The organism is Kitasatospora sp. NPDC017646 (genome assembly GCF_044329365.1).
Classification (GTDB): domain Bacteria; phylum Actinomycetota; class Actinomycetes; order Streptomycetales; family Streptomycetaceae; genus Kitasatospora.
Genome location: NZ_JBIRJC010000036.1, coordinates 7,874 through 63,311, shown reverse-complemented (window position 1 = coordinate 63,311; position 55,438 = coordinate 7,874). Strand labels below are relative to the sequence as shown.

Here is a 55,438-nt window from a genome sequence, read left to right as displayed (position 1 = left end):
TCGCCCGCCAGGGCGCGATCAGCGGCGCGAAGCTGACCGACGACGTCGGCGACGTCCGCCCGGACCGCGCGGTGCTGGCCACCCGCTCGTACGTCTCGTCGTTCTTCGACCGCTGGCTGCGCGGCCACGACGACCATCTCCTGGACGGCCCGTCGCCGAGCTTCCCCGAGGTGGTCTACGAGCACTGATGCGCAGCCGAGGCCGCGTGTGACACGCGTGAGCGGGCGCGGGCCAGGCAGACGAGCGGCCCACAACTCAGCGCTCCGGGGGAGGTGGTGGACTGCCCGACCGGGGGGTTCCGGCCTCAGGGCAGTTTCGCCCCGGGGGGGCGAAGGCCGGCAGCTTCTCGAGACTGCTGCGCACGGCCTCGGCGCCGTACTCGAACATCTGCCGCTCGTAGTTGTCGACCGCACTCCCTCGTCCAGCAGCGGCGCCGGCGCCAGGATCAGGAATGGGTGCTCAGTCACGAGGAGCTGTTGGAGCGCTTCACCGCCCTGCCTGCCGAGAAGTTCCCGCAGACCCGGCGCCATGCCGCCGAAGTGATCTCCGGCACCGGGCACGAGCGCTTCGAGTTCGCCCTGGGCCTCCTCATGAACAATCTCCGACCCGCATCCGGTTGACCTGGCGTGCGGTGACCGCCCAGCGCGAGGACGACCAGCTGAGACGGTCACAGGTCGCATCATCCAGGCGCGCGCCGGTCGTCGGTGGAACGTCTTGGCGCTGCCGCCACCGCGCGGCGCTTGGCCGGGCCCTCCCTGGCCAAGCGCCCCACCTCCAACGACCGACCGCCCGCCGGTGGCGCCGGGTGCCGACGTCCTCAGAACGCCGGCCGGCCGCACCGTCCGCCCACCCGCCGATCGGCGGTTCCACTGCGGGCGTGGGCGGGGCCGGGCGCCGCAGCGGCGAGGGCGCGGGGTTCAACGTGCGTGCAGAACGGCGGGGACAGGCCCCGACGGTCGGGTGACAGTGAGCGTCTCGGTCCTCCGCCGGGTCTGCGTGAGATCCGCTGAGCCGTGACCGCCGCACACGGACCGGATCTGCTGGCGTCTGCAGCTCGACCCGGTCCCGCATCGCATCACGGTCTCCGGTCGGACAGATGCGTCCGACCAGAGATCACTTTTCCTTCCTGCTCGCCCTGGCCGGGGCGTTCACGCCGTCCCTGAGATTCTTGCCGGCCTTGAACGCAACCGTATTGCTGGCAGCGATGGCGACGGACTCCCCGGTCTGCGGGTTCTTTCCCATCCGTGCCGCGCGGTGGCGGACCTCGAAGGTGCCGAAGCCGACCAGTGTCACCTCCTCGGTCTTCAGCGTGGCTGCGATCGAGTCCGTGATGGCGTCGTGCACCTGCTGAGCCTTTTCCTTGGTGAGGCCGGTGCGCTCGGCGATCACGGCGATCAGATCAGATTTCCTCATATTCTCTGCCTTTCCGCTCGGGGTAGTGGGGCTGGGCGCTCGTCAGTTCACTGCGTCCTTGAGTGCCTTGCCAGCCTTGAATCCGGGGACCTTGGCTGCGGCAATCTTGATGGCTTCGCCGGTCTGGGGGTTCCTGCCCGTCCGCTCCGCGCGCTCCTTGACGCTGAACGTGCCGAAGCCGACCAGGACCACGTCGTCGCCCTGCTTCAAGGCGCCGGTGATCGACTCGACCCACGAGTCCAGTGCTGTGCCGGCCACTTCCTTCGAGACATCGGCCCGCGCGGACACCGCATCGATCAGATCGCTCTTGTTCATTTCCTCTTACCTGCTCAGTGGGCGGATCGGTGAATTTCGTTCGCTGTACCATCCTCGCGGTTTCAGGCCCGATCGCGGCGCATTTCATCCGCGACGCGAGCCGCATCAAAGGGGGGCACGGATCCGCGAGGGCCGTGTTCGGCGGGGGCATGAACTCGTACTCGAACTTGTCATCGTCGTAGGACATCCCGGCACTGACTGGAGTTCCGTGAAGGGGAGGGCCGTGTGGCGTCGTCGTCGCGGGTCGCCGCCCCCCCACGGGAGGCCGGCGGCGACCAGCGGCGGCACCCCTGAGGCGGGTGACGGTTCCGACGCTGGTGCTGGACTGCGCCGAGGACGTGATCGCGCCCCGCGGGGTCGGCGCCCACGTGCACGCCTCGATCCCCTCCTTCCGCCTGGTCACCCTCGACACCACCGGACACTGCCCCCAGCTGAGCGCCCCCGAGGCCACCGCAGGAGCCGTCCTCGCGTTCCTCGAGAACCTGCGGTGATGGCCCGGACCGGCCCCACCCGGGAGAGCCTCTTCGGTGACGACGCGCTTCTCGCCTTCGCCGCCGACCACGCGCCCGCCACGGCCCGCGAGGTGATCGACGCCCTGACCGTCCTGCTGAAAGGCTTCGGTGACGGCCTGGACGACGACACCGCCATCCTGGCACTCGGCGTCCCGGCCGCCCGACCGACCACCGACCCGTCGACGAACACACCACGATGAGCCTGACCATCAGCCAGCGCGACACCACCACCGGCCCGGTCCTGCACGTGGCCGGCGACCTCGACTTCGAGCACGCGCCAGACCTGCGGCGCCACCTGGACCGACTCAGCCTGCGCGAGCACCAGTGCCTCGTCATCGACCTGTCCGACCTGCGGTTCTGCGACTCCAGTGGCATCACGGCCCTGCTCGCGGCCCGGCGGCACGCCCAGGCCGCGGGCGCGGACATCGTGCTGGCCGCCGTCCCGGCCAACACCTTGCGCGTGCTCGCCGTCGTCGGCCTCGACCAGGTCTTCACCATCCGCTCCGGCAGCGCCGGCGCCGGACGGCCCGCGGGGGAACCGCCCGGCGACGGGTGACACTGCCCGGCGCGTGCCGTCGATCCGTGCGGTCCGCGCACGGCCCACGGGCGGGCAGGTCAGAGGAAGGGACCGACGTAGAAGGGACCGTAGTAGGCGTTGTAGCCCGCCTGGTAGTCGGTGGCGGCGGCGGTGCCGTGGGTGGGGTCGAACGCGGGGCCGTTCTTGATCTCGTCCTTCGTGCGGTCGACGTACACCTTCCTCTCGTGCTGGTCGACCCTGGCGACGGTGCCCGCCGGCAGCAGGACCCGGGTGCCGAAGATCCACGGGCCGGTGTCGACCACGAGGTGGGAGGCACCGACCTCCTCGGAGTGCTTGTCGACCTTGCCGATGGGGCCGTCGGTGGCTTCGACGTGGAAGCCGACCAGGTCGGTGCCCGAGACGTGGCCGGATTCGGAACGGAACTCCCAGATCCCGCTGGCGCTCATGTCTCTCCTCGCGTCACGGCGCCGCCCGTGCGGCGCTCCGTGGCGACCGCCTTCCCGCACTCTCCGGTTCCATGCCGGTGGCAGCCGGCGGCCCGGCGGCGGCCCGAGGGCGGCCGGAACGAACGCGCGGTCAGGCCGGCCGAGTCGGCGAGCGGACGCGACGGCGGTCCTGAGCGGACGGCAGGGGGCGGGGGCGGAAGGTCGTGGCCGGTGGTCGCATGGGGTCGCCGGATCCGGGCACACGAAGGTTGCACTCCCCCTGAAAGGAGGCCCTCATGTCCAGGATCGGCGGAGTGGGGTGGGCCCGAAGGCTTCCGCTCGGCGCCGGAGTACGGGCCGGCCGGGCGTGGGCGCGGAGGCACCTGGAGACCCTCGGCTGGAACCAGGACGCGCCGGCCGTCGCGGACGCGGTCGTGCTGGCCGTGTCCGAACTGACCACCAACGCCCACGTCCACGCCGGCAGTGACGCGGAGCTGGTGCTGACCTGGGACGGACGCTGCCTGCACCTGAGCGTCCACGACCACAGCAGCCGGCTCCCCCGCCCCCGGGCAGCGACGCCGGAAGCCACCGGAGGGCGCGGCCTGGCGCTGGTCGACGCGCTCGCCGACCACTGGCACACGCGTCTGCAGAAGGACGGCAAGACCGTCACCGCGCACTTCCATCCGCCGGGCGCGAAGCCCTGCCCGCCGCCGCAGTGAGTGCGGGGCAGGGCGGCGCCGACCGCGAGGAGCATCTGCCTCCTGGACGTCGGGGCGGGCACCGGCGGCTCCGCACCGAGGTGAGGACCAGGACCGCGAACGACACCACGTCCTGACGCCGGCCACGCCTGCCGGCCGCGGTGCACCGGGCCTCGGCGGCAGTCGGGCCGGGGCCCATGACGGGCTGTCGGCTCCGTTCCGGGAATCCGGGGAACAACCGGTGGACGGGCGTCGTCGCGTCCTGCCGGGCCCGCCCGGAGGCGACGGCGCCCAGCGGGTGTCCGGGGCCGAGCGCCTGCGGGCGTGCCGAACCGCGGCTTCGCCCGGCGGAGCCCCGCCACGCGACCAGCAGCACCCTGTGGCCCGGGGTGCGTGATCGCACGGGAGTGGGAGGGGGCTGGGCGGGTAGCAGTCGGATCCCCGTCGACCCCGTGCTGCGGCCGGTGCGGAAGGTCCGGCCGGAGCGGGCGGTGCGGGAGGCGGCGGAACGGAGAGGGGGGCGACATGCTGGGTCAGTCCCATGCGATCGGCGGGGCACTGCTCTACGCGGCGACCGCGCCGTTCCTGCCGGAGGCGCTGTTCGGCACGCAGCCGCGGCCGAGCGAGGTTCTGGTCGGCACGCTGCTCTGCGCCGGGGCCGCACTGCTGCCGGACCTCGACCACCACGACGCGACGCCCGCCCACCTGCTGGGCCCGCTGTCGAGGGGGTTGTGCCGTCTGGTGGGTCGGCTGTGCGGGGGCCACCGGCACGCGACGCACTCGCTGCTGTTCGTGGCGCTCACCGGCTGGGGCACCTGGTTGGGCGTCACCCGCCTCGGCGCCGGCTTCACCCTCGGTCTCGCCTTCGTCCTCTTCGCCCTCGCGGCGCGGGCCCTGCACCTGCACCCGCCGGGACACGGGCTGACGGCCTGGGTGACTGCCGTCGGTCTGGCCGGCGTCGGGACGGCGACCGTGGCCGCCTGGTTCACCGGCATCGCCTACTGGCTGCCCTACACCGTCTGCCTGGGGACGCTGAGCCATCTGCTCGGCGACTGCCTGACCCGCCGGGGCGCGCCCCTGCTCTGGCCCTACCGCAGGCGCTTCGAACTCGTGCTCATCCGGCGGACCGGAGGGAAGCTGGAGACCCGGTTCCTCGTGCCCGTGATGACCGTCGCCACGTTCGCGGCGCTGTGGTTTTCGGCCTTCGCCCCGCGTCTGGCCGCGGGTTGAGCACCGGCGCCCGGCCTCCGGACCCACCGCGGGGCCAACGCCCGTGGCCTGGGTGGGCGTTCGCCGCCGCGGACCTCTTCGGCATTTGAGGGCCGGTCAGGTCGGTGGCTCAGGACCGGAACGCCGGAGGCAGTCGCGTCCGGGGAATGTGACCGGTCTGACAGACATGTCGCGGCACGGACGGGTTACCGGCTGGGGGTGGAGATTGCTGGCGTGGACGTGGTCGCGCGCGGAGCGAGTGTGCGCGGGCCCCGGGGAGCGGTGTTCGAGAACCTTGACCTGCGCGTGGGTCCTGGCGGACTGCTGGTGGTCCACGGGCCGGGCGGCTCGGGCCGGACGACGGTGCTGCTCGCGCTCGCGGGGCGGATGCGGCTGGACGGCGGAGCGGTTCAGGTGGGCGGTGACGCCCTGCCCCGCAACGGCCGTCGCGTGAGAGAGCAGGTGGCCGTGGCTCGTGCGGAGCCCGCCCTCGGGCTGGACCCGGACCTGCGGGTGCGAGAGCTGGTGGCCGAGCGCCGCTGGTTGAGCCGCCGGCTGAGCACGGCGCAGGTCGCCGAGGCGTTCTCGGTCCTGGCCATCGACGTGGACCACCGGACGCTGGTGCGCGACCTGCCCCCGGTGGAGGCGTTGGGCGTGGCCGTCGCGCTCGCCCTGGCCACGCGTCCCGCCGTGATCGTCGCGGACGACGTGGACCGCGGGTGCCCGGCGGAGGACCGCACGCGGGTCTGGCAGCTCCTGGGCCGGGCTTGCCGGGTGGGCTGCACCGTCCTGGCGGGCGCCCTCGACCCTCCCACAGGTGCAGGCCTCGACCCGGCGCCCGTGCTGGTGGCCCTGCCCCGACGGAGCAGCCTGCCCGAGGGACGGGTCCCGGAGGAGCAGGACGCCTCGACGGAACGCGCGCGACAGGTGCGCGAACGGCCGGGACCGGGCGACGGGCCGGACGGCACGTCCCACGGGAAGGAGGGGCGCGCATGACTGCGATCAGGCTCGCGGTGTTGGAGCTGTGCAGCTTCCGGGGCCCGCTGAGGCGGTTCGTCCCCCTCGTGCTGTGTCTGGTTCCCCTGCTGTACGGCGCCATGTACCTGTGGGCGAACTGGGATCCCTACGGGAAGACGGGGCACGTCCCCGTGGCGGTGGTCAACGAGGACCAGCCGGCCGAGACCCGGCAGGGGCAGCGGGTGGACGCGGGCGCCCAGGTCGTGACGGAGCTCAAGGCCTCACGGGAGTTCGACTGGGCGTTCGTCGACGAGGCCGCGGCCCGCACCGGCCTGGAGCACGGGCGCTACTCGTTCACGATCCGGATCCCCTCCGATTTCAGCGCCCTCCTCGCCACCGGCCCCGACACCCAACCGGAACAGGCCCGGATCCACATCCAGCTCAACGACGCGAACAACTACATCGCGGGCGTCATGACCGAGGTCGTCCAGGCGAAGCTGCAGGAACAGGTCAATTCCGCCGCGCACGAGGCCTATGTCCGCGGCGTCTACGGGCGGCTCGCGGACATCGGCGGAAAGCTGAACACGGCGGCGCAGGCGGCGCAGGGACTCGTGAACGCCACCACCGTCGCCCAACAGGGGAGTTCCGCCGCCGCGGGCGCGAGCGCCACGCTGCAGGCCGGGTCCGCCCAGCTCGCCGACGGCGCCCAGAAGCTCAGCCAGGCCACGACCCAGGTGCACGCGGCGACCGCCGCCCTCACTGAGGCCGCGCCGCAGCTGAGCACGGCCACCGGCGCCGTGGTCAACGCGGCCACCCTCGTCTCCCAGGGCGTGGACGCCGTCCACACCGCGACGTCGACGGTGAAGCAGGGAACGGCCAAGGCGGTGGCCGATCTTGACCACCTGTCCGAGGCACACCCGGGACTGGGCGATGACCCCTTGTTCCAGCGCGTCAAGCAGGACATGACGGCAGCAGACAGCGCCGCCGGCCAGATCGACGGCCACGCCGCGACCGCCAGCGGCAACGCCCACACCGCGCTCCAGCAGGCCGTCAACCTCCAGAAGGCAGCCGCAGCCGTTCAGCAGTCAGCCCAGAACGCGCAGACCCCCCTCGCCCTGGTCGACTCCGGCGCCCAGAGCGTTGCCGCCGGAACCGCCACCGTGTCCACGGGCCTGTCCGCGCTCCAGCAGGGATCCGGAGCGCTGAAGACCGCCGCCGATCAAGCCCACACCGGTGCCACGACGCTGGCGACCCTGATCGACGACGGCAGGAAGCAGGTCCCCGTCCTGGACGCCGACCAGCTGGATCACGCCTCACAGGTGTTGGGGACACCCGTCGACATCGACCGGTCGAACCTTCATCCCGCCGGCGTCTACGGTCGCGGGCTGGCCCCGTTCTTCTTCGGCATCGCCCTGTGGGTGTTCGGCCTCTTCGCCTACCTCTTCCTGCGACCGGTCAACACCAGGGCGCTGGCCGCCCGCACCCGCGCCTCCACCCTTGCCGTGGCGGGCTGGCTGCCGGCCGCGGCCCTGGGCGTACTCGGGGCCCTGATCCTCTACTGCGTGGTCAGCACGGGTCTCGGACTGCACGCAGCGGCCCCTTGGAAGACCGTCCTGCTCCTCGCGGTCGGCGCCGCCGCCTTCGTCGCCATCGACCACTGCCTGCGCACCACGTTCGGCACGGTGGGCGACGTCCTGTCCCTGATCCTGCTCATCCTGCAACTCACCGCCTCCGGCGGCCTGTACCCGATGCAGACCACCCCGGCGCCGTTCCAGGCGGTCCACCCCTTGCTGCCGATGACCTACCTGGTCGACGGGCTCCGCGTGACGATCAGCGGTGGCTCCGCCTCCCACCTCACCCGGGACGTCGCCGTCCTCGCGGGCTTCGGTGTCCTGTTCCTGGCCCTCACCTCACTGGCCCTGCGCCGTCGGCGCGTGTGGACGGTCGCCCGCCTCCACCCCGACCTGAACCTGTGACGAACGGGCACGGCCGCCGGACCCGGCCAAGGGCCGTACGGCCCGAGCACGTCCGCATCAGCTCCAACTCGGCTTTCCCGCCGAGGAGTTGTGGCGCCGGCCCCGCCGGCCCGGAACCGCGTCCGCCGCCCCTGCGAGGATCCGAACGGGAGGCTGCTCCGGGCGGTGCCACCGGAGAGGGGTACTCAGGGGATGGCGGGGCGTTCGGGCCGGTAGACGGTCAGAGCGGCGGTGACCTTGGACAGGCGCAGCCGGTCGGGGGCGGGGAAGGCCTCGCCGTCGACGGCGAGATTCCGGACCTCGTGGAGATCGGTGAGGTCGAGGGCGGCCAGGCGTGCCTCGCGGTAGACGCGAGAGCTGCCGAGGGTGCCGGTGAGGAAGGCGAGCAGGAGGCGGGTGCGGGCGAAGGGGTGGCTGCCGTCGACGGCGCGGATGTCGAGCCGGCCGCCGTCCAGTGAGGTGCGGTGGGTGGGGGCGAAGCCGGGTGGGTCGTACGTGCCGTTGCCGGCGAAGAGCATCCAGAGCGTCCGGGGGACGCCGGAGACGGTCAGTCGTACGGGTTCGGCGCCGGACAGGACGCGGACGAGGGCGACGGCGAGGGCGGGCCACTTGCCCAGGCGCTTCTCCAGCTGTTCGCGGGCCCGGACGAGTTCGGGGTAGATCCCGATGCTGAAGGTGTTGAGGAACAGCTGCCGGTCGCCGTGGTCGCCGGTGGCCAGAGCGACGTCGACGGCGCAGGCGCTGCCGGCCCTGACGGCGTCGGCGGTGGTGCGCAGGCTGTGAGTTCCCAGGTCGACGGCGAAGTGGTTCAGTGTGCCGCCCGGGAACACCGCCAGCGGCAGGCCTTCCCGGGCGGCGACGGCCGCGGCCAGGTTGACGCTGCCGTCGCCGCCGCAGATGCCCAGCGCCCCGTCCGCCTTGACGGCGAGTGCCGCCGCCTGGTCCAGCAGCGCGGCCAGGTCGTCACTGTCCACGCACAACCGGATGTGGGCGTCGGGGAGTTCCCGGCGCAGTTCCTCGACGGACCGCTCGGGGCTGTCGGCCCCCATGAGGGCTCCGGAGCCCGAAGCGCCGTTGACGACGAGGTACAGGCCCGCGCCGGTGGGCAGGGCGGGCGCCTCGACCACGGGGGCGGCTGTGCTGGCCGGGTGGTCGCTGCGACGGGGCCACCAGCGCAGGGTGAGCGCGGCCGTCGCCGCTCCCAGAGCGGCCCCGGCCAGGACGTCGCCGGGGTAGTGGACACCGACGTAGACGCGCGAGGCCATCACCGCGGCGGCCACGGGAGCGGCGATGGCGCCCAGCAGCGGCGATTCGATGGCGAGGGCGGTGGCGAAGGCCGCGGCCGAGGCGGAGTGCCCGGAGGGGAAGGAACTGGTGACGGGGTGCTTGAGCAGCCGCCGTACGACGGGCACGGGGTCGAGGGCGGGGCGGGGCCGACGGGTGAGACCCTTGGCGGCGACGTTGGCGAGAGCGGAGGCGAGCAGGAGGGACCCGGCTCCGCGCAGGGCGGCCCGCCGGGCGGTCCGGTTGCCGGTGGCGCCCAGCAGCGCCGCGCCGGTCATCCACAGCTTGCCGTGGTCGGCGGCGCGGGTCAGGCGGGAAAGCCACGGGTCGGCGCCGCGCAAGCGGCGGGAGGCCACCCTGACGAACAGCCGGGCGTCGAGATCGTTCAGGGCTTTCCTCATGCGAAGCGGTCCTTCTGGTCGTGCGGGTGGCGGGTGGGGATCGCTGGGCTTGCCCGGCGGCACGTCGGGAACGGGCGTCGGCGGCGGGGCCCCTCGCGTCATGAGGGGCGACACGGTGGCTCAGCTGTCCGCCGGCGACGGGGAAGGGCCGCCGTCGCCTCGCCGCGCTCCGGGCGGGGGGAAGTCCACGCGGATCTCCTCGTCGGGCTTGTAGGCGGCGGCGGTGGCGTAGGAGGTGTAGGCCCGCCGGTCCGCGCGGGTCAGCGGGGCGTGGTCGGCGAAGGGCGCCGCGATGCCGCGGGGCCACAGCCGACGGGTTCGCACCGCCGCGCTCTCCGCGCAGACGACGAGGGTGAGCGCGCCGAGGTAGATCCAGGCCATCAGGCCGAGAACCATGCCGAACAGCCCGTACGTGGCCGTCGCCCCGCGCAGTTCGTGCCCCACGTAGTAGGTACCGACCAGCAGCAGCGCCTGCCAGGTCAGCGAAGCCGCCAGCGCTTCGGGCCACAGCAGGCGCGCCCGGAGCCGACTGTTGGTCAGGAGCTTGAAACCGGCCAGCAGCAGGGCGGTGCCGATCGCGACCGACAGCGGGACGGCGGCGATCCGTACGCACCGGTCGATCCAGGCGGGCCAGCCGTGTGCGGTGGCGGTGAGGGCGGCCAGGCCCGTGGAAGCCATGACCGCCGCGGCGAGGACGCCCAGCAGGGCGAGTCCGCGCAGGCGGGCGGTCAGCGCGTTCGGGCGGCTGTGCTGAGGAACGGCCCACACCGTGTTGAAGGCGTTCTGGAGCGCCTGCGCCACTCCCAGCGCGCCGTAGAGGCTGCCGGCGATGCCGACGGCGAGCGCGAAGCCGCTGCCCTGGAACGAACGGATGTTGTGCTCGATCTGGTCGCCGATCACCGGGAACTGGCTGAGGGCGGAATGCAGCACCTGCTGCTGCAACTGGGCATCGCCGTGCAGCGCGAATCCCAGCACGGCGACGAGGAGCAGCAGCATGGGGAACAGGGACAGGAAACCGTAGTAGGTGATCAGGGCGGCCATGTAGGTGCCCTGATCGTCGATGAACTTGTACACCACCGCGATCGTGAGACCCGCCCAGCGGTGCCGCCGCTGGTAGTCGTCGAGTCCGTCGAGCACGCTCATGGACCACCTGTTTCGGACGGAGTGCGGCTGCACGGGAACGTGTGCCCGGGCGAACGCGTCGGGCCGCGGGCCCCGGGTGTCGCCGCACCCGGGGCCGGGGACCGGGAGTTCAGCTGCGGCGCCGACGGGCCAGGAACGCCCCGAGGACGCAGGCCGCCGCTGCCGCCGCCGCGATGCGGGTGAGCGTCCGGGGGCCTGACGCCGGGTGCGCGCTTCCGTTCCCGGTCCCGCCCCGGCTCGCTCCCGCCAGGCGCCGTGCTCGGCTCAGAACCGGATCGGTGCTGCCCACCGCTTCCGCCGGCACTGTCCGGGCGACGCTCACCGTCCGTGCGGCCGCCCGCCGGGAACGGTCCGCGGCTGTCCTCGCCCAGCCGCGCGCCCGCTCCACCGCATCGCTCTCATGGACCCGGCCCAGTCGTGCCGCGATGGTCCGTGCGGTCCGGTGCAGTCCGGCCGTGGTGGCGAGGGCGGGAATTCCCACTGCCTCGTGGGCATCGGCGCGAGCGGATCCGTCCACTGCGCCGACTCCGGTGGTTGCTCCCCCGTGAGGGTTCATGGCGACCATCCTCCTGTTCTTCGACGGGTACTCCTGGCACGGCGTCTTCTCGGTGGCGACGGCGTTGCGCCGACGGGCGGGGGCGTCGGCGATCGCAGGAGGCTTCGCGGAGCACGCACTTCCGGCCGGTCGGCCGGCACGGCACCGGGAGTGCCTCCTGGAGGCGGTGTCGACGTCACCACCGGTACCAGCGGCGTCGGCCGCCGGCGTCGTCAACGGTGCGGACCACGAAGCCCAGCAGCCACACCGCCAGGACGAACAGCGCCACCCACCACAGCACCTTCACCGCGAATCCGAGACCGAAGAGCACGACGGCGAGCAGCAGTACGAGCAGAAGGGCACCCATGGGTCTGACATCTCCTTCGTCTGTCTACTGGGGACGTTCATGCTGGTGACCCGATCGGCGGGAAACATGCCTGCGAATCGGCCCGTGGATGCGGACAACTGCCGGCAGACCCGGCGCTTCCCCGCCGCCCCCGTCCGCGCGCGTCAGCAGCGGGCCCGGGCGTGGCGCGGTCGCTGACCGGCCTTCCCGGTCCCTCGCATGACGCTCCGTCGGGGTCTGCCGCGGTGGACGGACGAGGGAGCGGTCGCCGCCAGGACCATCGCCAGGGCGAGGGGAACCAGCATCAGCATCATGGACACGACCATCACGCCTCCCAGGGATCGTCGGGCACGCTCCGTTCTTCCCCCCGTCCTGCCCCGCATCGCGGTCGCCATGTCAGCCGCGCCCCTTCGCGCCCCCCGGCGGCGCGGCTCACGGCCCCGGGGCGCGGGAACGCGTGGTCCAGGCCGTACTCGATCCGGTCGAGCGCGCGACCGGGAGGCCGGCTGCGTTCATCCTTTCGGGAGAAGGGCACGATGGGGGCCCGTCGGGCCACGCCCGGACCCGATACTGCGAGCATGCCAACGTTCCACGCCAGTCATGTCACCTCGTCGCCGAAGAAGCCACGCGTCATCAGGCGTGCCGCGGCCGTCGCGTCCGCCCTGCTGCTCGGTGCCGGGCCTGCCCCGGCCGCCTCCGCCGCAACGCCCGGTCCGGGCACCCCGTACGCGGAGCAGCTCAGCGGGTACTGGACCGCGGCCCCGATGGCGGCCGCGCTGCCCGGCGACACCGGATCCCCCGCGTCGGCCGCGGCGGACGGGCCGCGGCCCGGTGAGTTCGTCCCTGCGAGCAGGAGCTTCGACGGCATGCCGCAGGCCGGCACGTTCTTCTGGACGGACGCCGACGGGGCGGGCCGCACCTGCAGCGGATCCGTGGTGCGCAGCCGCGGCCACGACCTGGTGCTGAGTGCGGGGCACTGCCTGGCGGGATCCGCCGGGGCCTCCGTCCGGCGACACCTGGGGTTCGTCCCGCAGTACCACGACGGGCTCACGCCGTTCGGCATCTTCCCGGTCAAGGACGACGGCGTCTACGTCTCGCAGGAGTACTACGACCGGGGTGAACACGCGGGGGCCGCGTACGATTTCGGGTTCGCGGTGACCGAGCCCAACCGGCACGGACAGCGGCTCCAGGACGCGGTCGGCGCCGTCGAGTTGCTCACCGGCTCCGGCTACGCCCACGCTCCGGTGCGGATGATCGGGTACCCGGCCGGCGCGCAGAAGCCACTGGAGTGCCTGAGCTGGACCACCCGGTGGGCCAGCGACGACCCCGCGGATCCGGGCACCTTCGAACGCATCGCGTGCGACGCCTTCGTGGGCGGGACGTCGGGCGGGCCCATGCTGGTGCCGTTTCCGGGCGGCTGGGCGGTGATCGGGGTCATCGGCGGCTACCACACCGGCGGCAACACCCCCCAGGTCTCCTACAGCGCCTACTTCGGCTCCGCCACCCGGGCCCTGTACGAAGCCGCGACCACCGGCGCACCCCCGCCGGGGCCGACCTCCTGAGACCCCGGTCCGGGACCTCGCGGGGCCAGCCGCCGACGGTCGTCGACGGCCGCCGGATCCGGTGGTCACCGCCGTGAGGACGACGACCGCGCCGCCGGGCGTGCTCCCCGACTCCGTCGCCCTGACCGGTGACCCGGGCCAGGTCGTCCCCATCGCCGACTTGTCCGCCCAGCAGAACGGCGTGCGCTTCGGCGCCGGCAGCGCCCAACGGGGCACGCCGGCCCACCCGCGCGGCGAACGCCCCCGGCCGTGCCGGTCCACCGCCGGACGGCGCGGGCCCCGTAGGGTCCTCTCCCAGGACACGCGGCCCGGCCGGTGCGCCCGGAGCGGGGCGCCGGAGGAGCGTCGGGCCGCGGGAAGCACGAACGGGAAGGGCTGGCACGTCACATGCAACAGCGCAGTCTGCGGGACCTCCAGGTGTCGGCCATCGGCCTCGGCTGCATGGGGATGTCCGCCTTCTACGGCACGGCCGACCAGGACGAGGGCGTCGCGACCATCCGACGCGCCCTGGAGCTGGGCATCACCTTCCTCGACACGGCGCAGGTCTACGGACCGCTCACCAACGAGTCCCTGGTCGGCGAGGCCGTCCGGGGACACCGTGACGAGTACGTGATCGCCACGAAGTTCAACTACCGGATGGACGGCGCGGTGCCGGGTGACATGTCGACGGTGGGCCGCCAGGACGGTTCCGCCGAGCACGTCCGCAGTTCCGTCCACGGTTCGCTCGCCCGGCTCGGCACCGACCGCATCGACCTGTACTACCAGCACCGGGTCGACCCGACCGTGCCCATCGAGGAGACCGTCGGCGCGCTCGGCGAACTGGTCGCCGAGGGCAAGGTGCGCTGTATCGGGCTGAGCGAGGCGAGCGCGGAGACCATCCGCCGCGCCCACGCCGTCCACCCGCTCACCGCCGTCCAGAGCGAGTACTCGCTCTGGACACGGGACGTGGAGGCCGAGGTGCTCCCCACCTGCCGGGAGCTCGGAATCGGCTTCGTGCCGTACTCCCCCCTCGGCCGCGGCTTCCTCGCGGGCCGCTTCAGCTCCCCGGACGAGCTCGACCAGGACGACTTCCGCCGCGGCAACCCGCGCTTCACCGAGGCCAACCTGGCCGCCAACCTCCGGCTCGCGGACAAGGTGAAGGAGATCGCCGCGGAGAAGGACGTCACCCCGGCCCAGCTGGCGATCGCCTGGGTCCTGGCCCGCGGCGAGGACCTCGTGCCGATCCCGGGCACCAAGCGCCGCACCTACCTGGAGCAGAACGCGGGCGCGGTCGACGTCGAGCTGACCGACCAGGACCTGGCGCGCATCGAGGCCGAGTTGCCCGAGGCGGCGGGCGAGCGCTACGACGAGGACGGGATGCGGGCGGTGAACCGCTAGCGGCCACCGGTGCTCGGAGCGGCGCCCTGACCGGGGCGCACCGCCACCGGCGGGCTCCGCGCACCATGGGTCAGACGGTCGCGGTGGTCGGGGCGTACGGGCACACCGGGCGGTTCGTGGTGGCGCAGCTGCGGGAGCGGGGCTTCCGCCCGGTGCTGGTCGGCCGGGACGCCGACAAGCGGGCGGCACTGGCGGCCGAGCACCACGGGAGCGAGGCGCGGCCGGCCTCGGTCGAGGACGCGGACTCGCTGGACCGCGCGCTGGCCGGCACCGACGCGGTGATCAACTGCGCGGGGCCGTTCGCCGGTACCGTCGCCCCGGTGATCGAGGCGGCGCTGCGCGCCGGGATCGGGCCGTTCCGATCAGACCTTCCTGGGTCGACGTGGTGGTGCGCTCCGGCGGCGAGCAGCGCCGGGCGGTGGCCGGGCGCCGGGACATCTACGCCGTCTCGGCGCCCCTGGCGGTGGAGGCGGTGCGCCGCGTCCTCGCCGGGCAGAGCCGGGCGGTCGGGGTCGTCGCCGCGGGCGAGGCATTCGACGCGATCGACTTCCTGCGGGCGCTCTCCGGCCACCTGGCCGTGGACCTGACCGTCTGAGGACGTGACCGACCGGGCCGGGGCGTGGCCGGGGGCGGTGGCCGCGGCGACCCGTTCGAGCTCACCGGCCACCGGTCCGGCCAGGGCCCGGCCCGCGGACGATCAGCCGACGTCGATGCCGGTCACCGCCGGAGTGCCGATGCTCACCGCCCCCTCCTCGTATCCGGCGGCGGCGAAAGCCCGCCGGGCCAGGACCAGCGCCGCCTCACCGGCAGCGGAGTGGTCGGGGGCGTCGACCTCCAGACGCAGCACGAAAGTCCCTTCCGGCTCGTCCAGGGTCAGGACGTCGAGATCGGGTACCTGTGCGCCGGCCTCCTCCGGATCCGCACCGTGCACGACGGCCAGCAGGGTGCGGCGCGCCGCCTCCTCCACCGGTCGCTGGACTGTCCCTGGAACCGTGATCACGTAGCTGCCCATGCCCTACGTGTCACCGGCGCGCGGCGTCGGAAACCTCCGTGACGACGACCGGACCGCCGCCGTCGAACCACCGCAACCGTCCCCGCCGGGACGGACCGCGTACCGGCGCGGCACCGCCGGTCCCCCGGGCAGGTCGACACCGTGACCGACTGGGCGACCGAGGTGCCCGGAGCGACGGAGCATGACCCTCTGTGGCTGGGCAGACCGCGGGAGACTTCCCGCGAGACATGCCCTCAGGGAATTCGACGGCGGATCCTCGGAGTGGGCTGAAACCTATGACGCCCCGTTGTTTACCGGACGGGCGCAGGGGTAGGCAGCCGGGCCGAGGAGCGGCTCTCCTACTGGAGAGGGCCGGGGCCGTTCAGGGACTCTTCCAGGGATATCGACCATGAACAACGCCAAGCTTGCCGCCGCTGTGGGCGCGGGCTACCTCCTCGGGCGCATGCACAAGGCCCGGTGGGCGCTGGCTCTCGCGGGCATGGCGGCGGGCAAACGTCTGAGTGCCAATCCCGGGGTTCTCCTCGGTGAGGTGCTGGAGTCGTCGCCGCAGCTTCGCCAGCTGGCCGGCGACGTGCGCGGGGAACTGACCAAGGCCGGGAAGAAGGCGGCCATCGCGGCAGCGAGCAGTCGGGTCAGCGCGCTGACCGACCAGTTGCAGCGGAGGACCGAGGACCTGCGGGCGGGAGCTGCTCGCGGCGACGAAACGGAGGAAGCGGAGGAACCGGAGTCTTCGGATGAGGAGCCGCTCGACGAAGAGCCCGAAGACGAGCAGGAGCAGGAACCGGAGCAGGAACCGGAGCAGGAGCAGGAGGACGACGGCGAGGAGAAACGGCGCCCGGCACGCTCCCGGCCCAGCGCGTCCCGTTCGACGGCATCACCGTCCACGCGCCGCTCGGGCGGGGAAGCAGCCTCCAGGGCAGCCCCCAAGCAGCGAGCGTCCGCCTCGTCGACGAAGGAAGCCGCCCCCTCACGCTCCCGTACGGTCGGCAGCGGCACGACGCGCAAGAGCGCCGCGTCCTCGGGACGGCCGGCGGGCAAGTCCGCTGCGCAGAAGGCCCCGGCGAAGAAGGCCGCCCCCGCGCGCAAGACGACGGCTGCGAAGAAGACGGCTTCTGCCACACCCCGTAAGGCCGCGGCCTCCTCGACCTCCGCTCGCAAGGGCACGGCGGCGTCGGCGGCCAAGAAGACCTCCGCGGCGCGCAAGACCACGAGCACGCGTGCCTCGTCGGCGCGGAAGCGGGGGTGAAGACGATGGCCGAGCAGACCAAGAACCAGGGCTCGCTGGGGCTGGGCGAACTCCTTGAGGCCCTACCCACCGACCGGTTGATGCAGCAGGCGCGTGACTTGATGACCGCTGCGGGGGAACGGGCAGTGTCGGCGGCGAGTGACAAGGTCGCCGAGACCACCGATCGGCTCATCGACTATGCCGAGAACGGCGCCGGCTCGTCGGGAGGCAGCAGTGACGGCGGGGGCGGGGGCGGCGGGAAGTCTCCGATGCGGATGCTGCTGGGGGCGGGCGCCGCAGGGGTGAAGCAGATGGTCAGCAACAAACTCACCGGTGGCGGAGGCGGTGGTGGAGGCAAGGGCGGCAAGCTCAAGGTGACCAACATCGTCGAGGAGATCGAGGTCGGGGTCCCCGTACAGGTGGCCTACAACCAGTGGACGCAGTTCCAGGACTTCCCCCGTTTCACCAAAAGGCTGGAGAAGGTGGAGCAGGAGTCGGACGAGAAGATCTCCTGGAAAGCCGGGATCTTCCTCTCCCACCGCACCTGGGAGTCGACGATCATCAAGCAGGTGCCGGACGAGTTGATCGTCTGGCGCTCCAAGGGGCAGAAGGGGCACGTCGACGGCGCGGTCACCTTCCACGAGCTGACCCCTAACCTCACCAAGATCCTCGTGGTGCTCGAGTACCACCCGCAGGGCCTGTTCGAGCGCACGGGCAATCTGTGGCGGGCCCAGGGTCGGCGGACCCGTCTGGAGCTCAAGCACTTCCGCCGGCACGTGATGACCCAGACCATCCTCGATCCGGACGCGGTGGAGGGCTGGCGCGGGGAGATCCGCGACGGTGACGTCGTGAAGTCCCATGAGGACGCCCTCGAGGACGAGCGCGACGAGGGCGACGAGGGCGAATACGACGAGGAGGACGAGCAGGAGCCGCGAGCCGAGGACGAGGAGAACGAGGAGCCTGGCGAGGGGGACGACGAGGAGTCCGAACCGTACGACGAGGACGAGTACGAGGACGAGGACGAGGAGGAACCGGAGGACGAGTACGAGGACGAGGAGGAACCGGAGGACGGCTCCGAGGACGAGGAGGAGACCGAGGGCGAGCTGCAGGAGGACGACGAGGAAGACGAGGAAGAGGGACCGGAGGACTCCGAGGGCGACTACGGCGATGAGGAGTACGAGGAGGAGGACGCCGAGGACGAGTACGAGGATGAGGACGAGGACGAGGACGAGGAGTCCGGCCCGTCGGACGCCGACGAGCGGACCGCCCCACGACGCCGCAGACGCACTCCGGCACGGGTACGGTGATCGGCCATGACCGTCGCCCCGCGCCCCAGCCACTACCTGGACCGGCCGTCGTCGAGCGGTCTGGTCGACGTCATCGACCTGATCCTCGACAAGGGCCTGGTCATCGACATCTACATCCGCGTCTCCCTGGTCGGCATCGAGCTGCTGACGATCGACGCACGCATCGTGGTCGCCAGCGTCGACACCTACCTGCGCTTCGCCGAGGCGGTCAACCGCCTGGACCTGAAGGAGGACAAGAGCGAGGGGCTGCCCGAACTGATGCAGGACATGAGCCAGGGCGGGGCCCGACACAAGACGAAAGGCGCGCTCGAGGGGGTCAAGGAAACGGTCGGCGAAGTCATCGACCGGGTCAAGGGTGACGAGGAGGAGCCCGAGCCCCGGGAGCGGCCCCGGTCCCGCTCGCGCACCCAGCACAGGGAGCGCGAGTGATGAACAGCCCGACTCCCACCAACCCGGCCTGTTACGTCTACGGGATCGTGACGGCGGACGCCGACCCCTCCACCCTGGAGGGGATCGGCGAACCACCAGCCCGCGTGACGCTGGTGCGCCACCGGGGCATCGCGGCACTCGTCAGCGACCTGGTGGTCAACGGTCCGCTGGGCACCGCGGCCGACCTGCGGGGCCACGCCCGCGTCCTGGACACCCTGGCCGCCCGCGGCGCCGTGCTGCCGCTGCGCTTCGGTGCGGTGGTCCGCGACGTCGAAGCCGTGGCCGACGAACTGCTCGCCTCCCACGAGGAGGAGTTCCTGAACGCGCTGGAGGAGCTGCGCGACACCGCCCAGTTCACGCTGCGCGCCGCCTACCGGCAGGAGCGGATCCTGCGGGACGTGCTCGCCGACCGCGAGGACATCGCCCGGCTGCGCGAGGACGTCGCCGCCCTCCCCGAGGAGGCCGCCTACTACGAGCGGGTCCGCCTCGGCGAGATGATCGCGAGGGAGATCGCCACCCGTCGCGAGGCCGACACCGCCCTCGCCCTGGAACGCCTGGAGCCGCTCGCCGTAACCGTCAGTGCCGCACCGGCCTCCGAAGCGGTCGGCGACCAGGCGGTCAGCGCCTCCTTCCTCGTCGCCAAGGCCGACTGGGAGGCGTTCGAGGCCGCCGCGGAAGACCTCGCCCGTGACTTGGCGCATCGCGCCACCGTGCGGCTGCTCGGTCCGCTCGCACCCTACGACTTCGCCGGCGACGTCGTGGCCGAAGCCCGGCCAGCGGAGAGGTGAGCGCGGTCATGGGACTGATCACCGGACTGCTCACCCTTCCGCTGGCCCCCGTGCGCGGAGTCGTGTGGGTGGCGGAACGGCTCCACGAGCAGGCCCGCCGGGAGCTGACCGACCCGGCCGTCATCCGCGCCCAGCTGGCAGAGGTGGAAGCCGCCCGGGAGAGCGGCACCATCAGCGCCGAGGAGGCCGCAGAGCAGGAGGAGGAGCTCGTGCGGCGCCTGTGGCAGGCAAAGGACGCCGCCGGGGGCCTGGAGGTGTAGACCGTGCCCGAACACGAGCCGCGGCCCCGCCGCCGTGCGGCGCCCGGGGAACCCGACGGGCCCGCGCCGCGCCGCGCCGCCGCACGCACCGATCCCGGCCGGCCCCGGCGGCGTCCCCCGCCGCCCCCCGACGAGGAGGACACGGCTACGGCCCGACGGCACCGCCCCCCACCCGAGACACCGCCGCGCACCGCACGCCGCCGCCCGCCCGAACCCCAGGACGACAACGGCCGGGACGAGGACGCTTCGACTCCGTCACCACGCCGGAGCACGAACCCCGAGCGCCGGAGCACCGGCCCTGAACGTCGGGCCGGAGAAGCACCCACGGCCCGTCGCCGGTCCCAGCCGGAACGGCTCCCGGCCCGCAGCGCCGCCGTGAGGGCGGCCGCCTGCGTCGAGGACCTCACCGGGCGCAGCGCGGAGGGCATCACCTCGCTCGACCGCACCGAGGACGGCTGGGAGGTGGGCGTGGAGGTCCTGGAGGCCCGGCGCATCCCCGATTCCACCGACATCCTGGCCGTCTACCAGGTCGTGCTGGACCCCGAGGGCGAACTGGTCTCCTACCGCAGGGACCGCCGGTACTACCGCGGACGGACGAACGAGGAGCTGTCATGAGCGAGTTGAGCGGCTACGGCGGCGCCGGTCCGCTGTCGCACCTGCCGAGGACGTCCGCGGCACCGCAGTCCGCGAACTTGGCCGACCTGCTCGAACGAGTACTGGACAAGGGCATCGTCATCGCCGGGGACATCCGGATCAACCTCCTCGACATCGAGTTGCTCACGATCAAGATCCGCCTGCTCATCGCCTCCGTCGACCGGGCCCGCGAGATGGGCATCGACTGGTGGGAGCACGACCCGAGTCTCTCCTCCGGCCAGCGGGACCTCGCCGCCGAGAACCGGCTCCTGCGCGAGCGCCTGGGCCAGCTCGAAGCCTCCCACGGTGCCATCGCCCCTGCGGGCACCGCCGACGAACGAAGCACCACCGACGCGCGAAGCACCGCCGCTACGCGAAGCACCGCCGACGAGCGCGAAGCCGACACCCCGCCCGCCCGCAGAACCACCCGCACCCGGCGCACCTCCCGAAGCGACCCCTCATGAGCACCCAGCCGCCCACCAACACCTGGCTATACGCCATCACCGGAGCCGGCCGCACCGTACCGCCCGGTCTGACCGGCGTGGCCGGCGAAGTGCCACACGTCATCACCGGACCGGACCTGAGCGCACTGGCGGGTGCGGTGCCCCGCTCGGACTTCGACGAGAAGCCCCTGCGGGCGCGCCTGGAAGACGCCGCCTGGCTGGAACACGCAGTCCGCGCGCACCACCACGTCGTCGACACTCTCGCCCGTACCACCCCGGTGCTGCCGTTGCGCTTCGCCACCCTCTACCGCGACGACCAGCGGGCCGCCGCCATGCTCGAGGAAAACCGCGACGAGCTGCTCGCCTCGCTCCGGCGCACCGCCGACCACGTCGAATGGGGCGTCAAGGCCTACCTGGCGCCCGGCGCTCCGCAGCCCGATGCCGGCCCCGCAGGCGGCGGACCGCAGCAGGATCCGGCGCAACGGCCGGGCACCGCCTACCTCCTGCGCCGCCAGAACCGGCGCCGCCTGGAGGAACAGATCCTCCGACAGGCCACGGACGACGCCGTGGACGTCCACACCGCGCTCGCCCAATCGGCCGTCGAGGCCGTGCGCCATCCGCTCCAGCCGCCCCAGGCAGCCGGCTCCGCCGAGCCGATGGTCCTCAACGGCGCGTACCTCGTCGAGCGCACCCGCACGGCGGCCTTCCACGAGGCCGTCAGCGCGCTGTCCGCCCGCTTCCCCGGCCTGCACCTGGAGACCACCGGTCCCTGGCCGCCGTACTCCTTCACCGCGACCGCCCACCACGAGGACGAGCCGCCATGACCACCAGCCCCCGGGCCTCCGTCCTGCCCGACCTGTCGCCCACCGTGCCCGAGCGGCACGTCGCCCTGGTCGACCTGCTCGACCGCCTGCTGGCCGGCGGCGTGGTCATCGCCGGCGAGGTCACCCTGTCCATCGCCGACATCGACCTGGTCCGCATCAGCCTGCGCGCCATGATCGCCTCCGTGCGCGCCGCCATCGAACCCGCTGACCCGGAGCCCCCCGACCACGGAGAACCGACGTGAGCTCGCCCGATCCCCCACCCCGCGCGGCGACACCTGCCGATCCCCCCACCACGCACCCGCCCGCGCCGGCAGCCGAGCACTCCGCCGGGAAACCGGACACGAACGGCCGGCCGGCCACCAACCGCCGTGTGCCGCTGGAACCCGAGACCGTCGCCCGCGATCTCACCTGCCTGGTCCTGGCCCTGGTCGAGCTGGTCCACCAGCTCATGGAACGCCAGGCCCTGCGCCGCATCGAGCAGGGAGACCTCGACGAGGACCGGATCGAAGCGCTCGGCCTCACCCTGATGGCCCTGGAACAGCGCATCGACGAACTGCGGGAGCACTTCGGCCTCACCCCCGACGACCTCAACCTCGACCTCGGCCCGCTCGGCCCTCTGCTCGCACCTGACTGACCCGTGCCGGCGCGCGCGGCCCAGGACCACACGAACCCGCAGGCCACACGCATCAAAACCGCCATGCAGGGCACACGCCGAAGTGAAGAACCGACTCCGTGAAAGGAGTGAGGCACCGTGACCGCCGGCAAGAAGGCCAAGCACACCGCAACCGCGGCCAAGGGCAAGATCGAGGAAGCCACCGGCAAGTCGGTCGGCAACGAACGGCTCATCGCCAAGGGCAAGGCGGACCAGGTCAGGGGCGCCGCCTCACAAGCCGGCCAGAAGACCAAGGACGCCGTGAAGGATGTAACCGGCCACTGACGAACAATCCGCCAGACCTGCCCGCCCGTCGTTCTTGTCCCTGCCGGCGGGCGGACAGTCGCCTGCCCGCCCTCGGCGCCCGTCAGCCGGACGCCGTCAGCCGGACGCCGTCAGGCGGAAGCCAGGCGACGCCTTGACGGCGACATCAGTCGTCGTCGTGGTGGCAGTACTCGCCGCGTTTGATGCTGGTGGGGTCGGTGGCGGTGTGGGCGGTGGGGTCGCCGCCTCCCGTGACGGTGGCGCGGTTGGTGAGCCGGTGGTGTTCGTCGCAGTCGCAGGAGACCGTGACGTGCAGGGTGATGGGCGGATAGCTGCTCCCGGCGGGCAGGACGTCGTTGCGGGTGCAGGTGAGGATGTCGCGGGTGCAGGTCCAGCCAGGGCCGCTGATGTCACGCACCCTCAGCCCTGAGGGAAGGGTGTCGTAGACGGTGACGGTGGTGCCGTCGGTCGCGCCGGGCCCGTTGTTGTCGACGGTGATGGTGTAGGTGCCCTGGCCGCCCTGGACGAATTTCTCGTTGTGGGTCTGGGTGATGGCCTGGGTGGGTGTGACCACCGTGTAGGAGATGGTCACCTGGCCGTTGTGGTTCGCCGTCCCGATCGTCGAGGCCGTGTAGGTCGTCCCGGTGCCTGACGGGACGGCGAGACTGCTGCCACCCCCACCCCCGCCACCACCGGCGCGGCCGAGACCGCTGCTGCCGTGGGTGGAAGCCCCGCCCCCGCCGCCCCCGAAGTATCCTCCGCCTCCGCCTCCCCCGGCTCCGGCGGCCACGCAGTTGCCACCGGTGTTGTTGCCGCCGGTGCCGCCGGCGCCGACCGTGGCGCCGGTGAAGCCGAAGGTGATCGACGGGTCGGTACCTCGTGCCTGCGCCGGGGCGGCGGCCGGCACGACCCCGGCGGGTGTGGCGGTCGCAGGGGTCAGTGCGGTGCTCAGTGCGGCGCGCATCCTGAAACGGGTCCGTGCGTTCCGGCACGAGGAACGACGCCCGGGCCGCACTCCGGCCAACCTCCCGTCGACAAGGTTCAGTTGACTGCCTCGGCCGCCGGTACCAGATCGCCGCCACTCTCGGCCCCCGGTGACGGCGAGACAGAACGCCGACCCCGCGCGCCGACCCGTCCGCGTGGAGACGCCGCCCCGGCGGCGCATCGCCAGCCTTCCGGCGTGCCGCCGGGCGGTCAGCCGATGCCGAGCACCCGGCCGGTGAAGTCCGCGAGCCTGGAACGGAGTTCCTCCCGGGTGGTGTGCTTCTCACCGGCCAGGTGCTCAACCAGGTCGGCCCGGGTGGCCGCCAGGAGGGCGTGGGCGGTGAAGTCGCTCCCGGCCGCAGCCGGGGTCCGCTCCAGCAGGCCCCTGAGCATCGCGTGCCACCGGTCGTAGTACTCGGTCCGGTACGGGCTGTCGGCCCCGGTCCCCTCCAGCGCCAGCGCGAGGTGGCGGTTGTCGAACTTGAAGCACAGCAGGGCGTCGAGCAGGGCCGGGACCCGCTCCAGGGGAGGGGTGGCCGGCCCCAGCGGCGGCGGGCCCTGCTCGACGGCGTCCATGAGAGGCGCCAGGCGCGTCCCGTAGAGCGCGCGGATCAGGCCGGTGCGGTCACCGAAGGCACGGAAGAGCGTGCCCTTTCCCACGCCGGCCGCCGCGGCGATGTCGGACATGGTGACGTCCTCGGGACTACGGGAGGCGGCGAAGAGCGTGTCTGCGGCCGCGAGGGCGGCCACCCGGTTGCGGACCGCGTCCTTCCGGGGCTTCCGTCCCGCGGGGGCGTCGGGTACGTCCGCCGGCTCGGATGCGGCGGGTTCGGGCTCGAGTGCGGGTGTGGGCATGGGGGATTGCCTCCGGTTGCGATACGGACCAGCGGTCCGTATCTTCCATTGAAGCGGACCGCTGGTCCGCATCGTACTGGACGGAGACACCCATGCCCGAAAACCCTTCACCCACGGCGTTGTTCCGCCACGGTCTCCGGCTGCTGCTGGCCGGGGACACATCCGCGTGGGTCGGCCTGTGGGCCGAGGACGGCGTCATGGAGTTCCCGTTCGCCCCGCCCGGCTGGCCGCGGCGACTGGACGGGCGGGAGGCCGTCGCCGCCTACATGCGCGACTACCCTGACCACATCGAGCTGCACGACTTCCCCGACCTGCGGTTCCACCGGACCACCGACCCCGAAACCGTCGTCGTGGAGATGCGCGGGGTGGGCCGGCTCGTCCGGACCGGAGCCCCCTTCGACATGACCTACATCGCCGTCGTGACCGTACGGAACGGGCGTTTCACCTCCTACCGCGACTACTGGAACCCCCTCACCGTCCAGCAGCCGGGCCTCGACTTCGCCGGGAGCGCCGTCCGATGACCGACGCCACCATCCTGGTCACCGGCGCCACCGGAACGACCGGCAGTCGAACCGCCGCGCGGCTGCTCGCCGCCGGGCACCGCGTCCGGGCCGCGAGCCGGCGCTCCACCGCAGCGGCCACCGGTGCGGATCCGGTGCGCTTCGACTGGTACGACCCCACCACCTTCGACGACGCCCTGTCCGGGGCGGACCGCGTGTACCTCGTCCCGCCCGTCGGCGAGCCCGACCCCGCCGCGGTCATGCTGCCGTTCCTGCGAAGCGCCCGCGCGGCCGGGGTGCGCCGCGCGGTGCTCCTCAGCTCCTCGGCCGTGCCCGAGGGCGGACCGGCCGTGGGCGCGGTGCACCAGGCCCTGCCGGGACTCTTCGACGAGTGGGCCGTCCTGCGGCCCTCCTGGTTCATGCAGAACTTCACCGGCGATCACCTGCACGCCCGCAGCATCCGTGAGGACGGCACGATCCTCACCGCGACCGGATCCGGCCGGATCGGCTTCGTCGACGCGGACGACATCGCCGCCGTCGCCGTGCACGCCCTCACCGACGACCCCGCACCCGACCGCGACCTGATCCTGACCGGCCCGGCCGCACTCACCCACGACGAGATCGCCGTCATCGTCTCGGAGGTCACCGGCCGGCCCGCGATCCACCGGCACCTGACGCACCAGGAGTTGTACGACCGCCTGGCCGCCCTGATGCCCGCCGGGTTCGCCGGCCTCCTGGCAGACATGGACCGCGCCCTCGCCGAGGGCGCCGAGGACCGGACCACCGACACCGTTCACCACGTCACCGGCCGCCCGCCCCACGGTTTCCGAGAGGTCGCCGAACGAGAACTGCGCCGCCGCTGACACACGGCCGCCCCGGGCCACCGTCCGGCCGGCCAGCCGATGTGCCGGCGCCTTCGTCATGATTCGTCATGATTCGTCATGAACCCGTCCATCCGGTGTGGTGCAGCCAGTTCCTCGAAGGTCATCAAGTCGGGGTGCAGGCGGCGCAGGAGGGCGGTGTCCCGGTCCCGGGTGTAGAGGTCACGGTCGGCGAAGCACCGGAACATCGTTGCGTAGTCGTGACCGAAGTCGGTGACGGCGGCGCGCAGTTCGTCGTGCGGCATCGGGATGTAGGTGCTGGGGGTGCCCGTGACCCGAGCGAAGGCGGCGGCGATCTCGTCGCCGGTGAGGCTGTCGCCGATCACCGCGAGGTCGCGTGCGCCCCAGGACTGCCAGTTGTCGAACATGTGGCACGCGAACCAGGCGATGTCGTCGAGGGCGACGAGCGGGTAGTGGGCGGCGCCGAAGGGGAGCCTGAAGGTCAGGCCCCCCCGGCCGTTGGGTCGGGGGGTGAGTCGGTCCCGCAGGAAGCCGATCGCCGTGCTGACGGAGTGGGCTCACGAGCACGGGGCGGCGGTGGTGGGATTCCAGGAGTCCAGGACGCCGTAGGGACGCAGGAGGACGGCGGCGTGGGCAGCACCGCCAGGTCGAGGCCCAGCTCTTCGAACAGCCCCGGCGCGACGCGCGGAGCGGGTCCTCGCTGCCCCAGCCAGGCCGTCGGGCGTTCCGGTTGCGGGCCCGATCACGGCAATCGATAGTGGACACGGTGGCCGTACGGCCCGCGCCGGTGTGCGGGGCCGAGCCACCGGCCCTTGTGCCGTTGGTTGTTCTGGTCTGACAACAACGGCAGGGCCCCGGCAGGGAGCCACTTCGCCCCGCCACCGAGGCGGCGAGCACGGCTGGCGGATCCGCTCCGATCGCGGCACGCCCCTCCCCTTGCGCCGGCAACCCTTCGTGGTCGACACCGGCAGTGCAGGCTGCACGTGAGACCGTCTCCCCCTCCCGGAATCGCGAGAGGAGCACTCTTATGATCAAGAATACTCTGGCACGACTCCTGACGGCGTCGGTTCTTGTGGCCGGGGGCGTGATGCTGCTCCCCGACCCCGCGGTCGCACAGACAGGCTTCCACGTCGTCAACATGGCAACGGGCAAGTGCGCGACCCCCGCTGGAGGGGTGTCCACCGACAACAACGTCACCCTCGTTCAGTACAACTGCGACAACGACTCCTCGCGGCACTGGTACCTGAGCAACTGGAGCAACAACACCTTCCAGCTCGTCAACGCGAAGACGGGCAAGTGTGCGACCGTCGCCGGAGGGGTGTCCACCGACAACAACGTCACCCTCGTTCAGTACAACTGCGACAACGACTCCTCGCGGCGCTGGCGCCTGAGCAACAGGAACGGCAGCTCCTACCAGTTCGTCAACGCGAAGACGGGCAAGTGTGCGACCGTCGCCGGAGGGATCTCCGCCGACAACAACGTCACCCTCGTTCAGTACACCTGCGACAACGACCTTTCGCGCCGCTGGCAGCTGGGGTAACAAGCCGCGGGACGGGGCCTCTGGCGGAACTCGGGTCTGTGCAAGACCTGGGACTGCCAGTAGGCCCTGTTTCGCTGTCCTACGCCCTTGCGAGCAGGACCCGCCGGTCCGCCGTCTCGATCACAGCCTCCGGGTGATCGACGTTGCCGAAGGTGTGGTCGTAGTGGTGGTGGGTGTCGATCACCGTGGTGCACCGCGCACCGAGCTCGGGGCTGATCCAGCGGCGGAACACGCCGCTGAACGGCGGGCACTTGGGATCGACGACGAGCACCTGCCCCTTCGACTCGACCACCAGGGAGTGCCGACCGTCCTCGACCAGGGAGGTCGTGCCCACCGCCGGTCACGGCGCGCCCGCCGAGCAAGCGCCGACCCCCGGGGCCTGAGAGCTTCCGATTCCACACCGCACCGGCCCACTCGACCGCCGTGCCCTCACCGAAGCCGCTGCCGGCGATGACGACCACACACCGATGCCCGTGAAAACCAGATGCTTCGGCAGGCACCGGGCGGGTGGCGTGCGGACCATGTCGAGTCCTGAGTCGGACAAGGTGGGGGCTTTCGGTCACGCCGTCAGCCCCCTGAACCACTGAGCTCTCGTCGCGGTGGCGCTGCTCATCGCATTCCCCTTCTTAACTGCCATCACGGCCGGCCGGAGCGAGGTGCTCCGATGACACGTGCGAACGCCCCCTCGGGCGTCGAGGGGCGCGAAGGCTCGGGGAACGCTGCCGCGCGGCGGGCTGACCGGGCCCGTCCGGCACCGGCGTGCCCCGTCTCGCGTGGCAGGCAGGGACGCCGGCCGGAGCGGCGCTCTGCCTGCCACGCTCTGCCTAACGGCCTTCCCAGTGCCTGGGACGTGACGCCGTCACGTGGTCGCGGCCATGCGCGGGTCGTGAGCGTAGAGGGGGTTGTCGTCCCGCTCGTACTGGGACAGGGCCAGTCCCATGCAGAAGAACGTCGGCGCCCACTCTCCGACGAAAATGCCCCACCGGTCGGCGCGCTCCACCCCGGCCGGCTCGGCCTTCACCGACACCATCCAGGACAGGAACGACAGCCCGATCGAGGCCACGCCGGCCAGGTAGGCATGCTCCGACCGCACACCGGCCTCGTGCAGCTTCTTCATGATCATGATGCGACTCCCTTCAAACGCGTACCGACCCCGGCGGCTGCCCCACCGACACCGTCGTGAACCCGCATCCGGCCGCGAATCACACGCCGACGGTGGCGCTTCGCGGCCACGGCCTGTCCGGCAGCCGCCAGATCGTGAAGTCCGGGACGGCGCCCTCACGGCCCGACCCCGACCGGACCCCAGGTGGGGCAGTCGGCCCAGCAGGATTCCTGCCCGGGAGTGCATCGCCGAGAGGGGGTGCCGCTCCTCCGCCCGACCGCCGTCGCGCTGTGCCCCGGTGTGTGCGGTCAGCCCGCGGTACGGACGGCCGTGTACGCCGGCAAGTAGGTGCCCGCGGCCGGCGCCCGAACGCTCGTGTCGGCCAGCCGGGCGCACCGGCTACTGCCGCGGCCCGGATCGGCGCACGCTGGCCTCATGAGCCCCCGAGGACCTGCGCAGGTGAAGCTGACCCATGTCGAGCCGATGCTGGCGACGGCGGGCCGGCTGCCGTCCGGCCCCGGGTGGAAAGGAGAGATCAGATGGGACGGGGCCAGATGCATCGCCTACGTCCCTGAGGCCGCGCCGGTGCGGTTGGTCGGCGGCCGGGGCGCCGACTTGACCGAGCGGTTCCCGGAGGTCGCCGAGGCGCTCACCGCGGTGCGCGGGCCGCTGGTCCTGGACGGAGAGCTGGTGGTGGTGCGCGGCGGCGCTCTCTCGTCCTCGGCGCTGCAGGACCGCATCCACCGCACCCGCCCGGTGGCGGTGCGCGCCGGCACGGAGGCTGCACCGGCGTTGTACATCGGCTTCGACCTGCTCCGCCTCGGTGACCGGTCGCTGGTCGCCGAGCCGTGGGTGCGGCGGCGTGAGCTGCTGGAGGGCCTGGAGCTGGACCGCCCGGGCCTTCGGGTGCCGCCGGTCTGGGACTCGGTCGCCGAGGCGTACGGGTGGACGAGGGAGCACCGGTTGGAGGGTGTGATCGCCAAGCGCGCCGACTCCCGGTACGTCCCGGGGGCGTGCTCTCGGGACTGGATCGAGATCAAGAACTTGCGGATCGCGGACGTCGTGATCGGCGGGTGGCTGCCCGGCGGCACGTCGGTGCGGGCCCTCCTGGTCGGCGTTCCCGCCATGCCCGGCGGCCGCCTGCTGTTCGTCGGCTCGGTCGGCAGCGGCATGACCGGAGCCGAACGGCGCGCCCTGGCCGCCGCGCTGCGTCGCCTCGCCGTTCCCGTGTCGCCGTTCACCGCAGGCAGCGGCGGGTTGGGGTTGCCACTCGGAACCGAGGTTCGGTTCGCGCGCCCCGAACTGCGGGCCGAGGTCGAATACCTCGAAGTGACGCAGGCGGGCCGCCTGCGGCATCCGGTGTGGAGGAGGCTTCGCGGTTGAGACGTCGCGGTGGGAGGCTGTGACCGGTCGAGACGGGCCTGCCCCCGTGGCGGCCGCGCAGCGCTCAGCGCAGTTGAGGAGCATGCCCGGCCCCCGCTCGGCGAGCGGGCGGGGCCGGGATCCCCTGCGACCGCCGACAGCCCGGCAGGCAGCTCAGGCTTCGATGTTCTCCAGGTCGTCGAGCAGGCCCGGGCGCGTCGGCTCCCAGCCGAGGGCGGTGCGGGTGTGACCGCTGGATGCGGGCTGGTCGGTCGCGAAGATCGGGCCGAGGGGACCGAAACTCTCCTGCGGCACCGGCTTGACCGGAAGGTGAAGCCGCCGCCCGATGACCGCGGCGATGTCGCGTACCGCATCACCTTCGTCGGCGACGGCGTGCCACGAGCTTCCGGCCGGAGCCTTCTCCAGCGCGAGCCGGAACAGGACGGCGGCGTCGAGCGCGTGGACGGCGGGCCAGCGCTGCGCGCCGTCCCCGGGGTAGCCGGCGACGCCGGAGCGGCGGGCGACGTCGGCGAGCAGCCCGGCGAACCCGCCCTGGCCCCGGTTGTGGACGGTGCGCGGCAGCCGTACCGCCGAGCTGCGCACGCCGTGTGGGGCGAGTGCCAGTACGCGGTTCACCGACCGGCTGCGTCCGCCGACGGGTCCGTCCACTGGCAACGGGTCTTCCTCGGTCGATGCGCGTCCTGCCGCGTGGGGCGTGCCGGACACGGTGACGAGCGGCCGGTCCGTGCCGACGAGGGTGTCACCGAGCGTCGCGAGCGCGGCGCCCTCTTCGGCGACGCCTCGCGCGAGTGCGTCGGGCGAGCTGAAGTCGTTGCTGAAGGCGAGGTGGATGACGCCGTCTGCCTGCTCCGCGCCGGTTCGCAGCACGTGGAGGTCGGTGAGACCTCCGCGGACCACGTCGGCGCCGGCGGCCCGGGCGCGGGCCACGGAGGCGTCGGAGCGAGCGAGAGCGGTGACGGAATGGCCCGCGGTGAGCAGTTCGGCGACGACGGCGGAGCCGATCAGGCCGGTTCCGCCGGTGATGAAGACGCGCATGGCAGCTCCAGGAGAGTGATGCGACATGTGTCCCGTCACTGTACACCGCGATGCGACTGGTGTCGCATCATCTAGGATGGTCGTCATGCCGAGATGGAAGCCCGATGCGAAGCAGCGCCTGGTCGTGGCCGCGCTCAACCTGTTCGCCGAACAGGGCTATGACGACACGACGGTCACGCAGATCGCTGAGCGCGCCGGGCTCACCCGGAGCACCTTCTTCCGCCACTTCGCGGACAAGCGGGAGATCCTCACCGCGGGACAGTCGACGCTCAGCCGCCTGCTGGCCGAGGGCATCGACGCCGCCCCCGCGGACGCGACACCGTTGACAGCCGTCGCGGCCGGCCTGGAACGTGCATCGGGCGAGATGACGTCGTTCAACCGCGAGCTCAGCCCGCTGCTGCACGCGGCGATCGAGGCGAACGAGGAGCTGCAGAGGCGTGATGCGCTGAAGAGCATCGGCATGGCCGCGGCGATGGTCGACGCGTTGAGGCGACGGGATGTCCCGGAATCCGCGGCGCAGGTGGCCGCCGGACTCGGCGTGCTCGCGTTCAGACTCGGGTACATCCGGTGGGCGGACCCCAGTCGCGACGAGGACCCCGGCGAGCTGGCGACCCTCACGCGAGCCGCGTTCGACGAACTCCGCGCGGCAGCCGCGGAACTTCGCTAGCGGCAGCCGCCGAGCCGACATCGGGCTGCCGTCCTCAGCCCCGCGTCACGGCCGACAGCGCGCAGGCCGTTCTCTTCGTGGCGCCTCCTACGTGCCGGAAGTGCGTGACTTCCGCCGGCTCATCACCTCGTCGGCGATGGCCACTGCCCCACCGGGGGCGATCTCCTCCAGGTCGTCGAGGACCATCGCCCAGCCGCCCAGGAACACGGCCCGGGCGGCCAGCCTGCGGGCGCGGGCGGGCTCCGACAGTTCCACCAGGGCGGCCAGGGCCCGCGCCCGCGTCCGGCCGTGGGGGATCGTGTGGGCCAGGTCCTCGGCCCGCTCCGGCTCACCCTGGCGGGCCAGCGCACCGACGACGCCGACGAGCACCTCGCCCCGCCCCCAGCGGTCGGGGATCGCGGGGACGAGGGCTTCGGCCCGGGCCGTCTCACCGCGCCGGGCCAGCTCGCCGACGACCGCCATCAACGCCCGGCTCCGCGCCCGGCGGTCGGCCAAGGCACGAGCGAGGGCCTCGGCCCGGTCCGTGTCCCCGGACCGGGCCAGCACCTCGACGACTTCGACCATCCGCGCCGCCCGCAGACCCGGATCGACGATCCGGTCGGTGAGCGCCATGGCCCGCTCGACCTGCCCGTGCCTGGCCAGCAGCAAGGTCACGGCCTTCCGCAGCGCGAAGCTTTCGAAGCCGGCGCCGCGGCGGAGCAGGGCCTCGGCCCGGTCGGCCAAGGCGAGGGCCACCTCCCGGTCGGCGCTCTCGGCGACCGCCACCAGCAGCTCGGGCACGATCCTCGCGTCGAAGTGCGGGCTGGGCCGGGCGAGGATCGTCAGACACAGGACATCGGGGTCGGCGTCACACTCCTGCGACCCCGCCGCGGCCTCGGCCTCCTCGGCTGCCCGCGCGGCGGCGGCCCGGGCCACGCTGCGCAGCACGGCGTCGAACCGGTCCAGGTCGCCGGTGTGGGCCTCGAAGGCCAGCACCTCGACGAGGAACGCGCGCTGCCCGACGCCCTTGCGGCCCTCGCGGCGGACGAGGTCCTCCACGCGGTCGGCGAACGTGCCCGCCAGAACGTGGTCGCCGGCGGCATGCGCGATCTCCATGGCCGTCACGAGCGCGCGCCCCGACTCCGAGCCACGGCCGGCGCACTCGACGGCTCTGGCGGCGTATCCGAGCGCAGCCGGGAAGTCACCGCCGTCCGCCACCGCCTTGGCCAGCCCGGCCCAGGCACGCGGCCAGTTGTGCGGGTATCGGACCGTCTGCGCCAGGCCGACGGCACACTCGTGGTCACCGGCGCGTGCCACCGCCGGAATGCGGGCGACCAGGGCGCTGTCCCGCAGTGCGCGGTCGGTCAGTGACTCGGCGAGCGCGCGGGCACCGTCCGGATCCCCGGCCTCGCCCGCCGCCCGCACCAGGAGGACGAGATCCTCCTCCGGCCCGGACCGACCAGCGCCCGACCGAACCAGCTCGACCGCCCGGGCGGGATGACCGGCACGCACCAGCGCCGCCGCCAGGTCCAGATCGCTCCTCCCACCTGTCTCCTGCTGCGCCGCCAGCCGCAGAACCGTCAGCAAGCAGGGGGCGAACCCACTGCGCAGCAGGCCCGTGTCACTGCTGCCGGGCGGGGCCAGGCCGAGGCACTGGTCCCCGATCCTCGTCCAGTACAGCTCTGGACCCCACTGGACCAGCCCCTTCAGCATGCACGCCCCCCGCCGAACGACCGCTCCTCGTGCCGCGCGAGGCGGCCACCACCCGGACCGGACACGATAGTCCGCCGCCCGGCCCCACCGCTGCACCGACGGGAACACGGAACCGCCGCGGCCGGGGTGACGGCCCTCTCCCCCGCCCGGCCGCCATCGGCCCCGGGGCCGACGTGCCCACGGCTGTACGGGGTACGGCGGAAGCGGTGCGTCGACACCTGGGGGACCGCCGGGCGATCAGAGTGCGGCCTCCGGCTCCCGAACACCTCGCCGGGCACGCCCGGCCGCCTGGAGCAGGCGCGACGGGAGGTAGGGCGAGCGGACGTGGACGGCCCAGCCGCGGCTGCGGCGGGCGTGGCAGGCGAGGCCGAGGATGTCGAGGCTGAGCGCGGCACCGGTGCCGGTGGCACGGTCGGCGACGGAGTGGTGGTCGCCGAGCGCGAGGAGGGCCGCGTCGAAGACGTCGCGGTTGCCGTCGGTCAGGGCGCGCAGCGCGCGCAGACCGGGCTGCGGTTCGGTGGAGACGGCGGGGAGGCCGGCCTCCTCGAAGAAGTGGACGACGAAGCCGTCGACGAGTTCGAGGGCGGGGGTGACCGGCTCGTCGGGCATCAACTGCCGTGCCCAGCAGAAGGCCTCGCCGTGGGCGGAGACCTTGTCGGCGACGATCGCCAGGCAGAAGGCGTCGAGCCACTCCCGGGCGGTGACGCGGTGGCGGGGGTCGCGCTCCTGCCCGTACTCGGCGTCGTAGCCCATCCCGAAGTTCGGGTAGTCGAGGAAGACGCTGACGCCGTCGTGCGGGTAGTAGGCGGCGAAGGAGACGGCGCCGGCGGCGGCCTCGGCGGCGTCCTTGAGGACGGCCTTGAGGACGGCCTTGAGGACGGCCTTGGCCTCGGCGGAGTCGAGGGCGGGCCGGGTGGTGGAGAGAGCTCCGAGGTGGTCGAGGAAGGAGTCGGCGATCAGCTGCCACTCGGTCGTGGTCATCAGGCCGGCGCGGGAGTAGGAGTGGACCTGCCTCCCGATCCGGTTCACGAAGTCCTCGCGGGCCTGCGCCACCCGCTCCCCGTCCACCTGGTGACGTTCGATCCGCACGGTCCTGCCCCCTTGATCGTCGACTTGGACCCGGAGCAGGCAGCGGGTCGGACACCGCGGTCCGCCGGGCCCCGCGGCACACCGTCTCCGGAGGGCTGTCTCCCCTACGGCACCCCACTCCCCCACAGCCGGCAGCGGTGGCGCGACCACCTCTCCCACGAGCCGGCCGGCCGGTCCCCCTCCGGGCCCTGCGAGCGCACCGTCCGCCCCCGGTCCCCAACGTCCCGGCTGCGGCGCGGTGTTCGCGCCCACCGGCACCGCTCGGGAGCGGGCATTCGCCCTTGAGCGGGCGTGGGAGCGGTGGTTCACTGTGCGGATGACCAGCGAGGCGGAGATGACGGACCTGTTCGGTACGGTGCTCAGCAGGCACCGGGTGGACACCCGGGCGCGGTGGCGGAACGCCGTGTGGGCGCTGGTGCTGGCCGTGCCCACCGGCTGGCTCGGGCTGTGGGCGCTGTTCAGCGTGGACGACGGCCGCCCGGGCGGCGGTCGGGCGATCGGCCTGGTGATCGGCCTGTCCCTGGGCGCGCTGTACGTCGCCGTGACGCAGGCGTGGCGCGCGGTGCGGGGCGGGTCGGGGGAGTACTTCGAGGTCCGCGAGCGCGGCCTCGTCCACGGGTCGCGGCGCGGCGCGGCGGGCTGGGAGTGGAGCCAGGTCGTCTCGATCACGATCCCCGGCACCCCGAGGATCCACGGCCTCGCCCGCCGGCTGGGCAACGACTACCGCTGCCGCCTCGCCCTCGACGGCGGCGCGCGCCTGCACATCGACGGGCACGCCGCCGGGGCCTCCGGCCTGGGCCGCGCGGTGCTGGAGCACAGCCCCCGCGCGCGGCGGCTGCAGGGGGACGAGTGGCAGGAGCGGGCCGGCGGCTGGTTCCTGGCCGGCGCGGCGGCGTTCCTGGTGGTGGGCGTCTCGATGGTCTCGTACCTCGCGAGCCACGCGGACACCACCCGCAGGATCACCGACGCGAACGGGTCGGTCCACGAGGAGACCGTACAGGGCGTCGGCGACGGCGTGATCATGGCGGTCGGACTGAGCCTGCCGGTGTGCGCGATCGGCGCGATCACGTGCGTCGTGCTGTACGTCCGCTACCGGATGTACCGCCCCCGCTGACCGCCGTCCCGCACCCCGACCGTCAGCCGGCGTGCGCGGCGGAGGTCTTGGCCGGCCGCTGCGTCACGCCGGGGCACCCGCTCAGGCCGCTGTGGCCAGGGCCCGGGCGGGCCGGGTCGATTCGTAGGCGTGGCCGACCCGCAGGAGCACGGGCTCGCCGAGGGGGCGGGCGAGCAGTTGCAGGCCGACCGGCAGGCCTTCGGGGCCGTGGCCGACCGGGACGGTCAGGGCGGGCACCCCGGTGATGTTGGCGGGGGCGCACAGGCGCACGTAGGCGTCGGACACGCCCTCGACCGTGCCGTCCGGCCAGGTGACCGTCTCCTCGTCGGCCCCGACCGCGGGCATCGGGACGCTCGGGGCGGCGATCACGTCGACCTCCGCCAGCATCCGGGCCCACGCGGTGCGCATGAGCGTGCGGGAGCGCTGGGCACGGATGTGGTCGCCGGCGCTCAACAGCCCGCCGGCCTCCAGGAGGATGCGGACGTCCTCCTGGTACAACTCGGGGGCCGTGCGCAGGGTGCCCTCGTGGTAGGCGACGGCCTCCGGCACCATCAGGCCCCACTGGGTGGCGCGGATGTAGCGGGTCATCGGGATGTCGACCTCGACGAGTTGTGCGCCCAGGGCTTCCAACTGCCCGACGGCGTGCCGGACGGCGGCCTCCACCCGCGGGTGGACGTGGTCGAAGTAGTAGGTGCGCGGCAGGCCGATACGCAGTCCCGTCAGGTCCGTTCCGGGGCCGGGCCGGTAGTCGGCGGCGGGCACGGACAGCGAGGCGGGATCGCGGGGGTCGTGTCCGGCCAGCACGCTCAGCACCAAGCCCGCGTCCTCGACGGTGCGGGTGAGCGGGCCGACGTGGTCCAACGACCAGGACAGGGGCGTGACGCCGTGCCGGGGGACGAGGCCGTAGGTCGGCTTGAGGCCGACGACCCCGTTGAGCGCGGCGGGCACCCGGATCGACCCACCGGTGTCGGTGCCCAGGGCGAAGGTCGCGGACCCCGACGCGACGGCGACCGCGGAACCGCCGCTGGAGCCGCCGGCGACCCGGGCGCGGTCCCAGGCGTTGCGCGTCTGCGGGGTGGTCAGGCCGAACGCGAACTCATGGGTGTGGGTCTTGCCGAGCAGGACGGCTCCGGCCGCGTCCAGGCGCGCGGCGACCGTGCTGTCCGCCCTCGCGCGGTGGCCGGCACGGACCCGGGAGCTGGCCGTGGTGGGCATCCCGTCGACGTCGATCAGGTCCTTGAGCCCCATCGGGATGCCGTGCAGCGGTCCCCGGTAGCGGCCCCGTGCCACTTCGCGTTCGGCTTCGCCCGCAGCCCGGCGCGCCTGCTCCGCGGCGACCGTGACGTAGGCGCCGAGGTGCGGCTCCGTCTCCTCGATGCGGTCGAGGACGGAGTCGACCAGTTCGACCGGGGACAGCCGCCGGGTCCGTATCGCGTCCGCGGCGGCGGCGAGGGACAGTTCATACGGCCGCATGGGGTTCCTCCTGGGCGGTGTGGTCGGCGTCCTGGGCAGTGTGGTAGGCAGCGGCGGGCGGGACGTCCGCGAAGTCCAGTTCCCGCAGGACGGCGACGACGTCGTGGATGTGGTCGGCGACCGCGGCGACCGCGGCGTGGCGCTCGGCGGGCAGGGCGAGTCCTGCGCGGGCGGCCCAGCGGGCGGCCTCCGAAGGGGTGAGTTCGACGGCGGGCACGGCTGTATCTACTCCTGGGTCAGGACGGGTGGCGGACGGGCCTGGGCCGTAAAGGCCAAGGATGTGCGTCAGGCGGCGGCCGGGAGTGCGGTGCCCGGCTCGGCGAGCAGCCGGTAGCGGCCGTCCTCCCGGCGGACGGTACCGGCGGTGGGCTGCGGGAAGTGGGTTCCCAGGAGCAGCGCCCCGGTGTCCGCCAGGGCGTCGAGCAGCCGGGCGCGGGTACGGACCGCCCCGGCCGGGTCCGTGTCGACGCAGCTGTTCACGTGGGGGTGGGACAGCTGCACGGGGTGGTGGATGCTGTCGCCGGTGATCAGCGCCCGGCGGTCGCCGCCGCGCAGTTCCACGGCGGCCTGCCCCGGGGTGTGCCCGGGGGCGGGGACCAGCAGGACGCCCGGCGCGACCTCGACCCCGGGCCCCCGCTCGGGCACGTCCACGGGGTCGTACTGTCCGGCGTCGCGGACGGGGTGGACGGAGTCGCGGAACATCTGGGCCCGGGCGGGGTCCAGTTCGGCGGTGCTCCAGTGGTCCCATTCGGTGCGGCTGGTGAGGTAGCGGGCGTTGGGGAAGGTAGGGACCCAGTCGTCCCCGGTGAGGCGGGTGTTCCAGCCGACGTGGTCGGTGTGCAGGTGCGTGGTGATCACCAAATCCACGGACTCGGGCGGGAAGCCGGCCGCCGTCAGGCGCTCCAGGAAGTCGGTGTCCAGGCCGTTCCAGGCCGGGTTGGCGCGCGGCTTGGCGTTGCCGATGCCGGTGTCCACGACGATCCGCAGTCCGCCGGCCCGCACCGCGAAGCTGTGACTGGCCAGGCGGGGGACGCCGGCGTCGGCGAAGTCGGGGCGCAGCCACGGCGCCTGGTCCAGCACCTCCTCAGTGGCGTCCGGCAGCAGCCAGGGCCCGGTCTCGCGCGGCAGTTCGATCTCGTCGACGCGGTGCACGGTGATGTCTCCGAGGCTCCATCCCGTGCTCGTCGCGGGGGCGGCCGGGCGGGGCGCGGCGGTGCTCATCGGCGGGTCCTTTCTGCGCGTGGCCGTGCGGGTGACGGTGGCTCGGCGGCTCGGCCCCGCTCGGCGCAGGGCACGGCGAGCCGGACCGTGGCAGCATCGGCCACCGTTAAGGCAAATGCTTTGCGTTAATCACTTTAGGCTCCGTGGGGCCCCAAACGCAAACCATATGCTTTTAGCTGCCCGCAGGAGGCGCGGTGCTGCCGAGCGCCGCCGCGACCAGGCGGTCGGTGTAGGCCGCGGACAGCTCCGAGGGTCGGAACAGGATCCGGTACATCAGCGGGGCGACGACGACGTCCAGAAGGGTCTCCACGGCCGGCACGGCCTCCCCCCGCCCGGCCGCGCGCACACCGAGGGCCGTCAACTGCTCGGCGGCGTAGTCGGAGCAGCGGACCGCGTTGCCCTGCGCCGGGTCGCCCAGCAGCGCGTCGCGGATGTACGTGCGCCCGGCCGTCGAGGACATCTCCTCGGCGAACTGCACGGCCCACGCCTCCAGGTCCGCCCGCAGGCTGCCGTGGTCGGCCGGCGGGGCGTCGGGGCGCAGCCGCTCCACGGCCACGTCGGACAGCAGCTCCCGCAGGTCCCCCCAGCGCCGGTAGACGGTGGACGGCGTCACCCCCGCCCGGGCGGCGATCAGCGGCACGGTGAGCATCTCCCGCCCCACCTCCGCCTCCAGATCGCGGACGGCCTGGTGCACGGACTGCTGGACGCGGGCGCTGCGCCCGCCGGGGCGCGTGGTCGGTCGGGAACTCATGCGCCCAGCTTAATGCGAAGGAGTTGCGACTTGCCGGGCACCGAGCTGGTCGGCACCCGCTACGGGGCCTGGGACAGACCGCCGGTATGGCCTTCGCCTGATCGCGGTGCAGGCCGTCGGGCACCGGGAGCGGCAGGACGGGCGTGCGGGAGCATGCCGCCGTCCTATGCCCCTGTCCTCGCGCCGACGGCGCGGCAAGAAGGCGCGGGGCCGGACCGGTCGCAACCGGACGCACTCCGCGAGCCGCACTCCGCGCTCTCGTGCGTATGGGAACGACCGTGCACGCTGCGGTCGACTGCTCCTCCTGCGGCCACCGTCTCCCGTGTTCCGTAACACCGGGGCCGAGCCGTGGACCGGCGGGCTCCTCCCCCACCCCACCACCGCATCGAGGAACGGCACCGTCCCGGACACCTCGACCGGGGCCACCGCTCCCGCGCGCCGGCCACCGTTCCCGCGATTCCCGCGATTCCCGCGATGCCGGCCGGTCCGGCAACTACCGAGCGGGTACACCGAACACGAGGGGAAAGCCATGACCACTCCCGTCCCGTCCCGCATCGCCCTGGTGAACGGCGGCTTCGAGCAGCCCACCGTCACCACCGGTGTCGGGTTCTTCCCCGACGCCTCCCAGACCCAGAACCCGAACCACGTCCCGGCTGGCTGACCACCGCCACCGACCACGTCATCGAGCTCTGGCACGACGGCTTCAACGGCGTCCCGGCTGCCGACGGCGCCCAGTTCGCCGAGCTCAACGCCAACCAGGTCTCCGCCCTCTACCAGGACCTGGCCACCCAGGGTGGGCGCCCCCGGCGACGGGCGCCGCTTCCTCGAACGCCCGAGGCCTGCCTGCGGCACCTGGTCCGGGCGGATGTCAGAGTCCCTTGCGAAGATCGCGGCCATGGAGCACTCCGCCGCCCTCGCCGGCCTCGACGCCCACCCCTGGGCCACCGTCAACCACGCCTACGGCCCCGCCGAGGACCTGCCCGAGCTGTTGCGCGCCTTCGCCGAGGGCGGTGAGGACGCCGAGGAGGCCCTGGACGAACTGTACGGCTCGATCGTGCACCAGGGCACCGTGTACCAGGCCAGCGTCGACGCCGCCCCGTACCTCGCCCGGATCGCCGCCTCCGGCCGGCAGACCGCCGACGCCCTGCGGCTGCTCGGCTGCCTCGCCGAGAGCGAGGACGAGTACGACGTCGAGCCGGGCGCCGTCCGGGCCGCCGTCACCGCCCAACTGCCGCTGCTCATACCACTGCTGACCGACGAGGACGCTGCCGTCCGGCAGGCGGCCGGCTGGACGGTCGGCCACACCCGGGACACCGGTACCGCCCTGCCCGCCGTCCGAGCCCGCCTGACCGCCGAGACGGAGCCCACCGTCCGGGCCGAACTCCTCACCGCGTACGGCCGGCTGGACCGCGCGGGCGCCGTCGCCGAGGCCCGCGCCCTGCTCGGCCCGGACACGCCCGCGCCGCTGCGCCTGGCCGCCGTGTTCGCCGCGTTGGACGCCGAGGAGCCGTGGCTCGCCGCACACCACGACGCCGTCCTCGGTCTGTTGCCCGCGCGCGAGACGGCCAGGTCCGGCCACGGGCACGAGCACCGGGAGCCGCTGCGCACGATCGTCGGAATCCTGCTGGGCCGGGACACGGACGCCGACCGCGAAGGTGCCCTCGCCCTGCTCGACGCCGCCCTGCGCGACGAGCGCCCGGAGGTGCGGGCCGAGGCCCTGTGGGCGGCCGACCGCGCCTGCACCCTGTCCCGCAGCGCACCGCAGCGGCTGATCCCCGCGATCGCCCCGCTCGCCGCCGACTGGGCGGCCGCCCAGCTGCTGGGCAAGCTCGGGCCGGCCGCCGCCGAGGCCGCGCCCGTCCTCGCCCGACTCGCCGCGCAGCCGGACGACGAGGCGGCCGACCAGGCCCTCGCCGCGCTCGTCCTGGTGGCGCCGCAGGCCGCCGCCCCGCTGCTGGCCCGGGCCCTCGGCCGGCGCCCGCGCGCCATGCAGTGCGCCGCCGGGTCCCACGCCCCGGCCGACGCGCCCTTCCCGTTCGACCCGGAGCTGTTCGCCGCGGTCCGCGCCCGTCTGGCCGCCTGGACGCTGGAGCGTCCGAAGGGGTGCGAGGACTGCGGCTGCTCGACGACCGAGGACCACAACGACACCGCCGGACTGGTCCACCTGCTGCGGCAGTGGGGTCCGCAGGCCGTCGAGGCGCTTCCCGAACTGTGCGCCGTCCTGCCCCGGTTCCGGTACGCCGCCACCGCGATCACCGCCGTGGCCGCGGGCGCCGGGCCGGAGCAGCGGGAGCGGGCCGCCACCGCCCTGCGGGCCGAGGCCGGGAAGCCGTTCGTGGCGCGGGCGCTGCACGAGTTGACCGGCGAGACCGGGCCGCTGCTCGCCGCCGCCGAGGCGGCGCTCGCCACCGGTGTGCGCGGCGCCGCCGAGGGCGCCGGCGCCGCGGCCGACCTCGGCCCGGCAGCCGCCCGCCTCGCCCCGGCCCTGCGGACGGCGCTCGGCCGCACCGTCGACCGCGGCACCAGGCCGGAGGTGGACACCGACCTCGCCCTGGCGCTCGGCTTGTGGCGGATCACCGGGGAGGCGGCCGAGGTCGTCCCGGTGCTGGCCTCGGTCTTCGACAACAGCGAGGGCCGGCCGTGGTTCCGGCGGACGGCCGCCCGCGCCGCCCGCGATATCGCCGTGCTCGGCCCGGCCGGGCGCCCGCTGACCACTCGACTCGAGGCTCTCCTCGACGACCCGACCCAGGCAGCCTCGGCCGTCCTCGGGCTGCTCGCCGTCGCCGATCCGGCCGGCCTCGACCGCACGCGGCTCGCCGAGGCGGCGCTGCGCTCGGCCGAGACCCGAGCCGACCTCAAGGGCGCCTGCGACGCCCTGCGGGCACTCGGCGCCACCACCCTGACGCCGCCGCAGCACAGCCGGCTGGCCGCGCTCGCCAACGGGGACCGCCGCCTGACCGTCTCCGGCTCCGACCACGCGATGATCCGCGAGGACGAACAGCTGCGCACCGCGTTGGCGTCCTTCCTCGACCGGGTCGGCTGAGGCCCAGGTCCTCAAGGCGGCGACACGAGCGGGCCGTGGGACGGCCACGCTCCCGGCGCGGCGACAGCCCCGGACCAGCGCTGGTCCGGGGCTCGCTCGCTCTTGCCGGACGAACTCAGTCGCTCGCGCCGAGAGTCCGCGCAAGTGCGTCGAGGGTCACGTCGACGACGGCGCGCAGCTGCTCCGCGCTCGATCCGGCTCTGCTCATGACGGCGAGGGACTGGTTCACGGCCGCGAGGTGGGTCGCGAAGGACTCGGCCGCCTCGTCGTGCAGTCGGCCGGCCTTCAGCGCGGCGCGTAGCCGGGTGTGCTGGAGGCCGATCGCCTCCCGTGCACGCGCCGCGACGCTCGCGCTCAGCGCCGGGGTCGCCATGACGGTTTGGGCCACCAGGCATCCGTCGGGCAGACCGGGGTCCGCGATGCGTTCCAGGGTGACGCCGAAGAACGCCCGCGCGGCTGCCAGGGGCCGGTCGGCGGCGCAGGACAACGCGGCATCGTACTTCTCCCCGTAACGCGTGGTGTAGCGCTCCAGGCAGCGCAGGAAGAGCGTGTCCTTGTCGCCGAGGGAGGAGTAGATGGAGCTGCGGTTGAGTCCGGTCGCCCGGGACAGGTCGTCCACCGACGTGTCCGCGTAGCCGGACCGCCAGAACTGGATCATCGCGGCATCGAGCGCCGTGGCGATGTCGAACTGCTTCCTGCCCGCCATGCCGCACCTCCCTCCTGCTCCGCCTTCTTGGTGGAGGCCATCATCCCATCTTGAACTAATCAGTCCAAGATGGGTTAGGGTGACGGCGTGATCACGGCCGGCACGGGCGTCCAGCGCCGTGCCGCGGCCCTCGTCGTGTCGACCGCGCTCGTGGGGCCTCGCCCCCGGCCCACCGATCAGGTCAACTGCGCACCTGACACCTTCGGCAGCCGTCAACTCACCTCACACCAGTGGAGGAGAATCATGAACGACCCCGTAAGCGCCCCCCGCGTCTCCGGCAACCCGGTCCGCGACCTGCCGCTGCCCGACCTGGCCGGTTTCACCCACCGGTGGGTCGACGCGGGGGGCGTCCGGCTCCACGCCGTTGAAGGCGGCCGGCCGGACGGTCCGGCCATCGTGCTGCTCGCCGGGTTCCCGCAGACCTGGTGGGCATGGCGCAAGGTGATGCCGAACCTGACCGACCGATTCCGAGTCATCGCGATCGACCTGCCGGGCCAGGGCCACTCCGAACGCCCGGACATCAGCTACGACACGCACACGGTCGCTTCGCACGTCCATGCCGCGGTCAGGGCGCTCGGAGTCTCGACGTACTGGCTGGTCGCCCACGACATCGGCGCGTGGGTCGCCTTCTCCCTCGCCTTGAACCACCAGAGCCAGTTGCGCGGCCTGGCACTGCTGGACGCCGGCATCCCGGGCATCACACTCCCTGCCGCCGTTCCGACCGACCCGGAACAAGCCTGGAAGACCTGGCACTTCGCCTTCCACCTCGTGCCCGACCTGCCCGAGGCACTGCTCGCCGGCCGCGAACGGGAGTACGTCGGCTGGTTCCTGAGGGTCAAGGCCCTCTCCTCCGACACCTTCCACGACACCGAAATCGAGCAGTACGCCGCGTCCGTGGCCGCCGGCGGCGGTCTCCGCGCATCCCTGGCCTACTACCGGCACGCCTCCGAGTCGGCGCGGAGGAACCGCCAAGCGCTGGAACAACAGCGCCTGACGGTCCCGGTCCTCGGGATCTCCAGCAGCCACGGCTCCATCCCCGACATGGCAGCCTCCATCAGGCCGTGGGCCGACCACGCCACCGGGATCGTCGTGCCGGACGCAGGACACTTCATCCCCGATGAACGGCCCGATGCCGTCACTGCCGCACTGACCGACTTCATCACCGAAGACGACTGAGACCGGGCGCAAGCACGGGTCAGGCCGGGCCAAGGCGGGTGGAAAGCTGCTCCCGGACTTCGTCCGGCCATCCCGCCGTTGCCGCCCCCTCGCCGATCCGGCTGCCTGCGTTCGAAGACGGGAACACGAGATCGGACGCTGCGCCGCACCCCAGAACCCGTCAACACTGTCTGCATGGAGCGAGAGTGCGCTGTTTGTGACCGTTTGTGCAATGCGCAAAGTCCGCAGATGCGAATATTCCGGGCATGGAACTCGGCGCCCCTTGCCTTTCTCTAACCATGCTCGAATTGATGATCGTGTCATGGCTCCCATGGATACCGAGCTCCGCATAACGCCCGACACCTGTGTGCGGTGATCCGATTCCGGTACCCGGCCCGGCGAGGACGGCGTCAGGTCCGGCTCGCCACCGCTCGCGCGCTGGCGAACGCCCCTCCTCGGGCCGGGGGCGACGAAGGGGCTGACGGCGCCGGTTCCAGGACACCGACGCCGCCCACTCGCACGAACGTCATGACCGGGGCGCTTCAGGCTGCGGTCGTGCGCCGGGGACCAGGCATTCGATGAGGTAGTCGCCGGTGTCGGGGTCGGTGACGACGCCGTGGGCCTCGCTGCCGAAGCCGGGGAAGGCACGGTCGAAGGCTTCCAGGGCGGTGAGGTAGCGCAGCAGGGGGCCGTCCTGGGCGCCGAGCGATTCGCCGGGCATGAGCACCGGGATGCCGGGCGGGGTGACGGTGACCATCGCGGCGGCGGTCCGTCCGGCGGCGTCGGCGAGGCGGACGCGTTCGGTGCCGCCGCGGACGAGTTGCTGGTAGCAGTACCGGGGCGGGTGGACCGGGGTGGGCAGGTGGCGGAAGGCTTCATCGAGGGACTGGACGAACGCGCCGTCGGTGAGGTGGCGGTGCATCCGTGCGCACAGCTCGCGCAGGCCGGTGTCCCGGTAGTGGCGGGGGTGGTTCCGGGTGAGGGCGGGCAGCACCTGGCGGAGCGGGGCGTCCTCGTCGTAGAGGGCCTTGAAGTCCATCAGGCCGTCCATGAGCGTGCCCCACTTGCCCTTGGTGATGCCCATGGAGAAGAGGACGAGGGTGCTGTAGCTGTCCGTCTTCTCCACGACGATGCCGCGGTTGGCCAGGTACTCGGTCAGGATGCGCGCCGGGATTCCCCAGGGCTGGGTCCGGCCGGTGGCGGTGACACCCGGGCAGGTGATGGTGACCTTGATCGGGTCGAGGAGACTGTAGCCGTCGGTCAGCCCGTCGAAGCCGTGCCAGGCGGCGCCGGGTTCGAGCTGCCAGCAGGAGGGCTCGGTGACGAGCAGTGACAGCGGGGCGTCGGCGAACGCCGTGGTGGTCCCGGTGCCGGGGTCGGTGACCGTCTCGGGCTGCCAGATGCCGAAGAACCAGCTGGGCCGGTCGCCGGCGGTGGCGATCCGGCGCCCGGTGCGCACGACGGCCTGGCGGAAGCGGACGGCCTCGGTGACGACCTCGTCGATGAGCCAGTGCCCCTGGGGCCCGTCCATCATGGCGGTCGCCACGTCGAGGGAGGCGATGGCCGGGTAGAACGCCGAGGTGGTGCCGTGCATCATGAACGCCTCGTTGAAGCGGTGGTGCTCGACGGGCGCGCGGGGCGAGGGGCGGACGTGGACCATGGCGCACTGCGAGAGGGCGGCGAGCAGCTTGTGCGTGGAGTGGGTGGCGAAGACGGTCGGCCGCTGCGGCTCCGGGAAGGTGTCCGGGCCGACGGCCATGCCGTACCGGCCCCGGTAGAGCGGGTGGAAGCGGGCGTAGGCGATCCACGCCTCGTCGAAGTGCAGGCGCGGTGTACTGGGCGCGAGTGCCCGGGCCGCGGCGAGGGTGTCGTAGCACAGACCGTCGTAGGTGGAGTTGGTGATGACGGCGTACTGCGGCTGGGGCGAGAGGGCGTCGGCGGTCAGCGGATTGGCGGCGATGCGGGCAGCGACGGCCTCGGCGTCGATGGCGGCGGGGGGCAGCGGTCCGGCGAGGCCGTAGCCGTTGCGGGTCGGCACGAGGTAGACCGGCCGGGCGCCGGTGACGACCAGGCCGTGCAGGACGGACTTGTGACAGTTGCGGTCGACCAGGGCGATCTCGTCGGAGGTGACGCTGTAGTGGCCGACCATGCGGTTGCACGTGGAGTCGCCGTGCAGGACGAAGTAGGTGCGCTCCGCGCCGAACACCCGGGCGGCGTTGCGTTCGGCCTCGCCGATCGGGCCGGAGTGCTCGTAGAGGGACCCGAGCTCACCGACCGAGATGGACAGGTCCGTGCGCAGCAGCCGCTCCCCGTAGTAGTCGAAGAAGGCGCGGCCGGCCGCTGACTTGAGGAAGGCCACGCCGCCGGAGTGCGCCGGGGTGTGCCAGGAGTACTCGTGGGCGTCGTCGAAGCGCCGCAGTGCACTGAAGAACGGCGGCAGGACATCGCGCTGGTAGGCGGCGGCAGCAGCAGCGACCCGGCCGGCGATGAACGCGGGTGTGTCCTCCAGCGGCCAGATGTAGCCGATGACGGCCTCGGCCACCCACAGCGGAAGGCGCTCCAGGTCGTGGTCGGAGCCGTCCGCCATGAGCAGGAAGACCGGCAGGTCCTTGAAACGGCGCCGGATGCTGTCCAGCACCTCGGCCCCACCGGTGGGCAGTTCGACCCCGCTCGCCGGGACACCGGTGGCCCCACTGCCGCCGGGCGGGTGCGGCAGGCCCCACGCCACGACCGCGGCGGCCAGGCCGGCCTCGATCTGAAGCGTCGCCGTGGCGTCCCTGCTGTCACCGGCCCAGCGCAACTCCAGGCCGCGGTCTTCCAGTTCCTTGCCGATCCGGCGCATCTGTTCGGCGCTCACGCCGCCGGCGAGGGGGTCGTTGCGCAGTGCCAGCAGGACGGTGCCGTTCGCCATCGTGGTCCCTCTGCCTCGTGGTGCGTGCCCGCGCGGGCGCGGAGCGATGGGTGTGCAGGAGCACACGGGCCCGCTGCCTTGGTGCGGGTGCGGGTGCGGGTGCGGGTGCGGGTGCGGGTGACATCTTCGTCCGATGCCGGAGGGGCGGACGACGCTCCTTCCAGGTATTCATCCGAACGGGGCACGGGCGTGTGGAACGCCCCGGGGAGAACAGCCCGGGTGCGGACAGCCGGGCACGACAGCCGGGCAGGACAGCCGGCGACGGTCTCGGCGTACCGCTGGAGCGCGTCAAGGAGGGTGAGGGCCTGCACGCCCCGCCCCATCAGGTGCCGCACGGCCGTCGGCCGTGCGGCACCTGAGGCTTCGAGGGCGTCGCGGAGGTCGGCGGTGGTGCGCTGCTGGACCGGATCGCGGCAGAGCCGGTGCCTTCCGGGCACGTGTGCTCCGGACCGGGCCACGGCGTTGTCGTCTAGCGTGGGCGGTGATGAACGGGACGGCGCTGTGAGCACTGAAGACGCGTCGGCCGGGGCACCCGATGAGGGTGGTCGGCCGGGACTCCGGTTGAACCTGGACGAGCAGTTGGAGGGCATCGCCCAGCAGCGGCGGGCGCTGGCGAGGGCCAAGGACCAGCTCCAGGGCTTGCTGTCGGCGGTGCTGTCCATCGGCGGCGACCTCGATCTGCCGACGGTGCTGCACCGGATCGTCACCACCGCGATGGACCTGGCCGACGCCCGCTACGGCGCGATCGGTGTGCTCGCTCCCTCCGGCGATCACCTGGAGCAGTTCATCACCGCGGGACTGACCGATGACGAGCGTGCCGCGCTCCTGTGCCCGTCCGTGGTCACCGCATCCAGGAAGGGCGTCTCGTCGCGGCCGGGTCACGGCCGGCCCCGGCTCCCGCGCTCGGGAACGAGGCCGAGGCCAGGCATGTCCGTGGCGGCGGCAGCCGGTTCCTCGCCGACGGTGCCCTTTTCGGGGCCCGGCCGCTCCGGGGCCGCGGCAGGCCGGGGCGCGCCGGGGCCGTCGCCGGGAGCGTCGGTTCGGGTGCCGGCGGTGTTTCCGGCGGCGGGGAAGGACGTCGACGGCCTCCGGTCCGGGCCCGGCGCTGGGCACCCCGCTACGCCCCGGGCCCCCGGACGTAGACCGTGCACAGCCGCTTGGTCGCGCGCGTCAGGGCGACGTACAGATCCCGTTCGCCCGCGGGCCGGGCCGCGACCATCCCCTCCGGGTCCACCACGACGACCTCGTCGAACTCCAGGCCGCGCGCCTCCGAGGCCGGGACCAGCCGGGCGTACCCCTCGACCCCGGCCGCCGCCAGTTCCGCCACCCGGCCGTCCGCGCAGACCACGCCGAGCAGCTCGCCCGGATGCGCGGCCGCCTGCGCCCGCAGCTCGCCGACGAGCTCGCCGACGAGCCGCTCCGGGGCCACCGCGACGGACCGCGGCTCGTCACCGTGACGGATGGACCGGACCGGCGGCTGCCCCGGGGCGATGCGGCCGAGCAACTCCCCGGTGGCGGCGAGGATCTCCTGCGTGGTCCGGTAGCTGACGGTCAGCGTCCGCAGGTCGAAGCGCCGGCCCAGGTGCGGGACGAGCGCCTCGTTCCAGTCCCGCGCGGTCGCCGCCGGGCCCGCCTGCGCGAAGTCACCGACCAGCGTCATCGACCGCCCCGGGCACCGGCGCACGATCATCCGCCACTGCATGGCCGTCAGCTCCTGCGCCTCGTCGACGACGACGTGCCCGAAGACCTGCTCGGGCGGCCCGTCGACCAGGCTCGCCGCCTCGTCGAGGAGCGGCACGTCGGCCCCGGTCCACGGCGCGCCGGGGGTGCGCAGCAGCGACGCCCGCTCGTCGTCGGTCAGGTGCGGCAGGTGCGCGGCCAGTGCGTCGGCGTCGGCCAGCAGGGCATCGACGACCCCGCCGGGCACCAGCCGCGGCCAGAGCTCCTCGACGGCCCCGTCCAGGTGCGCGTCGTCCAGGAGCGCGGTCCGGACGGCGTCGGCGTCGAACTCGTCGGCCCCGGTGGAGGGTCCGCCGTCGACACCGAGTTTGCGCAGGTCCCGGGCCGCCATCCGATCGAGGTCGATGCCGGTGAGCTGGGCGACCTCGGCGTCGATGCGCTCCAGCGCCTGGGCCGTACCTCGGGCCAGCGCGCCGGTCAGGGCGTCCACCAGCAGTTCCAGGAACAGCCGGCGCGCCCGGTTGTGGGCGAGGCCGCTGGCCCGCGCCGCCTCGCGCGCCCCGGCGACCTCCCCCTCCTCCAGGCAGACCCACTCCCGCCCGACCCGGACGGTGAAGTCCCCGCCGGGCGCCTGCCGCGCACGGACCGACGCGGCCAGCGCGTCGGCCAGTTCGGCAGCGCCCTTGAGGCGCGCGACCGCGAACCGGTCCACGGCACCCGGCCGGACACCGGCCAGCTCCTCGCACGTCGCCAGGACGACGTCGTTCTCCCCGAGCGAGGGCAGCACCTGGGAGACGTAGTCCAGGAAGCGCGGGTTCGGCCCCAGGACCAGCACGCCGCGCTCGGCCGCCTTCGGGAACGCGTACAGCACGTACGCGGCGCGGTGCAGCGCCACCACCGTCTTCCCGGTGCCCGGTCCGCCCTGCACCACCGTCACCCCGCGGTGCGACGACCGGACGATCGCGTCCTGCTCCGCCTGGAGCGTGGCGACCGCCGTCCCCATCCGGCCCGTGCGCCGCTCCTGCAGCGCCGCCGCCAACGGCCCGTCGCCGACGACATCCCCGGGGGCCGGCTCCGAGCCGTCCAGCAGTTCGTCGCTCACCCCGACCACGGTGCGGCCCACCAGGCTCAGATGACGGCGCCGACGCAGCCCCAGCGGGTGCACCGGCGTCGCCTCGTAGAAGGCCCGTGCCGCCTCCGCCCGCCAGTCCACCAGCAACGGCAGCTCGTCCTCCTCCCGTTGCAGGCCCAGCCGCCCGATCCGCAGCGCCGTCCCGTCCGCCAGGTCGATCCGGCCGAAGACCAGCCCGCCCTCGGCGCCCTCCAGTCGGCGCACCTCGCCCGCCAGCCGCCCGGCCGCCACCTCCCGCTCGTACACCTCGCCCGCGCTGCCGGCCACCGAGGCGAGCACCCGGCCCAGCTGCGCCCGCACGCCGGCGAGGCGCTCGTCGAACAGCTCGCCGATGACGGACACCTGCACCCGCTCCAGCTCCACCTGCTGTGCGGCGTTGCCGTGGATCTGCGACAAGAAAGAGCCCCTCTCGATTCGAGCCACCACTATGCAGAGCGGTTCCGGGAAAGTAAACATTGACTTTTCCGGCACGGATGTGGCCCCGATTTGAACGGCGCCGCGGTTTTCCGGGGAATTCCCGGAACGGTCGGCCGGGGAATTCCCGGTACGAGCCGCCGGGCACCTCCGACGGGCCCCGCGGAGACTCCCGCCCCGCCCCGGACGGGCCCCCACCACCCGCCCGACCGGGCTCGCGGCCACCCCGCCGGCCGCTCCCGACAGGCCCAGGCGGAGGTGAGGGAAAACGGCGGGCCGGGGGTCGCCGGCCCCCGGTAGGACATGGGCCGACGGGTATTCAGGAGCGTGACCGCGGTGTGTACCGGCCTGTGCGCGCCCCTCCACCGTGACGCGATTTCCGGTGCTGCTGTCGCCGCCGCAGCGGATGCCGCGCCGCCCTGCGCGCCCGCGCCGGACTCTCCACCGAAGGCGAAGATCCGAACGCCCCCATCCGTGGGAGGAGTTCCGCAACCGCGGACACCACGGCAGAACACATGCGGACGGGACGCCCGGCGGGCGGCCTCACGGACGCGGGCGGCGACGGCCTGCGGGCGGCGGCGTTCGGCTCGCGGCGCGTGCGGGGTCGGCCGGCTGTGTGAGGCATCCCTCCTCCCGTCGTCATGGCGCCGGCGGCCCGGGAGGGTTGACCATGGAGTCATGACTTCCTCGCCCCGCCCGCCGCACGTCGGTGGCCGACCGGATCCGACAGGCGGCACCGCATCGCCCGGCGGAGAGTCCGCTCCCGCCCACGGGTACCTGCTGGACAACGCGCGTGCCGAGGCGGGCGAGCGATTCGTGTGGCTGGCCGAGCTGTTCGACGGTGTGACGCGCGGGCACTTCGAGCGGCTGGGAGTCGGGGCCGGCTCGCGCTGCTGGGAGGTGGGGGCCGGTGGTCCCGGCATCCCGGAGGCGCTCGCGGCGGCCGTCGGTCCCACCGGGCACGTGCTGGCCACGGACATCGACCCGTCGTGGCTGGAGGCAGGCGACGGGTACGAGGTGCGCCGGCACGACGTCGCCGCCGATCCGCCCCCGGAGCCGGGGACGTTCGACCTGGTGCACGCCCGGCTCGTGCTGGTCCACGTACCCGACCGCGCCCGGGCGTTGGCCACGATGGCGGCAGCGCTACGGCCCGGCGGCTGGCTGCTGATCGAGGACGCCGACACCGCTCTGCAGCCCCTGGCCTGCCTGGACGACAGCGGCCCCGCGCAGCGGCGGGCCAACCGGCTGCGCGACGCGGTCCGGGAGCTGCTGGCACGCCGCGGCGCGGACCTGCGCTACGGCCGGACACTGCCACGGGCCCTGCGCGAGGCAGGCCTGGTGGACGTCGCCGCGGCGGGCACGTTCCCGGTCGGCGGCCCGGCCTGCGACCGGCTGGAGGCCGCGACCATCCGGCACGTGCGCGGTGAACTGCTCGCGGCCGGCCTGTCCGACGACGCCGAGATCGACGCGCACCTGGCCTCCATCCAGGCGGGCGAACTCGACCTCACACTCGCGCCCCTGATCTCCGCCTGGGGACGCCGCCCGGTCGACCACCCCCCGGCACGCGGTTAGGACCTGTCCGGCGGATCTCGTCGGATCAGCCCGCGGCGTCGGGCGCCCGGCTGGGCGTGCGCCCGAGTCGGCCCCGTACTGGACGCACTCGGGCGATTCGGGTGTGCGTCCAGTCGTCCAGCAGATCGGAACCGGAGGAGCTGGACCTTCACGGCACGTCCTGTTCGGGCACTCCGAACCGTCCGGGCGGACGCGTCGACCCCGGGTGCGGCTTGGCGGAGCACCGGGAACTCGGCCCGGCGGATCGGGCGGAGTTCCGCAGACGGGCGTCGCAGGCCGGGGCACCAGCCTTGAAGTCGGCGTCGAGGAGAGCGGGTCCGTGGAGGGCTCGGTGTACGGGTCCACGACGCGTCTCCTGGTACCGGCGTGAAGAGACCCGTGCGAGCGCACCCGGAGCTGCCGAGAGCGGCGGCACATCGCCTCGGTGGTGGAGCCGTGCGCGACCCAGCAATCCGATTGCCGGTTTCCGGTCGCGAAGCCGATTCCCCGATGGACACGGCCCCGAGCCGACTCGGACATGTTCTCGAATATGCGAGCAGGTATTCGAGGCGCGGGTCAACATCCGCCATTTCCCGGCCGAACTCCGGGCGACCTCCGGCAAACGGTTGCCGGCGGAACGGCGAACACCGCGGTGACGCCCGGCGCTTCCCAGTGCGGCCCCCACCGTCGTCACCCCAGGTCAGCGGCCATTTCGACGGGGCCCCACCGGGCCGCGGCGCGATGACTGTCAGGCCTCGCCCCCTGCCGCAAGAGGGCACGGACAGCCGGCCCGGCGCACGTTCTCGTGCCTCGGCGCAATGCGCCGGTTCGCGGATGCGCCGTTGTGCACGGGCCGGGAGAACGGCCGCGTCCGCGCCGTTGCGCGTTCTCTCCGGCCGCCCGCATATTCGGATAGTCACATCTGACTCCGGGATTTCCCGTCGACCTGTCGTTGATGTGGCGACCGCTTCCGACTTTCCCCGGCCACGGCTGCGTGCCATGCCGGGTGCCTGCCCCGCGCCCCGCCCATGAGGAGGGTTTCCGTTGGACAACCGCTACGAGGCCTACGCCTTCGCCGACCCGCTCTTCTACGACTCGCCCCGGCACTGGGGCGCGCAGGAGGAGTTCGCGGCCGTCGGACGGCCGCTGCCCGCGGGGTGGGAGCGCACGGACCAGGAGATCTGGGCGGTGGTCCGGCCGGTGGGCGTCCGACTGCCCTCCCAGGGTTGGAAGATCCACGTCTCGTCGTGCGCCGAAGACGCCGAGGCCGTGCTGGCGGAGGTGTTCGCGTTCTGCCTCTCGGAGCGGGTCGCGTTCAAGTTCCTGCGCGGACTGCCGATCCTCCGGATGCAGAACTCCAAGTACGCGCCGCGCGGCGCCAGCGGGAAGTTCTGCGCCCTGTACCCGGTGGACGACGCGCAGTTGGAACGATGTCTCGACGGCCTGGGCCGTGCGCTGGCCGGGCGCCGGGGTCCGTACATCCTCAGCGACCTGCGCTGGGGCGAGGGGCCGCTCTACCTGAGGTACGGGGGGTTCGCCGAGCGCCACTGCCGCAACGAGGCCGGCGAGCGGGTGCTCGCCCTGGAGGGGCCCGACGGGAGGTTGGTGCCGGACGTACGCGGCCCGGGGTTCGCCGTGCCGGACTGGGCGCCGGTGCCCGCCGTGATCGCCCCGGCGGTGGCCGAGAGGGCGGCGCAGAGCGAATCCGGGCTGCCGTACACCGTGGAGCGGGTCCTGCACTTCTCCAACGCGGGCGGCGTGTACCTCGCCCGGGACGGCGCCGACGGGCCGCGGCTGGTGCTGAAGGAGGCACGACCGTACGCGGGCCTGGATCAGCGTGGGGTCGACGCGGTGACGCGGCTGCACGGGGAGCACGCGACGCTGCTGCGGCTGGCCGGGGTGCCGGGGGTACCGGTCGACCACGGGCTGCTGACCGCCTGGGAACACGAGTTCCTGGTGCAGGAGTTCGTCGAGGGCCGGTCGCTGAGCGAGTGGCTGGCCGCGCACTACCCGCTGATCCACCCGGGCGCCGACGAGGCGGCCGTCGCCGACTACACCCGCGAGGCGCTGGAGATCGTCGACCGGGTGGCGGAGGTACTCGCGGCGATCCACCGGCGCGGAGTGGTCTTCGGCGACCTCCATCCGCGTAACGTGATCATCCGCCCGGACCGGACGGTCTGCTTCATCGACTTCGAACTCGCCAGCACCGAGGAGGAGTTCGTCCGCCCCGCACTCGGCGCGGCCGGCTTCACCGCACCGCGCGGCATCACCGGGACGGCGATCGACCGCTACGGGCTCGCCGCGATCCGGCTGTGGCTCTTCCTGCCGCTGGCCCAGCTGCCCGCCCTCGACCCGGGCAAGGCCGAGGAACTCGCGGACGCGATCGAGCGCCGCTTCCCGGTGCCTGCCGGCTACACCGACGAGATCCGCCGCCTGCTCGGTCCCGACCCGGCCGCCGGCCGCACCGCCCGTCCCGAACTGGGCCTGCGCCGCCACGAGGCGGGAGCGCTGCTCGCCGCGCCGGAGGCCGACTGGCCGGGAATCAGGGACTCGCTGGCGGCCGGAATCGCGGCGATGGCCACGCCCGAGCGCACCGACCGGCTCTTCCCCGGTGACGTCGCCCAGTTCACCCACGACGGCCTGGGCCTGGCCTACGGCGCGGCGGGCGTCCTCTACGCCCTGCACGCCACCGGCGCCGCGATCGACCCGGAGCACGTGCGCTGGCTGGCCGACGCCGCCCACGGCCGTCCCCTCGAACCGGGCCTCTACTACGGCGGACACGGCGTGGCCTACGTGCTGGACCTGCTCGGCGAGCACGAAGCGGCCCACGCACTGCTGGGACGCCTGGCCCGGGCCCCGCAGGACGAGCCGCAGCCAGGTCTGGCCGCCGGCGCGCCCGGCATCGCCCTGACCCTGCTGCACTTCGCGTCGCGGAGCGGCGAAGCCCGGCTGCTCGACCATGCGCTCGCGCTCGCCCGCGCCTCCGCCGACGCGCTGGAGAAAGCCGGCACCAGCGACCCCCGGCGCCCCGCAGGGCTACTGGCCGGCGCCTCCGGCGCAGCGCTCGCCCTGGTCAGGCTGTACGAGCGGACGGGCGAGGAAACTCTGCTCGACCAAGCCGAAACGCTCCTGGAACTCGACCTGGACCGCTGCACGAGCGTCGCCGACGGCACCCTCCAGGTCGTCGACGGCCGCCGGGTCCTGCCCTACGTGGAGACCGGCAGCGCCGGGATCGGCCTCGTGCTGGAAGCACTGCTGGCCCATCGGCCCGCCAGCCCCGCGGCCCGCCACCAGGCGGCGATCCGCCGCGTCGCGGAGCCGGAGTTCATCATCCAGCCGGGCCTGTTCAACGGACGGGCCGGACTGATCGGCTACCTGGCCCTCGGCCAGGACCGCGCGGCCGGCACCGCACGGCTGGACCGGACGGCCGACCCGGCCCGGACGGCACAGCTGGACCGGCAACGGGCGCTGCTGGGGCTGCACCAGATCACCTACCAGGGCCACCTGGCCTTCCCCGGGGACCAGTTGCTACGACTCTCCGCGGACCTGGCGACCGGATCGGCCGGCGTACTGCTGGCACTGGGCACGGCGCTGGCCGGCACCCCCTTCCTCCCCTGGACCGGCAGCCCTGCGGCGGCGCCCACCACCGCCGGTCCCGCCTGACGGACCACCCCGGCCCACCCCCGAGGCGCACCGCGCCCCCACAGACTCCCGGCCGTCGGCCGGGCGACCTCCCGGCCGACGGCCGGGGGATGCACCCCCTCAGTGAAGGAGAACGGCAATGGCGATCCTCGACCTGCAGACCCTGGAGCTGGCCGAGACCGAGGCGGCCCCGATGGACGAGGCCCTGGCGAACGTCAGCTCCCTGAGCGCCCTCAACTGCACCACCAGCACGGTGAGCACCCTGCTCTGCCTCTGATCCACGGCTCCGTCCGGTAGGCAGGGCGGGCACCACCACAGCGCCGGGCGGGGCGGGCCCCCCCGCCCGCCCCCGCCCGGGGGCCCCGGGGTGGACCCCCCCCCCGGCCCCCGCACACCGCCCCCCCCCCGCCCCCCCCCCCCCGGGGCCC

At 73.3% G+C, this 55,438-nt stretch carries 53 protein-coding genes and 4 pseudogenes (1 of these 57 only partly in view); 35 read left to right on the top strand and 22 right to left on the bottom strand.

Annotated features, from left to right (window positions below; translation table 11 throughout):
- Positions 1-188, top strand: the 3' end of a protein-coding gene (locus ACH4J0_RS34320; protein ID WP_396244967.1) for an alpha/beta hydrolase family protein. The gene continues 1,087 nt to the left of window position 1, outside the view; 188 of the gene's 1,275 nt are visible here — the last part of the coding sequence; its start codon lies beyond the left edge, outside the window; the stop codon is at positions 186-188.
- 267 nt (positions 189-455) lie between these two features.
- Complete coding sequence (locus ACH4J0_RS34315; protein ID WP_396244965.1) at positions 456-620, top strand: hypothetical protein; 165 nt, start codon at positions 456-458, stop codon at positions 618-620.
- Positions 621-1,113: 493 nt separating this feature from the next.
- Here the strand turns inward: ACH4J0_RS34315 and ACH4J0_RS34310 are convergent, their stop codons facing one another.
- On the bottom strand, positions 1,114-1,413 hold the full coding sequence (locus tag ACH4J0_RS34310) for an HU family DNA-binding protein (protein WP_396244963.1): 300 nt from the start codon (positions 1,411-1,413) through the stop codon (positions 1,114-1,116).
- A 42-nt stretch (positions 1,414-1,455) separates the two neighbouring features.
- On the bottom strand, positions 1,456-1,728 hold the full coding sequence (locus ACH4J0_RS34305; RefSeq protein ID WP_396244962.1) for an HU family DNA-binding protein: 273 nt from the start codon (positions 1,726-1,728) through the stop codon (positions 1,456-1,458).
- Between the two features lie 254 nt (positions 1,729-1,982).
- Between ACH4J0_RS34305 and ACH4J0_RS34300 the strand changes: the two are divergent.
- The 3 genes and pseudogenes from ACH4J0_RS34300 to ACH4J0_RS34290 form a co-directional block, all read left to right on the top strand.
- Positions 1,983-2,219: pseudogene (locus tag ACH4J0_RS34300) on the top strand (alpha/beta fold hydrolase); the annotation flags it as partial.
- Between the two features lie 2 nt (positions 2,220-2,221).
- Positions 2,222-2,440: pseudogene (locus ACH4J0_RS34295) on the top strand (histidine kinase); the annotation flags it as partial.
- A complete protein-coding gene (locus ACH4J0_RS34290; RefSeq protein ID WP_396244961.1) occupies positions 2,437-2,796 on the top strand; it encodes an STAS domain-containing protein in 360 nt (119 codons plus the stop codon). The pseudogene ACH4J0_RS34295 and the gene ACH4J0_RS34290, both read left to right, overlap by 4 nt.
- A 59-nt stretch (positions 2,797-2,855) precedes the next feature.
- Here the strand turns inward: ACH4J0_RS34290 and ACH4J0_RS34285 are convergent, their stop codons facing one another.
- Positions 2,856-3,224 carry a PRC-barrel domain-containing protein gene (locus ACH4J0_RS34285; protein WP_396244959.1) on the bottom strand — a complete coding sequence of 123 codons (369 nt, stop codon included), beginning with the start codon at positions 3,222-3,224 and terminating at the stop codon, positions 2,856-2,858.
- 275 nt (positions 3,225-3,499) lie between these two features.
- Here ACH4J0_RS34285 and ACH4J0_RS34280 point away from each other — a divergent pair, with 275 nt between their 5' ends.
- From ACH4J0_RS34280 to ACH4J0_RS34265, 4 genes are all read left to right on the top strand, one after another.
- The gene (locus ACH4J0_RS34280; protein WP_396244957.1) at positions 3,500-3,922 is read left to right on the top strand and encodes an ATP-binding protein; all 423 of its coding nucleotides are present in this window, start codon (positions 3,500-3,502) and stop codon (positions 3,920-3,922) included.
- 504 nt (positions 3,923-4,426) lie between these two features.
- Positions 4,427-5,131 carry a metal-dependent hydrolase gene (locus ACH4J0_RS34275; protein WP_396244955.1) on the top strand — a complete coding sequence of 235 codons (705 nt, stop codon included), beginning with the start codon at positions 4,427-4,429 and terminating at the stop codon, positions 5,129-5,131.
- A gap of 261 nt (positions 5,132-5,392) precedes the next feature.
- Entirely contained in the window at positions 5,393-6,106 is a 714-nt protein-coding gene (locus tag ACH4J0_RS34270; protein WP_396244953.1) for an ATP-binding cassette domain-containing protein, read from the top strand.
- The gene (locus ACH4J0_RS34265) at positions 6,103-8,043 is read left to right on the top strand and encodes a YhgE/Pip domain-containing protein (protein WP_396244951.1); all 1,941 of its coding nucleotides are present in this window, start codon (positions 6,103-6,105) and stop codon (positions 8,041-8,043) included. Before ACH4J0_RS34270 ends, ACH4J0_RS34265 begins: the two co-directional genes overlap by 4 nt.
- Before the next feature lie 185 nt (positions 8,044-8,228).
- Here the strand turns inward: ACH4J0_RS34265 and ACH4J0_RS34260 are convergent, their stop codons facing one another.
- From ACH4J0_RS34260 to ACH4J0_RS34250, 3 genes are all read right to left on the bottom strand, one after another.
- A complete protein-coding gene (locus tag ACH4J0_RS34260; RefSeq protein ID WP_396244950.1) occupies positions 8,229-9,728 on the bottom strand; it encodes a bifunctional phosphatase PAP2/diacylglycerol kinase family protein in 1,500 nt (499 codons plus the stop codon).
- Positions 9,729-9,848: 120 nt separating this feature from the next.
- Entirely contained in the window at positions 9,849-10,871 is a 1,023-nt protein-coding gene (locus ACH4J0_RS34255; protein WP_396244949.1) for a YihY/virulence factor BrkB family protein, read from the bottom strand.
- Between the two features lie 731 nt (positions 10,872-11,602).
- A complete protein-coding gene (locus ACH4J0_RS34250; RefSeq protein WP_030279177.1) occupies positions 11,603-11,773 on the bottom strand; it encodes a hypothetical protein in 171 nt (56 codons plus the stop codon).
- A gap of 557 nt (positions 11,774-12,330) precedes the next feature.
- Here ACH4J0_RS34250 and ACH4J0_RS34245 point away from each other — a divergent pair.
- The 3 genes and pseudogenes from ACH4J0_RS34245 (at position 12,331) to ACH4J0_RS34235 (ending at position 15,286) form a co-directional block, all read left to right on the top strand.
- Entirely contained in the window at positions 12,331-13,314 is a 984-nt protein-coding gene (locus tag ACH4J0_RS34245) for a trypsin-like serine peptidase (protein ID WP_396244948.1), read from the top strand.
- Positions 13,315-13,701: 387 nt separating this feature from the next.
- Positions 13,702-14,691: an aldo/keto reductase gene (locus tag ACH4J0_RS34240; protein WP_396244946.1), complete on the top strand. Its 990-nt coding sequence runs from the start codon at positions 13,702-13,704 to the stop codon at positions 14,689-14,691.
- A 65-nt stretch (positions 14,692-14,756) separates the two neighbouring features.
- Positions 14,757-15,286: pseudogene (locus tag ACH4J0_RS34235) on the top strand (NAD(P)H-binding protein).
- A gap of 102 nt (positions 15,287-15,388) precedes the next feature.
- Here ACH4J0_RS34235 and ACH4J0_RS34230 read toward each other — a convergent pair.
- Complete coding sequence (locus tag ACH4J0_RS34230; protein WP_396244945.1) at positions 15,389-15,703, bottom strand: hypothetical protein; 315 nt, start codon at positions 15,701-15,703, stop codon at positions 15,389-15,391.
- 388 nt (positions 15,704-16,091) lie between these two features.
- On the opposite strand from ACH4J0_RS34230, the gene ACH4J0_RS34225 reads away from it, so the two are divergent.
- The 11 genes from ACH4J0_RS34225 to ACH4J0_RS34175 all read left to right on the top strand — a co-directional run bounded on the left by ACH4J0_RS34225 (position 16,092) and on the right by ACH4J0_RS34175 (position 22,549).
- A complete protein-coding gene (locus ACH4J0_RS34225; RefSeq protein WP_396244943.1) occupies positions 16,092-16,949 on the top strand; it encodes a hypothetical protein in 858 nt (285 codons plus the stop codon).
- A 5-nt stretch (positions 16,950-16,954) separates the two neighbouring features.
- Positions 16,955-18,235: an SRPBCC family protein gene (locus ACH4J0_RS34220; protein WP_396244941.1), complete on the top strand. Its 1,281-nt coding sequence runs from the start codon at positions 16,955-16,957 to the stop codon at positions 18,233-18,235.
- 6 nt (positions 18,236-18,241) lie between these two features.
- Complete coding sequence (gene gvpJ, locus ACH4J0_RS34215; RefSeq protein ID WP_396244940.1) at positions 18,242-18,664, top strand: gas vesicle protein GvpJ; 423 nt, start codon at positions 18,242-18,244, stop codon at positions 18,662-18,664.
- On the top strand, positions 18,664-19,452 hold the full coding sequence (locus ACH4J0_RS34210; RefSeq protein ID WP_396244939.1) for a GvpL/GvpF family gas vesicle protein: 789 nt from the start codon (positions 18,664-18,666) through the stop codon (positions 19,450-19,452). Before gvpJ ends, ACH4J0_RS34210 begins: the two co-directional genes overlap by 1 nt.
- Positions 19,453-19,460: 8 nt before the next feature.
- On the top strand, positions 19,461-19,712 hold the full coding sequence (ccmI, locus tag ACH4J0_RS34205) for a c-type cytochrome biogenesis protein CcmI (protein WP_396244938.1): 252 nt from the start codon (positions 19,461-19,463) through the stop codon (positions 19,710-19,712).
- 3 nt (positions 19,713-19,715) lie between these two features.
- The gene (gene gvpO, locus ACH4J0_RS34200; RefSeq protein ID WP_396244936.1) at positions 19,716-20,327 is read left to right on the top strand and encodes a gas vesicle protein GvpO; all 612 of its coding nucleotides are present in this window, start codon (positions 19,716-19,718) and stop codon (positions 20,325-20,327) included.
- Positions 20,324-20,809: a gas vesicle protein gene (locus ACH4J0_RS34195; protein ID WP_396244935.1), complete on the top strand. Its 486-nt coding sequence runs from the start codon at positions 20,324-20,326 to the stop codon at positions 20,807-20,809. The genes gvpO and ACH4J0_RS34195 overlap by 4 nt, the downstream gene beginning before the upstream one ends.
- The gene (locus tag ACH4J0_RS34190) at positions 20,806-21,612 is read left to right on the top strand and encodes a GvpL/GvpF family gas vesicle protein (RefSeq protein WP_396244934.1); all 807 of its coding nucleotides are present in this window, start codon (positions 20,806-20,808) and stop codon (positions 21,610-21,612) included. The genes ACH4J0_RS34195 and ACH4J0_RS34190 overlap by 4 nt, the downstream gene beginning before the upstream one ends.
- Positions 21,609-21,854, top strand: a complete 246-nt coding sequence (locus ACH4J0_RS34185; RefSeq protein ID WP_396244932.1) for a gas vesicle protein — start codon at positions 21,609-21,611, stop codon at positions 21,852-21,854. The genes ACH4J0_RS34190 and ACH4J0_RS34185 overlap by 4 nt, the downstream gene beginning before the upstream one ends.
- 128 nt (positions 21,855-21,982) lie before the next feature.
- On the top strand, positions 21,983-22,246 hold the full coding sequence (locus ACH4J0_RS34180) for a gas vesicle protein K (protein WP_396244931.1): 264 nt from the start codon (positions 21,983-21,985) through the stop codon (positions 22,244-22,246).
- Positions 22,247-22,363: 117 nt separating this feature from the next.
- Complete coding sequence (locus ACH4J0_RS34175; protein WP_396244930.1) at positions 22,364-22,549, top strand: CsbD family protein; 186 nt, start codon at positions 22,364-22,366, stop codon at positions 22,547-22,549.
- A gap of 145 nt (positions 22,550-22,694) precedes the next feature.
- On the opposite strand, the gene ACH4J0_RS34170 is transcribed toward ACH4J0_RS34175, so the two are convergent.
- Complete coding sequence (locus ACH4J0_RS34170; RefSeq protein ID WP_396244929.1) at positions 22,695-23,492, bottom strand: hypothetical protein; 798 nt, start codon at positions 23,490-23,492, stop codon at positions 22,695-22,697.
- Positions 23,493-23,722: 230 nt separating this feature from the next.
- Positions 23,723-24,367 carry a TetR/AcrR family transcriptional regulator gene (locus ACH4J0_RS34165; RefSeq protein ID WP_396244928.1) on the bottom strand — a complete coding sequence of 215 codons (645 nt, stop codon included), beginning with the start codon at positions 24,365-24,367 and terminating at the stop codon, positions 23,723-23,725.
- 92 nt (positions 24,368-24,459) lie between these two features.
- Between ACH4J0_RS34165 and ACH4J0_RS34160 the strand changes: the two genes are divergently transcribed.
- Both ACH4J0_RS34160 and ACH4J0_RS34155 read left to right on the top strand, forming a co-directional pair.
- Positions 24,460-24,888, top strand: coding sequence for a nuclear transport factor 2 family protein (locus ACH4J0_RS34160; RefSeq protein WP_396244927.1), 429 nt, complete (start codon positions 24,460-24,462; stop codon positions 24,886-24,888).
- Positions 24,885-25,730 carry an NAD(P)H-binding protein gene (locus ACH4J0_RS34155; RefSeq protein ID WP_396244926.1) on the top strand — a complete coding sequence of 282 codons (846 nt, stop codon included), beginning with the start codon at positions 24,885-24,887 and terminating at the stop codon, positions 25,728-25,730. The genes ACH4J0_RS34160 and ACH4J0_RS34155 overlap by 4 nt, the downstream gene beginning before the upstream one ends.
- A gap of 56 nt (positions 25,731-25,786) precedes the next feature.
- Here ACH4J0_RS34155 and ACH4J0_RS34150 read toward each other — a convergent pair whose 3' ends face one another.
- A complete protein-coding gene (locus ACH4J0_RS34150) occupies positions 25,787-26,137 on the bottom strand; it encodes a hypothetical protein (RefSeq protein ID WP_396244970.1) in 351 nt (116 codons plus the stop codon).
- Positions 26,138-26,736: 599 nt separating this feature from the next.
- Between ACH4J0_RS34150 and ACH4J0_RS34145 the strand changes: the two genes are divergently transcribed.
- Entirely contained in the window at positions 26,737-27,249 is a 513-nt protein-coding gene (locus ACH4J0_RS34145; protein ID WP_396244924.1) for an RICIN domain-containing protein, read from the top strand.
- Between the two features lie 79 nt (positions 27,250-27,328).
- Here the strand turns inward: ACH4J0_RS34145 and ACH4J0_RS34140 are convergent, their stop codons facing one another.
- Together ACH4J0_RS34140 and ACH4J0_RS34135 are read right to left on the bottom strand one after the other, a co-directional pair.
- Positions 27,329-27,583, bottom strand: a complete 255-nt coding sequence (locus ACH4J0_RS34140) for an MBL fold metallo-hydrolase (protein ID WP_396244923.1) — start codon at positions 27,581-27,583, stop codon at positions 27,329-27,331.
- 525 nt (positions 27,584-28,108) lie between these two features.
- The gene (locus ACH4J0_RS34135; RefSeq protein ID WP_396244920.1) at positions 28,109-28,372 is read right to left on the bottom strand and encodes a hypothetical protein; all 264 of its coding nucleotides are present in this window, start codon (positions 28,370-28,372) and stop codon (positions 28,109-28,111) included.
- A gap of 438 nt (positions 28,373-28,810) precedes the next feature.
- Between ACH4J0_RS34135 and ACH4J0_RS34130 the strand changes: the two genes are divergently transcribed.
- A complete protein-coding gene (locus ACH4J0_RS34130; protein ID WP_396244918.1) occupies positions 28,811-29,734 on the top strand; it encodes an ATP-dependent DNA ligase in 924 nt (307 codons plus the stop codon).
- 153 nt (positions 29,735-29,887) lie between these two features.
- Here the strand turns inward: ACH4J0_RS34130 and ACH4J0_RS34125 are convergent, their stop codons facing one another.
- Positions 29,888-30,769 carry an SDR family oxidoreductase gene (locus ACH4J0_RS34125; protein ID WP_396244916.1) on the bottom strand — a complete coding sequence of 294 codons (882 nt, stop codon included), beginning with the start codon at positions 30,767-30,769 and terminating at the stop codon, positions 29,888-29,890.
- Positions 30,770-30,854: 85 nt separating this feature from the next.
- Between ACH4J0_RS34125 and ACH4J0_RS34120 the strand changes: the two genes are divergently transcribed.
- Positions 30,855-31,436: a TetR/AcrR family transcriptional regulator gene (locus ACH4J0_RS34120; protein ID WP_396244914.1), complete on the top strand. Its 582-nt coding sequence runs from the start codon at positions 30,855-30,857 to the stop codon at positions 31,434-31,436.
- A gap of 87 nt (positions 31,437-31,523) precedes the next feature.
- On the opposite strand, the gene ACH4J0_RS34115 is transcribed toward ACH4J0_RS34120, so the two are convergent.
- Positions 31,524-33,128, bottom strand: coding sequence for a hypothetical protein (locus ACH4J0_RS34115; protein WP_396244913.1), 1,605 nt, complete (start codon positions 33,126-33,128; stop codon positions 31,524-31,526).
- Positions 33,129-33,365: 237 nt separating this feature from the next.
- Positions 33,366-34,217, bottom strand: coding sequence for an immunity 49 family protein (locus tag ACH4J0_RS34110; protein ID WP_396244911.1), 852 nt, complete (start codon positions 34,215-34,217; stop codon positions 33,366-33,368).
- Between the two features lie 316 nt (positions 34,218-34,533).
- On the opposite strand from ACH4J0_RS34110, the gene ACH4J0_RS34105 reads away from it, so the two are divergent.
- Positions 34,534-35,331 (top strand): hypothetical protein, encoded by a 798-nt coding sequence (locus tag ACH4J0_RS34105; RefSeq protein ID WP_396244910.1) that lies wholly within the window; start codon positions 34,534-34,536, stop codon positions 35,329-35,331.
- A gap of 81 nt (positions 35,332-35,412) precedes the next feature.
- Here ACH4J0_RS34105 and ACH4J0_RS34100 read toward each other — a convergent pair whose 3' ends face one another.
- From ACH4J0_RS34100 to ACH4J0_RS34085, 4 genes are all read right to left on the bottom strand, one after another.
- Positions 35,413-36,804, bottom strand: a complete 1,392-nt coding sequence (locus tag ACH4J0_RS34100; protein WP_396244909.1) for an amidase — start codon at positions 36,802-36,804, stop codon at positions 35,413-35,415.
- A complete protein-coding gene (locus tag ACH4J0_RS34095; protein ID WP_396244908.1) occupies positions 36,791-37,021 on the bottom strand; it encodes a hypothetical protein in 231 nt (76 codons plus the stop codon). Before ACH4J0_RS34095 ends, ACH4J0_RS34100 begins: the two co-directional genes overlap by 14 nt.
- 68 nt (positions 37,022-37,089) lie before the next feature.
- The gene (locus ACH4J0_RS34090) at positions 37,090-38,025 is read right to left on the bottom strand and encodes an MBL fold metallo-hydrolase (RefSeq protein WP_396244906.1); all 936 of its coding nucleotides are present in this window, start codon (positions 38,023-38,025) and stop codon (positions 37,090-37,092) included.
- A gap of 172 nt (positions 38,026-38,197) precedes the next feature.
- The gene (locus ACH4J0_RS34085; protein ID WP_396244905.1) at positions 38,198-38,776 is read right to left on the bottom strand and encodes a TetR/AcrR family transcriptional regulator C-terminal ligand-binding domain-containing protein; all 579 of its coding nucleotides are present in this window, start codon (positions 38,774-38,776) and stop codon (positions 38,198-38,200) included.
- A gap of 529 nt (positions 38,777-39,305) precedes the next feature.
- Here ACH4J0_RS34085 and ACH4J0_RS34080 point away from each other — a divergent pair.
- Positions 39,306-39,574, top strand: a pseudogene (locus ACH4J0_RS34080) (hypothetical protein); the annotation flags it as partial.
- Between the two features lie 67 nt (positions 39,575-39,641).
- The gene (locus ACH4J0_RS34075; RefSeq protein ID WP_396244904.1) at positions 39,642-41,819 is read left to right on the top strand and encodes a HEAT repeat domain-containing protein; all 2,178 of its coding nucleotides are present in this window, start codon (positions 39,642-39,644) and stop codon (positions 41,817-41,819) included.
- 115 nt (positions 41,820-41,934) lie between these two features.
- Here ACH4J0_RS34075 and ACH4J0_RS34070 read toward each other — a convergent pair whose 3' ends face one another.
- Positions 41,935-42,525, bottom strand: coding sequence for a TetR/AcrR family transcriptional regulator (locus ACH4J0_RS34070; RefSeq protein WP_396244903.1), 591 nt, complete (start codon positions 42,523-42,525; stop codon positions 41,935-41,937).
- Positions 42,526-42,768: 243 nt separating this feature from the next.
- Between ACH4J0_RS34070 and ACH4J0_RS34065 the strand changes: the two genes are divergently transcribed.
- Positions 42,769-43,701: an alpha/beta fold hydrolase gene (locus tag ACH4J0_RS34065; protein ID WP_396244901.1), complete on the top strand. Its 933-nt coding sequence runs from the start codon at positions 42,769-42,771 to the stop codon at positions 43,699-43,701.
- 505 nt (positions 43,702-44,206) lie between these two features.
- Here the strand turns inward: ACH4J0_RS34065 and ACH4J0_RS34060 are convergent.
- Entirely contained in the window at positions 44,207-46,591 is a 2,385-nt protein-coding gene (locus ACH4J0_RS34060; protein ID WP_396244900.1) for an Orn/Lys/Arg decarboxylase N-terminal domain-containing protein, read from the bottom strand.
- A gap of 1,117 nt (positions 46,592-47,708) precedes the next feature.
- Positions 47,709-49,799: a HelD family protein gene (locus ACH4J0_RS34055; protein ID WP_396244899.1), complete on the bottom strand. Its 2,091-nt coding sequence runs from the start codon at positions 49,797-49,799 to the stop codon at positions 47,709-47,711.
- A gap of 696 nt (positions 49,800-50,495) precedes the next feature.
- On the opposite strand from ACH4J0_RS34055, the gene ACH4J0_RS34050 reads away from it, so the two are divergent.
- The 3 genes from ACH4J0_RS34050 (at position 50,496) to ACH4J0_RS34040 (ending at position 55,287) form a co-directional block, all read left to right on the top strand.
- Positions 50,496-51,389, top strand: coding sequence for a methyltransferase domain-containing protein (locus ACH4J0_RS34050; protein ID WP_396244898.1), 894 nt, complete (start codon positions 50,496-50,498; stop codon positions 51,387-51,389).
- Positions 51,390-52,412: 1,023 nt separating this feature from the next.
- On the top strand, positions 52,413-55,031 hold the full coding sequence (gene lanKC, locus ACH4J0_RS34045; protein ID WP_396244897.1) for a class III lanthionine synthetase LanKC: 2,619 nt from the start codon (positions 52,413-52,415) through the stop codon (positions 55,029-55,031).
- A 118-nt stretch (positions 55,032-55,149) separates the two neighbouring features.
- Complete coding sequence (locus tag ACH4J0_RS34040) at positions 55,150-55,287, top strand: SapB/AmfS family lanthipeptide (protein WP_396244895.1); 138 nt, start codon at positions 55,150-55,152, stop codon at positions 55,285-55,287.
- Positions 55,288-55,438 lie beyond the last annotated feature (151 nt).

Coding starts and splice junctions, on each gene's coding strand:
- ACH4J0_RS34070 (WP_396244903.1), bottom strand. CDS start 42,525: ATGGCGGGCAGGAAGCAGTTCGACATCGCCACGGCGCTCGATGCCGCG.
- ACH4J0_RS34155 (WP_396244926.1), top strand. CDS start 24,885: ATGACCGACGCCACCATCCTGGTCACCGGCGCCACCGGAACGACCGGC.
- ACH4J0_RS34115 (WP_396244913.1), bottom strand. CDS start 33,128: ATGCTGAAGGGGCTGGTCCAGTGGGGTCCAGAGCTGTACTGGACGAGG.
- ACH4J0_RS34160 (WP_396244927.1), top strand. CDS start 24,460: ATGCCCGAAAACCCTTCACCCACGGCGTTGTTCCGCCACGGTCTCCGG.
- ACH4J0_RS34165 (WP_396244928.1), bottom strand. CDS start 24,367: ATGCCCACACCCGCACTCGAGCCCGAACCCGCCGCATCCGAGCCGGCG.
- ACH4J0_RS34065 (WP_396244901.1), top strand. CDS start 42,769: ATGAACGACCCCGTAAGCGCCCCCCGCGTCTCCGGCAACCCGGTCCGC.
- ACH4J0_RS34230 (WP_396244945.1), bottom strand. CDS start 15,703: ATGGGCAGCTACGTGATCACGGTTCCAGGGACAGTCCAGCGACCGGTG.
- ACH4J0_RS34060 (WP_396244900.1), bottom strand. CDS start 46,591: ATGGCGAACGGCACCGTCCTGCTGGCACTGCGCAACGACCCCCTCGCC.
- ACH4J0_RS34310 (WP_396244963.1), bottom strand. CDS start 1,413: ATGAGGAAATCTGATCTGATCGCCGTGATCGCCGAGCGCACCGGCCTC.
- ACH4J0_RS34100 (WP_396244909.1), bottom strand. CDS start 36,804: ATGCGGCCGTATGAACTGTCCCTCGCCGCCGCCGCGGACGCGATACGG.
- ACH4J0_RS34255 (WP_396244949.1), bottom strand. CDS start 10,871: ATGAGCGTGCTCGACGGACTCGACGACTACCAGCGGCGGCACCGCTGG.
- ACH4J0_RS34135 (WP_396244920.1), bottom strand. CDS start 28,372: ATGATCATGAAGAAGCTGCACGAGGCCGGTGTGCGGTCGGAGCATGCC.
- ACH4J0_RS34075 (WP_396244904.1), top strand. CDS start 39,642: ATGTCAGAGTCCCTTGCGAAGATCGCGGCCATGGAGCACTCCGCCGCC.
- ACH4J0_RS34305 (WP_396244962.1), bottom strand. CDS start 1,728: ATGAACAAGAGCGATCTGATCGATGCGGTGTCCGCGCGGGCCGATGTC.
- ACH4J0_RS34240 (WP_396244946.1), top strand. CDS start 13,702: ATGCAACAGCGCAGTCTGCGGGACCTCCAGGTGTCGGCCATCGGCCTC.
- ACH4J0_RS34265 (WP_396244951.1), top strand. CDS start 6,103: ATGACTGCGATCAGGCTCGCGGTGTTGGAGCTGTGCAGCTTCCGGGGC.
- ACH4J0_RS34245 (WP_396244948.1), top strand. CDS start 12,331: ATGCCAACGTTCCACGCCAGTCATGTCACCTCGTCGCCGAAGAAGCCA.
- ACH4J0_RS34040 (WP_396244895.1), top strand. CDS start 55,150: ATGGCGATCCTCGACCTGCAGACCCTGGAGCTGGCCGAGACCGAGGCG.
- ACH4J0_RS34050 (WP_396244898.1), top strand. CDS start 50,496: ATGACTTCCTCGCCCCGCCCGCCGCACGTCGGTGGCCGACCGGATCCG.
- ACH4J0_RS34250 (WP_030279177.1), bottom strand. CDS start 11,773: ATGGGTGCCCTTCTGCTCGTACTGCTGCTCGCCGTCGTGCTCTTCGGT.
- ACH4J0_RS34125 (WP_396244916.1), bottom strand. CDS start 30,769: ATGCGCGTCTTCATCACCGGCGGAACCGGCCTGATCGGCTCCGCCGTC.
- ACH4J0_RS34120 (WP_396244914.1), top strand. CDS start 30,855: ATGCCGAGATGGAAGCCCGATGCGAAGCAGCGCCTGGTCGTGGCCGCG.
- ACH4J0_RS34285 (WP_396244959.1), bottom strand. CDS start 3,224: ATGAGCGCCAGCGGGATCTGGGAGTTCCGTTCCGAATCCGGCCACGTC.
- ACH4J0_RS34260 (WP_396244950.1), bottom strand. CDS start 9,728: ATGAGGAAAGCCCTGAACGATCTCGACGCCCGGCTGTTCGTCAGGGTG.
- ACH4J0_RS34210 (WP_396244939.1), top strand. CDS start 18,664: ATGAACAGCCCGACTCCCACCAACCCGGCCTGTTACGTCTACGGGATC.
- ACH4J0_RS34105 (WP_396244910.1), top strand. CDS start 34,534: ATGACCAGCGAGGCGGAGATGACGGACCTGTTCGGTACGGTGCTCAGC.
- ACH4J0_RS34185 (WP_396244932.1), top strand. CDS start 21,609: ATGACCACCAGCCCCCGGGCCTCCGTCCTGCCCGACCTGTCGCCCACC.
- ACH4J0_RS34170 (WP_396244929.1), bottom strand. CDS start 23,492: ATGCGCGCCGCACTGAGCACCGCACTGACCCCTGCGACCGCCACACCC.
- ACH4J0_RS34145 (WP_396244924.1), top strand. CDS start 26,737: ATGATCAAGAATACTCTGGCACGACTCCTGACGGCGTCGGTTCTTGTG.
- ACH4J0_RS34220 (WP_396244941.1), top strand. CDS start 16,955: ATGGCCGAGCAGACCAAGAACCAGGGCTCGCTGGGGCTGGGCGAACTC.
- ACH4J0_RS34085 (WP_396244905.1), bottom strand. CDS start 38,776: ATGAGTTCCCGACCGACCACGCGCCCCGGCGGGCGCAGCGCCCGCGTC.
- ccmI (WP_396244938.1), top strand. CDS start 19,461: ATGGGACTGATCACCGGACTGCTCACCCTTCCGCTGGCCCCCGTGCGC.
- ACH4J0_RS34290 (WP_396244961.1), top strand. CDS start 2,437: ATGAGCCTGACCATCAGCCAGCGCGACACCACCACCGGCCCGGTCCTG.
- ACH4J0_RS34275 (WP_396244955.1), top strand. CDS start 4,427: ATGCTGGGTCAGTCCCATGCGATCGGCGGGGCACTGCTCTACGCGGCG.
- ACH4J0_RS34190 (WP_396244934.1), top strand. CDS start 20,806: ATGAGCACCCAGCCGCCCACCAACACCTGGCTATACGCCATCACCGGA.
- ACH4J0_RS34195 (WP_396244935.1), top strand. CDS start 20,324: ATGAGCGAGTTGAGCGGCTACGGCGGCGCCGGTCCGCTGTCGCACCTG.
- gvpJ (WP_396244940.1), top strand. CDS start 18,242: ATGACCGTCGCCCCGCGCCCCAGCCACTACCTGGACCGGCCGTCGTCG.
- ACH4J0_RS34280 (WP_396244957.1), top strand. CDS start 3,500: ATGTCCAGGATCGGCGGAGTGGGGTGGGCCCGAAGGCTTCCGCTCGGC.
- ACH4J0_RS34225 (WP_396244943.1), top strand. CDS start 16,092: ATGAACAACGCCAAGCTTGCCGCCGCTGTGGGCGCGGGCTACCTCCTC.
- ACH4J0_RS34090 (WP_396244906.1), bottom strand. CDS start 38,025: ATGAGCACCGCCGCGCCCCGCCCGGCCGCCCCCGCGACGAGCACGGGA.